Origin of the sequence: Citrobacter pasteurii (genome assembly GCF_019047765.1) — a bacterium.
Lineage (GTDB): Bacteria > Pseudomonadota > Gammaproteobacteria > Enterobacterales > Enterobacteriaceae > Citrobacter > Citrobacter pasteurii.
In genome coordinates this window covers 3,273,550-3,329,120 of sequence record NZ_CP077262.1, presented here as the reverse complement: position 1 = coordinate 3,329,120, position 55,571 = coordinate 3,273,550, and the positions used below count along the sequence as shown (strand labels likewise).

Genomic DNA, 55,571 nt, shown 5'->3' with positions numbered 1-55,571 from the left:
GCGCGATCGCCGATCACGTAGCTGTTCTCGGTATCCAGCGCCTGTTCAATCAGGTATTGCTCGACCAGCTTCACTTTGGGTTTACGACAGTCACACTCGTCTGCCGGCAGGTGCGGACAGATCAGTACTTCATCAAATATGACCCCCTGCGAGGTGAAAACTTGCATCATCAGGTTGTGTGGACCGTCAAAATCCGCCTGCGGGAAGCTCTGTGTTCCCAGTCCATCCTGGTTGGTGATCATCACCAGCTTAAAGCCTGCCTTTTGTAGTTTTAGCAAGACCGGGACAACCTCCGGCTCAAAGGCAAGCTTGTCGAAGCGATCAACCTGAAAGTCACTGGGCGGCTCGGAAATCAGGGTTCCGTCACGGTCAATAAAAAGATACTTCTGGCTCATACTTGCTCCGCACGTAAGGCGTCAATGACGCGCTGGCTCTCTTCGCGGGTTCCGACAGTAATACGCAGGCAGCCGCTCAATGAAGGTTGTTTGTTCTGGTCTCGTAAGATAATGCCCTGATCCCACAAAGATTTAAATACGCTGCTTGATGCTGTGAAGCGCGCCAGAACATAGTTGGTTTCAGAGTCGAAAACCTGTTCTACGCAGCGGATGGTTTTCAGGCTATCAACCAGGTACTGACGCTCTTGCAGAATCTGCGCCACGCGCTCGCGCATGGCGGAAATGCCTTGCGGCGTTAGTGCCTGAGCGGCGATATCTGCCACCGGTGTAGAGAGCGGGTAAGGAGCGATCACTTTCAACAACAGGTTGATGACGTCTTCATTAGCTAGCGTAAATCCGCAGCGCAAACCGGCAAGGGCAAACGCCTTAGACAGGGTGCGCAGTACCACCAGATTTGGGTATTCCGATAGCCAGCCCGCCAGTGTGGCCTGCGGGCAAAACTCGATATACGCTTCATCGGCAACCACGATGGCTTTACCCTGCGTCATGTCGAGCAGTGAACGCAGATCCTGCGGGTTAATTAACTGGCCCGTCGGGTTATTGGGGCTGCAAACGTAAACCACTTTCACGCCATCAAGCTTGTCAGCTATGCCCTGTAAATCCAGTTGCCAGTCGGCAAGTGTCGGTACTGTACGGCATTCAACGCCAATGGTTTCCGCACTGACGCTATACATGCCATAGGTCGGCGGGCAGTAGAGAATCGCATCTTTACCCGGCTCGCAAAAAGCACGTACCAGCAACTCGATACCTTCATCAGCACCGCGGCTGACCAGTACCTGCGCCGGCTTAACGCCTGCATACTGTGCGTAGTTCTCGATCACTGCCTTCGGCTGACACTCCGGATAACGGTTCAGTGTTTGCTGAGTTAGCTGGAATTCAACGGCGGTAGGGAACTCATTGGCATTGAGCCAGACGTCGCCATTTCCGCCCAGACGACGAGCAGACTGATACGGTGTTAGCTCACGGACATTTTTACGGGCTAAATCAGTAACGCTGAGAATGTTGTCAGTGCTCATGCTTGCTCCTTCAGGGCGTTAACGCGCAGGGTAACGGCATTTTTGTGGGCTGTCAGTCGTTCTGCTGCGGCCAGCGTTTCGATGGTTGCGGCCAGGGCAGAGAAACCTTGCGGCGATAATTCCTGTACGGTCATCCGCTTCTGGAAATCGGCCAGTCCAAGACTTGAGCAGGTTGCGGTATAGCCGTAGGTAGGCAGCACGTGGTTAGTCCCGGAGGCATAGTCACCGGCAGATTCCGGTGACCAGTCACCGAGAAAGATAGAGCCCGCACTGGTGATGTCATCGACAAGTTCGCGAGCATTGCGGGTCTGAATGATCAGGTGCTCCGGACCGTACGCATTAGAAATTGCTACGCATTGCGCAAGGGAGCGGGTGACAATCAGACGACTGGCGCTTAACGCCTGCCGCGCGGTTTCAGCGCGTGGCAGCGCTGCAAGCTGGCGTTCTACTGCTTCAGCAACCCGGCTGGCCATACCTGCATCCGGCGTCAGCAGGATCACTTGGGAATCGGGGCCGTGTTCGGCCTGCGAGAGTAAGTCAGAGGCAACGAAATCCGGCGTGGAGCCGCTGTCGGCAATCACCAGCACTTCAGACGGACCTGCTGGCATATCGATGGCGGCGCCGTCCAGACGCTGACTCACCTGACGTTTGGCTTCGGTCACAAAGGCATTACCGGGGCCAAAAATTTTGTCCACTTTCGGCACGGATTCACTGCCAAATGCCAGCGCGGCAATAGCTTGTGCGCCCCCAACGTTAAACACATCCTGTACGCCGCAGAGCTGCGCAGCATACAGAATTTCATCGGCGATAGGTGGGGGAGAGCACAACACCACTTTTTTACAGCCTGCAATGCGGGCCGGGGTGGCGAGCATTAACACTGTTGAGAAGAGCGGCGCGGAGCCCCCGGGAATGTACAGTCCAACAGAATTTACCGGGCGGGTAACTTGCTGGCAGCGTACACCGGGCTGCGTCTCAATATCGACTACCGGCAGTTGTTGCGCGTTATGAAACGTTTCGATGTTTTTCACGGCGACTGCCATGGCCTGTTTCAGGTCATTGCCAAGACGTGCGCCGGCGGCGGCAATCTCTTCAGCGCTGACTTTCAGCGCACTCACGTTAGTTTTATCAAACTTTGCGCTGTATTCACGTAGCGCTGCGTCACCGCGCGACTTTACGTTATACAGAATTTCGCTCACGGTACGGGTGATGCTATCTGACGCCGAGATTGCCGGGCGCATCAGTAATTCACTTTGCTGCTCTTCAGTACAGCTATTCCAGTCGATAATGGTATTAAAGCTCATAATCGTCTTCCTTTTTTTGCCGGATGGCTCGTTGTTTATCCGGCCTACGGGTCTTGTAGGCCCGGCTAGCGAAGCGCCACCGGGCAGCATAAGTGGAATTACTCCATCATCTTCTCAATGGGCAGCACCAGGATGGAGCTGGCGCCAAGCGCTTTCAGTTTTTCCATCGTTTCCCAGAACAGGGTTTCGCTGCTAACCATGTGCATTGCCACGCGCTGCTGATCGCCGGCCAGTGGCAAAATCGTTGGGCGTTCAGCGCCTGGCAGCAAGGCGATAACGTCGTCCAGACGTTCACTTGGCGCGTGCATCATGATGTATTTAGATTCGCGCGCCTGAATAACCCCCTGAATACGGGTCAGCAGCTTATCGATCAGTTGTTGCTTGGCATCGGCCATTTCTCCGTCACGCTGAATCAGGCAGGCTTTGGAGCGGTAAATGACTTCCACTTCACGCAGGCCGTTGGCTTCAAGCGTTGCACCGGTAGAGACCAGATCGCAGATTGCATCTGCAAGTCCCGCACGGGGAGCAACTTCGACAGACCCGTTTAACAAACAGGATTTGAACGAAACCCCTTTCTGGTCGAGATAGCGTTTGAGCAGATGCGGATAAGAGGTGGCGATACGTTTGCCGTTCAGTGCAGACGGACCGTCCCAGGCTTCGTCTACCGGGGTCGCCAGCGAAAGACGACAGCCGCCGAAGTCCAGACGACGTAACGTAAAGTAACGAGGATCTTCACCCTGTGCCCGGCGGTTGAGCAGTTCTTCTTCCAGCACGTTTTCACCGATGATGCCGAGATCAACGACGCCATCCATGACCAGCCCCGGGATATCGTCATCGCGTACGCGAAGAATATCGATAGGCATATTTTCTGCCATCGCAATCAGGCGCTGGGTGTGAAGATTAATTTTAATGCCACAGCGGGCCAGCAATTCGCGTGAGTCATCGCTTAAACGGCCTGATTTCTGCATAGCTATGCGTAAGCGGGTGTTGTCTAACATTCTTTATTCCTCGTTATCCTGTCTGAATCGGTTTGGGTCACGCACAAAAAAAAGCCCCCGGAAGAAATCTTCCGGGGGCTTTCTCATACGCTCATGCACCGCTGGAAGATTTAAATGTCTCCCAGCACACATCGCCTGAAAGACTAGTCAGGATGATGGTGATGATGGTGATTAAATTGAGCGCGTGTCATAAATTTTCTCGATGAATGCTTATTCATTTAATGTCTTTTAACCTAAACCACTTTAGCCACGGAAAGCAAGGGCTTTTTTTGATCATTAATTCATTTCATATTGATACTATGAATTGTCAGCCACCGTGGGCTGGCGTAGCCTTGGGTTATAGGCCAAAAGTCAGGAGAAAAGGCATGAAAAAGGTCGCAATTGTCGGATTAGGTTGGTTAGGCATGCCGTTAGCCATGTCTCTGGCGGCCAGGGGCTGGCAGGTTACCGGCAGTAAAACCACATTGGATGGGGTGGAAGCGGCCCGAATGAGCGGTATTGAAAGCTACTCGCTGCGCCTGGAGCCTGAACTGGTCTGTGAACCTGACGATCTCGATGCGCTAATGGATGCGGATGCGTTGGTCATCACCCTGCCTGCACGCCGGAGTGGCCCGGGCGAGACGTTTTATTTGCAGGCAATGCAGGAACTGGTCGACAGTGCGCTGGCGTATCGTATTCCACGGATTATTTTTACCAGTTCTACCTCGGTTTATGGTGATGTGCAGGGGACCGTGAAAGAGGGCACACCACGCAATCCGGTCACGGCAAGTGGTCGTGTCCTGAAAGAACTCGAAGATTGGCTGCACAATCTGCCGGGAACGTCGGTGGATATTCTGCGCCTGGCAGGCCTTGTGGGACCGGGCAGACATCCAGGTCGTTTTTTTGCGGGTAAAACAGCACCTGATGGACAGCATGGCGTCAATCTGGTGCATCTGGATGATGTGGTTTCTGCTATCACGTTGCTGCTACAAGCGCCTAAAGGGGGACACATCTATAATATATGTGCGCCTATGCATCCGGCGCGCAATGTGTTCTACCCTCAGATGGCTCGCCTGTTGGGGATGGAACCACCGGATTTCCGGGACGGAGTGGATAACGGTAAAGGTAAAGTCATTGATGGCAACCGAATTTGCAATGAGCTTGGGTTTGAGTACCAGTATCCCGATCCGCTGGTGATGCCGATGGAGTGACAGATCAGCAGAGTGTCGCTGTATACCGCCAGGGGGCGAGTATGAAACCACTGCTGGATGTTCTGATCATTCTTGATGCGTTAGAGAAAGAGGGGAGTTTCGCGGCGGCGTCCGCAAAATTGTTTAAGACGCCGTCAGCGCTGAGTTATACCGTTCACAAACTGGAAAGCGATCTCAATATTCAGTTGTTGGATCGCAGTGGACACCGGGCCAAATTTACCCGTACCGGACAGATGCTACTGGAAAAGGGACGCGAGGTATTACATACCGTGCGCGAACTCGAAAAGCAGGCCATCAAACTGCATGAAGGATGGGAGAATGAACTGGTTATCGGCGTAGACGATACCTTTCCCTTTTCTCTTCTTGCCCCGCTCATCGAATCTTTCTATCAACACCACAGCGTGACGCGTCTTAAATTTATCAACGGCGTGCTGGGCGGCTCATGGGATGCTCTGATTCAGGGCCGGGCCGATATCATTGTGGGTGCCATGCGTGACCCACCCACAGCGAGTGACTTTGGTTTTGCGCGTCTGGGTGTGCTTGAACAAGCTTTTGTTGTTGCCCCCCATCATCCATTGGCGCAGGAACCGGAACCGTTGAGTCGTAGAACGATCAAACGTTTTCGCGCCATTGTGGTCGGCGATAATGCGCATCCCGCGAACGTATCGGCTTCTCAACTACTTGACGATCAGGAAGCCATCACCGTTTTTGACTTCAAAACCAAACTGGAACTGCAGATAAGTGGTTTGGGGTGTGGTTATATTCCGCGCTATCTGGCACAACGATTTCTGGACAGCGGGGCCCTGATTGAGAAGAAAGTTGTCGCGCAGATTCTGTTTGAACCCGTGTGGATTGGCTGGAACGAGCAGACCGCGGGATTAGCCAGTGTATGGTGGCGGGATGAAATTTTAGCAAATAGTGCTATCGCGGGTGTCTATGTAAAAACGGTTGTCGATAATTCAATCGGTTAGGAAAAAATATTTTTTGACAAGGCTCTCATTCTCTTGTCATTTCGCCCTAATTTAGTGCAAAATACGCCGCTTGCAAAAAATGACATTAACCGACGTTTTAATACGCGTCGGTTATTTTTTTGCATCAAACCAATCATTCATAAAAGAGGCCGGGCTTCGTACCGGATAGATACTTACTTAAAAATCGACAGTTGTTGTCGCTGAGGATTAACAAAAAATGGGGCAATTTTTTGCTTACGCGACGGTTTCCGCCGTAATGGAGGATAACCATGTCGCATAACGCTACTCCAAACACCTCTCGCGTGGAATTACGTAAAACGCTTACGCTGGTTCCGGTTGTCATGATGGGCCTTGCCTATATGCAGCCGATGACGCTGTTCGATACATTCGGTATCGTATCAGGAATGACCGATGGTCACGTCCCGACAGCTTACGCCTTTGCACTGATCGCCATCCTTTTTACCGCACTGAGTTACGGTAAACTGGTGCGTCGCTATCCGTCTGCAGGCTCTGCCTACACTTACGCCCAGAAATCCATAAGCCCGACCGTTGGCTTTATGGTGGGTTGGTCATCACTGCTGGACTACCTGTTCGCACCGATGATCAACATTCTGTTGGCGAAAATCTATTTTGAAGCCCTGGTGCCGTCGATACCGTCATGGATTTTCGTGGTAGCACTGGTGGCCTTTATGACTGCTTTTAACCTGCGCAGCCTCAAATCTGTCGCGAACTTCAACACCGTGATCGTGCTGTTGCAGGTCGTGTTGATTGCGGTGATCCTCGGCATGGTCGTTTATGGCGTGTTCGAAGGGGAAGGTGCGGGTACGCTGGTGAGCAGCCGTCCGTTCTGGTCAGGTGACGCACACGTGATTCCAATGATCACGGGTGCCACTATCCTGTGCTTCTCGTTCACTGGTTTCGACGGTATCAGCAACCTCTCTGAAGAGACCAAGGATGCTGAGCGCGTGATCCCGCGTGCAATTTTCCTGACTGCGCTGATTGGTGGCCTGATCTTTATTGTCTCTACCTATCTGTTGCAGCTGTACTTCCCGGATATCTCTCGCTTCAAGGACCCGGATGCTTCACAGCCTGAAATCATGCTGTACGTAGCCGGTAAGTTCTTCCAGGTCGGCGCGCTGATTTTCTCCACCATTACCGTATTGGCATCCGGGATGGCGGCGCATGCAGGCGTAGCGCGTCTGATGTACGTGATGGGGCGTGACGGTGTATTCCCGAAAAGTTTCTTCGGTTATGTACACCCGAAATGGCGTACTCCGTCCATGAACATCATCCTGGTTGGCGCGATTGCCCTGCTGGCAATCAACTTCGACCTGGTGATGGCGACGGCGCTGATTAACTTTGGTGCGCTGGTGGCGTTTACCTTCGTTAACCTGTCGGTAATCTCCCAGTTCTGGATCCGTGAGAAGCGTAACAAGACGCTGAAAGACCACTTCCAGTATCTGTTCCTGCCGATGTGTGGTGCGCTGACCGTGGGTGCGTTATGGGTAAACCTGGAAGAGAGCTCTATGGTTCTGGGGCTGATCTGGGCTGGTATTGGTCTGATCTACCTGGCTTGTGTGACCAAGAGTTTCCGCAACCCGGTACCTCAGTACGATGAAGATATTGCGTAATAGCTTAATCTGACATCGAAAAACCGGAGACATGTTCTCCGGTTTTTTTATTCCGCTGCTTTATTTCCAGCCAATATTAATAACCGTTAGTTCTAAATTAGAGAATTTGGTTATTGGTTCTGAACCAGTTAGTCATGAATAATTTCCTGACTAATATACTTCTGGCTAATTAATTTATGTTTTCAATGATCTTAAGCGGGCTCATCTGTGGCGCGCTGCTTGGCTTTGTCATGCAACGTGGACGATTTTGTCTGACGGGCGGTTTTCGCGATATGTATATTGCGAAAAACAATCGTATGTTTTATGCGCTACTGATAGCCATCTCTGTGCAAAGCGTGGGTGTCTTTGCGCTGATCCAGGCGGGTTTACTCAGCTATGATGCCGGCACCTTCCCATGGCTGGGAACTGTTGTTGGTGGTTATGTCTTTGGCATCGGAATTGTTTATGCGGGCGGGTGTGCTACCGGAACCTGGTACCGTGCAGGAGAAGGGCTTATTGGTAGCTGGATTGCGTTGTTTACCTACATGGTGATGAGTGCGGTGATGCGCTCTACGCATGCGAGCGGGCTGAATCAGGCGCTGAAAAACTACAGTACTGAGCATAATTCCATTGCAGACACGTTGAACCTGTCCGTATGGCCACTGATCGCTATTCTGCTGGCGGTTACAGTATGGGTGGTGGCGAAAGAGCTGAGAAAACCAAAATTGAAAGTCGCTACGCTACCGCCTCGTCGTACCGGCCTTGCGCATATTCTGTTTGAGAAACGCTGGCATCCATTTGTTACTGCGGTTCTGATTGGGCTGATTGCGCTGTTAGCATGGCCGTTGAGTGAAGCAACCGGACGAATGTTTGGCCTGGGTATCACGTCACCAACCGCCAATATTTTGCAATTTCTTGTCGCAGGCGACAGTAAGTTTATTAACTGGGGAGTGTTCCTGGTGCTGGGCATTTTTCTCGGCTCATTTATTGCAGCGAAAGCCAGTCGCGAATTTCGCGTGCGCGCAGCCGACGCACCCACCACGCTGCGTAGCGCTTTTGGCGGTCTGTTAATGGGCTTTGGTGCCAGCATCGCGGGTGGTTGTTCGATTGGCAACGGTCTGGTTATGACGGCGATGATGACCTGGCAGGGATGGGTTGGCCTGGTCTTTATGATTTTCGGCGTCTGGACCGCGTCATGGATTGTGTATATCAGACCGCAGCGTAAGGCAAAACTAACCGCTGCTGCGGCAAATTAAGCGTAAGGATTGGATGATGGCAACTAAAAAACTGGATGTGGTCACGCAGGTTTGTCCGTTTCCACTGATTGAAGCAAAAGCGGCACTGGCAGAAATGGCAAGTGGTGATGAGCTGGTGATCGAGTTTGACTGTACCCAGGCCACTGAGGCAATCCCGCAATGGGCCGCCGAAGAGGGGCACGTGATTACTGATTATCAACAGGTGGGTGACGCCGCCTGGAGCATTACGGTGCAGAAGGCGTAAAGAGGAGCCCTCCGCCGTCTGGCGGAGGGCATTTCATCTTCAGACTATCTCTTGCGCATACTGCCAGAGTGATTTCAGTAGCATCAGCTTCTCTTTGTTGTCAGCGTATTGCTGACTCAATATCTGCAATTCATTCGCGTAATTTTGCAAAAACTCCGGTGTGAATACCTGACGACGATGATCCAGCCAGCGTTGCTGCTCTCCCTCATCCAGTGTCCCGGGGAAATTGCGCGCGCGATAATTAAACAACAGTTTTTCAATGCGCTTGTCGACAAAAGTGATGTCCAGTGCGGGTAAATTGCGAGGTTCGGTTTCCAGAACGATCTTCATTGCGGCGCGGTCGGCATCGCTGAAAAAACCGTTGTATAACTGCGCATCTACGTTATCCGATGGCGCAAAGGGTTCTGCTTCAGCAAAAATAGCTACCACTTTATCGCGCACCTGCGGGTTTTCACGCAGGACTTTAAGATTATCCAGGCAATGCTGGCGGTTAATTCCGAGACGATCGGCATCTTCCGGGCGTAGCGTATTAGCCTGTGCCAGAACCGGACATTTGTTGATATGCACCAGTTTAACCGGCACCGCGGCGTTATCTCCCAGATCGGCTTTGGCGGTGTAAAGACGTGCGCGCAGGGTATCGCTATCCAGTTCAAGCAAGGGAGAAATATCACCGGCTAAGTCGACCATAATAACCGCATTACGATTATCCGGATGCCAGGCGAGCGGGGCAACCCAACTGGTGTTACCTCGCCATGCACCGAACATCCCAGATACATGCACTAAGGGCTTCATTTGCGGGACATCAATCAACGCAGCCAGCTTGTGTTTATTGCGGTGACTGTAGAGATAGTCAAACAGACGCGGCTGACGTGACTTTACGAGTTGCGCCATGGCAATGGTGGCATACACGTCTGCCATCGCGTCGTGGGCATTAGCATGCTCAATGCCGTTGGCGCGGGTCAGATGCTCAAGGCGGAAGCTGGGTAGACCGTCATCGTTTTCTGGCCAGTTGATCCCTTCCGGTCGTAGCGCATAGCAGGCGCGCATCACATCCAGCAAATCCCAGCGAGAATTGTCGTTCTGCCAGCTCCAGGCGTAGGGATCATAAAAATTGCGATACAGGATATTACGTGTCACTTCATCATCGAAGCGCACATTGTTATAGCCGAGGATACACGTTTTCGGCACGGTAAACAGCGCATGGATGCGGGCAGCAAAAGCGGCTTCATTCTCACCCTTATCACGTGCTTCTTGCGGCGTAATACCGGTTATCAGTACCGCTTCTGGTTGTGGCAGATAGTCGTCGGCGGGCTTGCAGTAAAAGACTTCGGGATCGCCAATGATATTGAAATCGCTATCTGTGCGGATGGCCGCAAACTGTGCGGGTCTGTCCAGTGCCGGATGGGTACCAAAGGTCTCGTAATCGTGGAAGAGAAAACCAGGTTGCTGCTTGCCGTCATTCATTGTTCAGTTATGTCCGGGATCAATTTAGCGCTTATCTAAGAATACCAAAAAATAGCGCGGTAATCAGCAACGGGATTATCAATGCTCGGCGGTGGCCGCAATAAAATTGCGGTAAACATGATTAAAATAAAACGAATTAATAGGTTTGGGGTTTTAAAGATATTTCATGAAATAAGGTCATGTTGACGTGTAAGCTTATAAATAAGTTAATTGATAACTATTATTGTTATTTTTACGTTTGTCAGTGCGTTCTGGAAACTTTAAAACTCTTTTATAAACAATAAGTTTTATTCTTGCCGGTTAACGGAATTTCATTGTAATGAAATGTGAGTGAGGTTAAAAATTAATAATTTAAAGGCCATATAATCATTGGATATATCTAATAACAGGAGGTTATATGAGCATTAGTCGGCGTAATTTTTTGCGGGGTGTGGGTATTGGCTGCTCGGCCTGTGCGATAGGCAGTTTCCCACCTGGCGCACTGGCGCGAAATTCGCCAGAAAGTATTAAAGGGAAAACATCCCTGACGCCGAGTCTGTGTGAAATGTGTTCCTTTCGCTGTCCAATTCAGGCTCAGGTGATTAATAATAAAACAGTTTTTATCCAGGGAAACCCTAATGCCCCTCAGCAAGGCACGCGCGTTTGTGCTCGTGGGGGCAGCGGTGTTAGCCAGGTAAACGACCCGCACCGGATTGTTAAACCAATGAAACGCACCGGGCCGCGTGGCAGTGGCGAATGGCAGGTCATTAGCTGGCAACAGGCGTATAAAGAAATTGCCGAAAAGATGACGGCAATAAAAAATCAATATGGGCCGCAGGGCGTTGTCTTCTCCTCTAAATCCGGTTCGCTTTCCGGCCATTTATTTCATTTGGCGACGGCTTTTGGCTCACCAAATACCTTTACGCACGCTTCAACTTGTCCAGCAGGTAAAGCCATTGCCGCCAAAGTGATGATGGGTGGGGATTTAGCAATGGATATCGCCAATACCCGCTATATGGTCTCTTTTGGACATAACCTGTATGAAGGGATTGAGGTTGCCGATACGCATGAATTGATGACCGCACAAGAGAAGGGCGCGAAGATGGTCAGCTTCGACCCCCGGTTGTCGGTATTTTCCAGCAAGGCGGATGAATGGCATGCGATTAAACCGGGGGGAGACTTACCGGTGCTGATGGCGATGTGCCACGTCATGATTACTGAAAAATTGTATGACGCGGAGTTCGTTGAACGCTACACAACAGGTTTTGACCAACTGGCAGAGGCGGTACAAGAGGCCACGCCGGGATGGGCACAAAAGTTGGCCGACGTGCCTGCGGATGTCATTACCCGGGTAACTCGAGAAATGGCGGCCTGCGCCCCCCATGCGATTGTCAGCCCTGGTCACCGTGCGACTTTTTCGCAGGAAGAGATCGACATGCGGCGCATGATTTTCACCCTCAACGTGCTGCTGGGAAATATTGAGCGCGAAGGCGGCATGTACCAGAAAAAAGCCGCTGCAACCTACAATAAGCTGGCAGGAGAGAAGGTGGCTCCGGTGCTGGCGAAACCGGATGCCAAACTCCCTAAGCCAACGGCGCAGCGTATTGACCTGGTCGCGCCGCAATTCAAATACATCGCTGCGGGCGGTGGGGTGGTGCAGAGCATTATCGATGCTGTGTTAAACCAGACGCCTTATCCGGTGAAAGGATGGATTATGTCCCGGCATAACCCTTTTCAAACTGTGACCTGTCGGCCGGATCTGGTCAAAACCGTTGAGCAGTTGGATCTGGTGGTGAGCTGCGATGTCTATTTAAGCGAAAGCGCGGCCTATGCCGATTACCTGTTACCTGAATGCACCTACCTTGAACGCGATGAAGAAGTCTCTGATATGTCGGGGTTGAATCCGGCCTATGCGCTGCGCCAGCAGGTCGTTGAGCCTATTGGTGATGCGCGGCCAAGCTGGCAAATCTGGAAAGAGCTGGGCGAGCAACTGGGTCTTGGACAGTACTATCCGTGGCAAGATATGCAAGTACGCCAGCTATATCAGCTCAATGGTGACCATGCGTTATCTGCTGAACTGCGCCAGAAAGGGTATCGGGAGTGGGGCGTTCCACTGTTACTCCGTGAGCCTGAATCGGTACGCCAGTTTACTGCGCAGTATCCGGGAGCAGTGGCCGTTGACAATGATGGTACGTATGGCGAACAACTCCGCTTCAAATCCCCATCCGGAAAGATCGAACTTTATTCCGAAGAACTGGAAACTCTCCTGCCGGGCTATGGTATTCCGCGTGCACGCAATTTTGCGCTCAAGGCCGATAATGAACTCTATTTCATTCAAGGCAAAGTCGCGGTTCACACCAATGGCGCGACGCAATATGTTCCATTACTCAGCGAGCTGATGTGGGATAACGCGGTGTGGATCCACCCGAAAACGGCTGGAGAAAAAGGGATTAAAAGCGGTGATGACATCTGGCTTGAAAATGCGACGGGTAAGGAGAAAGGCAAAGCGCTGGTCACTGCCGGTATTCGACCCGATACGCTGTTTGTCTATATGGGATTCGGCGCCAAGGCTGGCGCGAAAACCGCGGCGACAACGCATGGGATCCACTGTGGCAACTTGCTTCCGCATGTGACCAGTCCGGTTTCCGGCACGGTGGTTCACACCGCTGGCGTTACGCTTCGTCGGGCATGAGAAAGGAGAACATCATGAATCAGTCAACAAATCCGTATGTCATGCTGCATGACGAGAAACGCTGTATTGGTTGTCAGGCGTGCACAGTTGCCTGCAAAGTTCTGAATGACGTGCCAGAAGGTTTTAGCCGGCTGCAGGTGCAGATCCGCTCACCGGAAAACGAACCTGAGGTGCTGTCTCACTTCCAGTTTGTCCGCGTCTCCTGCCAGCACTGCGAAGATGCGCCTTGTGTCAGCGTCTGTCCGACTGGCGCTTCGTTTCGGGACGAAAACGGCATTGTGCAGGTGGACAAGTCCCGCTGTATTGGCTGTGATTATTGCGTTGCCGCCTGTCCGTTCCATGTGCGCTACCTGAATCCACAAACAGGAATTGCAGATAAATGTAACTTTTGCGCAGACACCCGTCTGGACGCTGGACAATCGCCTGCCTGTGTTTCCGTATGCCCTACGGATGCGCTGAAGTTTGGTCGCCGTGATGACCCTGAAATTCAGCACTGGATTCTTCAAAAAGAGGTTTACCGTCAGCAGGATACGCGTAGCGGTGCGGTGAGTATTTTTCGGCGTAAAGAGATTCATCAGGAGGGAAAAGTATGAATTCTATCTGGGGAGCAGAGCTTAATTATGCGCCAGACTACTGGCCGCTGTGGCTCATTTATGCCGGCGTAGTCATTCTGTTGATGATTGCCGGTCTGGTGATGCATGCACTGCTGCGTCGAATGCTGGCACCCAAAACGGCAGCCGGAGAAGAGCACCGTGACTATCTCTACTCACTGGCTGTCCGCCGTTGGCACTGGGGAAATGCGCTGCTTTTTATCCTGCTTCTGCTCAGCGGTTTGTTCGGCCATTTTTCTATCGGACCGGTAGCGCTGATGGTGCAGGTGCACACCTGGTGTGGATTCGCATTACTGGCTTTCTGGATTGGCTTCGTCATGATCAATGCCACCAGCGGCAACGGTAGTCACTATCGTGTGCAATTCAGCGGGTTGATAACGCGTTGCCTGCTGCAAACGCGTTTTTATCTGTATGGGATAATGAAAGGTGAGGCACATCCGTTTGCGGCAACAGCGGAGAATAAATTTAACCCCCTGCAACAGTTAGCCTATCTGGCCATCATGTATGCGTTGGTTCCGTTGTTAATCATTACCGGGTTGCTCTGTCTTTACCCGCAGATTATAGGCGCCGGGCCGGTGGTGCTGGTGCTGCATATGGTGTTGGCGATTGTTGGCATTCTGTTCATTTGTGCACATATTTACCTGTGCACATTGGGTGACACACCGGGGCAAATCTTTCGCAGCATGATTGACGGCTATCACCGTCATCGCAGCCATCATGCAGAAACAGCATCACATAAAGGCTAATCCTGCGCGTTTTTTGCAGGAGAAGTCCGTCTGACTTTCTTCTTTAACAGCAAGAAAATGTGCCTTATGTCACATTTTCTTGCAATTTATCCCTGTTTGTTCGGCAGAACTTCCGTAAAAAGAACGGCTATTTCTCCTGGTTATGAGGACATGCTGTTGAAACGCCGTTTGTTTATTGCCGCTTCGCTATTCGCGATAAGTTTTTCGTCCGCTTATGCGACTGATGTCGCCAGTTTTGCACCTCGGCCTCCCGCCATCAATGCTGGCGCGTGGGTGCTTATGGATTACACCACTGGCCAAATCCTGACCGCCGGAAATGAACACCAGCAACGCAACCCCGCCAGCCTGACCAAGTTAATGACCGGCTATGTTGTCGATCGCGCGATTGATAGCCACCGCATTAGCCCAACGGATATCGTCACAGTCGGACGTGACGCATGGGCGAAAGATAATCCGGTGTTTGTAGGCTCATCATTAATGTTCCTGAAAGAAGGCGATCGCGTGTCAGTACGTGATTTAAGTCGCGGCTTAATTGTCGATTCCGGCAATGACGCATGCGTCGCGCTGGCTGATTACATCGCGGGTGGACAGCCACAGTTTGTCGCGATGATGAACAGTTACGTTGAGAAGCTGAAGCTTAAAGATACACATTTCGAAACGGTGCATGGGCTGGACGCACCGGGCCAGCATAGCTCGGCCTACGATCTGGCCGTCTTGTCCAGGGCGATTATTCACGGGGAACCTGAGTTCTACCACATGTACAGTGAGAAGAGTCTTACCTGGAACGGTATCACGCAGCAAAACCGTAACGGACTGCTGTGGGATAAAACGATGAACATTGATGGCCTGAAGACCGGGCACACATCCGGGGCAGGATTTAACCTGATCGCCTCCGCAGTTGACGGACAGCGTCGCTTGATTGCCGTGGTCATGGGAGCCGAGAGCGCGAAAGGGCGCGAGGATCAGGCACGCAAACTGCTGCAGTGGGGGCAACAAAATTTTGATACGGTGCAGGTTTTGCGTAGCGGTAAGCAAGTCGGCGTCGAACGAATCTGGTATGGCGATAAAGAAAAAATTAGCCTCGGTACCGAGCAGGATTTCTGGATGGCGCTACCTAAGGCTGAAGTCCAGAATATCAAAGCAAAATATGTTCTTGATAAGAAAGAATTGGTAGCGCCTATTGCCGCGCATCAACGCGTGGGGGAAATTGAACTCTATGACAGGGATAAGCTGGTGGCGCATTGGCCACTGGTCACCCTGGAATCAGTGAGTAAAGGCAGCGTATTTTCGCGTCTGAGCGATTACTTCCACCATAAGGTGTAATTTTTCACCCATGCTACTGACTGGCAAGAGTGCGAAACTGCTCACATAATAATCACTATTTCCTTGTGGCCGTAATACACAATAATTACACTGTATATAAATACAGTGTAATGACGGAGGTTATATGGAGTACGAGATAAAGCAAGTCGATAAACGCAGGATTGCCGGTTTTCATATGGTTGGACCGTGGGAGCAAACGGTAAAGCAGGGTTTTGAGCAGTTAGTCATGTGGGTGGATGACAAGCAGATAGTGCCGCTGGAATGGATCGCCGTTTATTACGACAACCCGGATGTTGTGCCTGCTGACAAACTGCGCTGCGATACTGTGGTTTCCGTCGCAGAGAATTTCGAGATCCCAGAGAACAGCGAAGGTGTGATACTGACTGAACTGGCCGGTGGTGAGTATGCTATTGCTGTTGCTCGTGTTGAAAATCATGACTTTGCGACGCCATGGTATCAGTTTTTTAATCTTCTGTTGCAGGACGCAACATACCAGATAGCCGCCAAACCCTGTTTTGAGATTTATATGAATAATGGCATGGAAGACGGTTACTGGGACATCGAAATGTATGTTCCAGTACAGCCGAAGTAGCTGTTTTTTGTGTAAATCAGGATGAAAGTCTTGGTGATAACGATGATGTTTTCACTAAAAAAGCAGGTACAATTCTGTTCTTTGCTATTCCCTGACGGAGTGGATGAGTGCGTGCCGATAAGTCGCTGAGTCCTTTTGAAATTCGTTTGTATCGTCATTATCGCGTAGTGCACGGTATTCGCATTGCGCTGGCGTTTCTTCTTACTTTTCTGTTGGTTCGCCTGCTGGATATTCCTGAAGGTACGTGGCCTCTGATCACGCTGGTGGTGATTATGGGGCCTATTTCATTCTGGGGTAATGTCGTCCCAAGAGCGCTTGAACGCATCGGCGGGACGATTCTGGGCTCAGTACTTGGGCTGGTTGCTCTGCGTCTCGAACTCCTGTCACTTCCGCTTATGCTGATATGGTGCGCAGTAGCGATGTTTCTCTGCGGCTGGCTGGCCTTAGGTAAAAAACCCTATCAGGCGTTGCTGATTGGTATAACGCTTGCCGTCGTCGTCGGGGCTCCCGCGGGTGACATGAATACAGCGTTGTGGCGCGGTGGCGACGTGATTCTGGGATCGTTACTGGCGATGCTGTTTACCGGCATCTGGCCGCAGCGGGCATTTATTCACTGGCGTATTCAACTGGCGCATTGTGTCACGGGTTATAACCGGGTGTATCAGGCTGCGTTGTCACCTAACTTGCTCGAACAGCCCCGACTGGAGAAGCATTTACAACAACTACTGAGTGACGTTGTCAAAATGCGTGGACTCATCGTTCCTGCCAGTAAAGAGACCCACATCCAAAAATCAATCTTTGAAGCTATTCAGACGGTTAACCGCAACCTGGTGTGCATGCTTGAGCTGCAAATCAACGCGCTGTGGGCGACGCGTACCAGTCACTTTGTGATGCTGAACGCGCATACCTTGCGTGAAACTCAGCTCAGAACGCAACAAGCGCTACTGACGATCACTCATGCGCTATACGAAGGTAATCCGCAGCCGGTGCTTGCCAATACCGAAAAACTTAATGATACCGTGGCAGAGTTGCGCCAACTCATCGCTGAGCATAAAGGCGATAATGTTGCTGAAACACCTATTCATGGCTATGTCTGGTTGAATATGGAGATGGCACGGCAACTGGAATTGCTCTCACATTTAATTTGTCGCGCGCTGCGCAAATAAAGAGCAGATGAGGGGATTGGTTTTACTGCTGCTTCGATTCAGCAAAGATTAAGGGTATGATACTGAAAAAGGCTAAAACCATTGGTAACTACAATGGCTTTACCCTCGATAATTCAGGTTTCAGCCATGCATTATCAATGCAGATGCAACTTGAAGTATGGCGGGCATGAAAGTAATGTTGACCCACTTTAGCCGTTGTTTTAACGAATCCGAATCTCACATTATCAGGGGTGTAAAAATGGAAACTACCAAGCCTTCTTTCCAGGACGTGCTGGAATTTGTTCGTCTGTTCCGTCGTAAAAACAAACTGCAACGTGAAATCCAGGACGTTGAGAAAAAGATCCGTGACAACCAGAAACGCGTCCTGCTGCTGGACAACCTGAGCGACTACATCAAGCCGGGGATGAGCGTTGATGCTATCCAGGGTATCATCGCCAGCATGAAAAGCGACTATGAAGATCGTGTAGATGATTACATCATCAAGAATGCAGAGATCTCTAAAGAGCGTCGTGATATCTCTAAAAAGCTGAAAGCCATGGGTGAAGTGAAAAACGGCGAAGCGAAAGCAGAGTAACGTTTTATGGCAGTAGGGGGCGCTGCTAAGCGGCGGCCCCTACTGTAGTTTTACCCCGCCTGTTACCATCCGCAGTAAATGCTGCTCAGGCCAGTGAGTTGTCAGTTTTTTCTGTGCCAGCATCCATTTGATGTAATCAACATCATGACGTTTTCTGTCCAGCATCAGACCCACCACGCTGCCGCTGTGCGCAACGTTCACCCCGTATAAATCACATTCTTCTACCAGCGCCAATAGCGAATCGAAATCTGGTTTTGGCAACAACATTTGGCTGGCGATTGCGCTAAGTGTGGCAGCCTCTCCCATCCGATAGGGATTTTGGCTAATACAGGCTTCCTGTACTTTTTCCCATGCACGTTTCAGCGCGGGAGCACCGGCCTGTAACCCGGGCTGGCGCGGAATGCGGTGATAATCTGCGGTACGTAATGTTTCCGGACTTTCCAGAACCAACAGGTCAAGCTGGGGCTGCGCTTCACAAGGAATTTGCGTAGAAGCGTCGTTATGATCGAAAAGGGTTAACTGACGGAAAAGGGTGCTGTCGGTAGGTTCAAGAGATACGCAAAGCTGCGCCAGTGTAGGTTCATCAAGCTGATGACCCAGAAAATGAGCGGTGGCAAGCGCGGTGGCGGCAATATCTGCGGTGCTGCTGGCCATTCCTTTCGCAATGGGAATCGTTGACTGGATATCTATTCGAATATCCTGACTGATATGCGCCGGGTAGTGCCAGTGCTGCAATAACCGGTCAACCATCGCTCGCGAGAGTGGGCGTTCATCCACTTGTGGTGATCCTGAACTGACCTCGACGGTGCTATACCATTCAACCGGGCAGGAGACCAGCTTCTCACTGCCCAGAATCCAGCCCTGGATAAGTTCCCCGCACGATGCAGGACATTGCGCAACAGCCACGTCTTCACCTTTGTGATCAGCAATCATCGGCGCATAGTGTCATGGCGATCGCGCTATTACCATGATTTGCCGCAATTTGCGGTGCAGCAGGATTAAGCAGGAATGTCCAATGTCACAGTTTCTGATATCGCTATACGCATAACATCCTGCGCGATCATCAACTCTTCATTGGTATTTATAACGGCCACTTTGACCAGCGCAGTTTCAGTTTGAATGAAGGTTGCGTTGCGCTGATTTTTTTCATCATCAACGGCCAGACCTAAGAAATTCAGATTGTGGCAAATCGCAGCGCGTGCTCGGGCTGAGTTTTCACCAATTCCACCCGTAAATACCAAAGCATCCAGACCGCCCATCTGCATAATATAACTGCCTATTGTGGCACGAATTCGCTCTGCAAACAGCGTAAGTGCGAGTGCAGCCTGTGAGTCGCCTTCGTCTGCGGCGCGTTCAACGTCACGATAGTCTGATGAGATACCGGAAACCCCAAGTAATCCCGATTCATTGTTGAGGAGTTGGTTAAGTTGCTGCGGTGTTTTGCCTTCGCGCAGGGCAATCCACGGCAAAATTGACGGGTCAATATCTCCGCTGCGCGTACCCATCATCACGCCAGACTGAGGTGTAAAGCCCATCGAGGTATTCACCGATTTTCCGCCCTTGATGGCACAGATGCTGCTGCCATTACCAAGATGACAACATACGACGCGCAGTGCGCTGAGCGGGACGCCCAGCTTTTCAGCCAAAGCGGTACTGATGTATTTATGGCTGGTACCATGAAAACCATAACGCCGAATTCCCAGCTCTGAGTAATAGCGCCAGGGCAGCGGATAAATAAAAGAAGGCTCAGCCAGCGTCTGATGAAAAGCAGTGTCAAAAACTGCGACGGCAGGAGCTTCGGGTAATAGCTGACGAAAAACAGCGATCCCCAGCGCATTAACCGGATTATGCAGTGGTGCCAGTTCTGCAAGGCGCTCTATTTCGGCCAGTGTTTCATCGTTGACGAGGGCTGAGTCTTTAAAGGACTCACCACCATGTGCGACGCGATGACCGACGCCATCGATCTCTTCCAGATTTTTGATGATGTTCAGGCTAAGCAGTTTTTCCAGTAACAGAGTTACTGCTTCACGGTGATCGGCAACGGGTAACGTCTCCTGCCATTTCTGCACGGGTGTTTTAAGCGTGACCTGCGCGTCAGACATCCCGATACGTTCAATCAGCCCCTGGCAGATCATTTCACCCTGCGGCATCGCCAGCAACTGAAACTTAAGAGAAGAGCTACCTGCGTTTATGGCCATTATTTTGTGAGACATGACGGTTCCTTTGCATTCAGAAAAATGAACATCTCATCGACCCCGGTATTCTCCAGCGCGCTGGTGATAAACACGTTCTGCGCTCCTGCCTGCACCAACCAGCTTTCTACGAGTGAAATTCTCTGAGGGTTAGCTAAATCGGCTTTGGTGACGAGGCCGATAACAGGTCTGTTCATTGGGCCAGTAAAACCGGGAGAAAAAGGTGACCATGGGGCGTCAGCATTCAGTACCAGAGCGATAATGTCGGCTTCACAGGCGCTGGCCAGCAACGCACTGTACAGGCAGCGGTTCTCAAGATATTCACCTGGCGTGTCTATTGTCGTTGGCGACCAGACAATCGCCTGAGTTTTCTGGTAATGAAGTGCTTCTCCACGCAAACATTGTGTGAGTGATGTTTTACCGCACTGGCTGGGGCCAATTAGCATGATGCGTTTCATGTGGTTACGTCCGGGTAATAGGGCACGCAGTAAAACGCATCATTTCGCCAAGCGTTCTGGTTACCTGTTTCAGCGCGTACTCAACGGCTGAAACATCGCCCGTCAGTACGACTGCACCAGTAAAACGATCGAGAAAACCAATCTCTACCGCCCCGGATTTCGTGGCGATATCACAGGCGATAATCGAGGCTTCACTGGGCGTAATGGTTAAAATACCAATGGCCGAGATTGAATCCTGCAACCCCAGCTTTTTGAATAAATCCTTACCTGGATTAGCAATAAGGTGCGCCAGCGTGACCTGCTTGCCGGGTACGTATTCCTGGATCATGCGATCTGTCGGCGGTTGTCTGTCCATTATCCCTCCACTATTTGCCGCCACATGCTTTCATGCGGGCGTGGTATGACGGAGCGATAAACCAGCAGACCTTTTTCCCCGGCGCTTTCGCTGGCGACGGTCACGGCGTTATTGACATCGGAAACATCTCCCGCGACAACCATGTAGCATTTACCACCAATACCGAATGCCATATGCACCCGTACCAGCGTGACATTGGACGCTTTGACTGCACGATCGGCGGCACAGATACAAGCCGCTACGCTCCAGGTTTCAACAATCCCGACGGCCTGATGCTTATCCACACTGTTAAGACCGCTAATTGCCGGGAGAACGCTGGCATGAATGTTTGGGAGCACCAGACTGTCGACGAGCATATCGCCTGCAAGAGACGTCCCTGTTGCAATGGCCTGCTGTACTGCTCCTACGTCACCCCCGAGCATCAATAAAAACTTTCCAGGGCAGATGGTTTTGCTGACCAGCAAATTCACATTCGCGCTTTTTAACATGGCATCACCAGCTTCCATTCCTTTGGCAATGCTGGTGAGTTCTAAAATCCCTATCGCCTGAGACATGATTAACCTCTTATTACCGTGATGGATTGTTCAGTAATTTCGCTGACAATACCGTCAATACTGGCGTGTACAGGTGCGCCTAATGCACCGGACGGCACATCGGCGACGCATTGACCGCGAACAACGCGTTCGCCTTGCTGTACACATGGAATGGCGCTGGCACCAATATGCTGGCGTAGCAACAGCGTCGTTTTATCTGTGGGATAATCAGTCTCAGCCAGTGGCGCGTCGTGGTACCAGTCGCTGAGGCCAAGTTTGGTGATGAGTCGTTTAACCGGAATCAAACGGTACCTGGCCATTTCATCCTCAGGATTTAGCGGCCCTTCATAACGATGGTTGAGCGCCCGTAGCTCGCGTTTAAGCATGCGGTTGATTCGCATCGGCGAAATGCCTACCGGACAAGCCACACTTTCACAGACATTGCATTCTGAACAGGTCAGGGCAGTGAGCAGCAGCTGCGGTGTGGCTGCCTGTTGGTAGTTCACTGCGCGAACCAGCAGATGTGGTGATAGTTCATGGCCGATTAAATGTCTTGGACATAAATCAGTGCACAGACGACATTGCTCGCAAACGGTTTTTGCAACCGAAAGCACGGTGCGTTCGTCCTGCATTCGTCGTTGAATCAGCGCATGGGATTTGGGCAATACCAGTAGCCCCCCGGTGGTCTTGCTCACAGGGGTATCCAGCGAAGTTATCAGGCCACCCATCATCGGACCGCCGTTGATAAAACCCGGATCGTCAACGGTGGCGCCACCCGCCAGTGCCAGGACTTCGCGTAAAGACATACCGATAGGAACACTCAGTGTTAACGGTCTGGCGACCGCACCGTTGACGGTCAGAGTGCGACGGGTAACGGAGTACTGCTGTTCAACCGCTCTGGCGATATTGAGCACGGTCTGGACGTTATTGACCACCACTCCTACGCTAACGGGCAGCGCGGCTGGAGGAACCCGCCGTCCCGTTGCCATCCAGATGGTCAGTACCTCGTCACCAGCCGGATACACATCGGGTAAAATATGTAACCTGATGTTGGCGGGTAAAAGCGGTGTTAACGCATTGATGGCCTTCTGATACTTTTCTTTGAGGGCAATAATGCCTGCATTGGCTCCTGTTGCTGTCATGGCATACTGAACGCCACGTACTAGCCTTGCCGCCTGCACCGCCATTAATTGTTGATCGACTTTCAGCATTGGCTCGCATTCTGCGGCGTTCACCAGAAACGTATCAACCTGCGCCTGGAGTTTAACGTGTGCAGGAAATCCCGCACCACCGGCCCCAACCACGCCTGCTGCACGCACGCGATCGCGTATCGTTTGTGCGTCATAAAGAACATGTTCTGCCGTCATGGCTGTATTCATAATAATTCCTCAAGCAGTTCCTGAATGGCACTGGCATCGGCTACGCGGGGATTGGTTTGCAACGTGACATCAGCCAGCGCGGCCTGAACCATCGACGGTATACGTTGCGACCAGGTATGCTTCTCGTCTTTCAGTGCATCAATGAATGTCGGTAATGCGCACTGTTTTTTGAGTTGTTCAATATGATGAATGAGCGCATTGAGTGCCGCCGTATCATTCGCGCTATCCGGGCATAAATGGCAGGCTTTCGCGAAACGGGCATAGCGCTTTGCTGCCCGCGGGTCGCGTGCATTAAACTGAATGACACGAGTGAGCAACAGTGCGTTAGCCAGTCCATGGGGTAAGTGAAACTGACCACCGAGCTGGTGGGCAATAGCGTGATTGATACCCAGCCCCGCCTGGCTAAATGCCATCCCTGCCAACGTGGAGGCATTGTGCATTTTCCCCCGAGTTGCCAGGCAATCGCCTTTGCTAACCGCAACAGGTAGGTACTGGAAGACAATTTGCGCGGCTTTTTCCGCCAGAGCATCCGTGAAGTCACTGGCTTTTGTCGATACATAGGCTTCCAGCGCATGCGTCAGGACATCCAGACCGGTATTTGCAGTAATGGCCGGAGGGACGCTGACAACCAGCATAGGATCAAGAATGGCCATGTCAGGGTAAAGGGCGTTATTAAATAGTGGATATTTAATACCTTTCTCCGGATCGCTGATCACGCAGGCGCTGGTCACCTCCGATCCCGTGCCGCTGGTGGTAGGGATTGCGACACAGGTTTCAATTTCAATACCAAACTGACGGCTGAACCAGACGATAGCTTTGGCGGCGTCAAGTGCGGAACCACCACCAAAGCCAATCACGACATCCGGTTGCAGGGACTGCATTTGTGCAATCCCCTGAACTACCGTACCAATGGTTGGGTCGGGTGTGATATCACTGAAAATGCTGATGCGATTATCCGCGGGCAGCGTATTTCGCAGCTTTTCAATCAACGGAGAACGTGCGAGAAAACCATCGCAAATAATCCAGATATGCTTATTGGAGAAACGCTTAAGCACATCCAGACTTCCCTGGCCGCTGAACAATCGTGTTTGCAGTGAAAAGCTATTCATAACGGCCTCATTAGCGAATAGAAAAACCGTTGGTGAGCACGCAACGACGAGAGCGTGCGAAAGTTCGCGCTGACGTTGTGCCTTCACCGGTTGGAGTAGCAATAGTAAAGGTGGTAAAGCCTTCACCGCCGACACCAATACCGGCGTAAGAGGGGCCATTTTTCACAAAGATAGAGGTCTGAAGGGTGCGGGCAGCAAGATTCAGACGTGACACGTTTTGTGAATGCATGATGGCAGTGTGATGCAGTCCCTCTTCAACTTTCAGTGCCAACGCCAGTGCACTGTCAAAATCCTTTACGCTCACGATGGGCAGCATTGGCATCAACTGTTCGCTGGTGACCCATGGATCGTCATCATTGACGATGCCAATCAACAGGCGAGGTGTTTTTGCCGGAACCGGTATGTCCGCAGCTTCAAGCAGGGCTGCTGGACTCTTTCCAACCAGTTTTTTATTGGCTATGCCTTCAGGCAGACAGGCGGCGCGCAGTTTGTTGATGTCTTCGTTGTGCAGAAGTAACGCGCCAAATGACTGCATTTGTTGAACCAGGCGTTCGGCAACGGCATCAACAACAATCAGGCTCTTCTCGGCAATGCAGGGGAGGTTGTAATCAAAGGATGCGCCGTTGATGATATCTTCCGCCGCTTTAACAAGGTCGGCTGTTTCATCAACAATGCAGGGCGGATTGCCTGCGCCTGCGCCAATGACTTTTTTCCCGCTTTTCATGCCCATAGCAACAATGCCTGGGCCACCGGTAATCGCCAGAACTGCGATTTTAGGGTGTGCCATCATCTGCTGGGTAGCCTCAAAAGTGGGTTCTGTGACCGTGACGACAAGATTGCGAATCCCACAGCAGCGAAAAGCAATATCTTCAATCATGGCAATTAGCTTCAGTGAGACCGCTTTAGCACCCGGATGAGGGCTAAAATAAACGCTGTTTCCCGCAGCAAGCATACTGATGCTGTTGTTAATAATGGTTTCCGTGGGGTTTGTACTTGGCGCAACGGAGCCAATCACCCCAAATGGAGAGTACTCAAACAACACCATGCCGCCGTCGCCGGTTAGTGCCGTGGTGGTGAGATCTTCGATTCCCGGGGTGTTGTCCAGCGCGGCTTTATTTTTGAGGAATTTATCCTCTTTGTTGCCCATTCCCGTTTCGGCAGCGCTCTCGGCGGCCAGTGAAGCGAGGTGAGGCGTCAGTTCTTCTCGCAGGGCATTGATGATGGCGCTGCGGGTTTTCAATGGACATTGCTGATAACGCAGAAAAGCCTGATGCGCGGCATCAATTGCTTCGTCAACGGAAGGAAAAATTCCATTACCCTTAACTTCTGCTTTTGCCGGGGCGAGTTGTTCACTCAAAATGTTACGAATAAGCGTTTCAAGTTCTGAAGTATTCATTGATGTGTTCTCACGTTAATCGCCGCAATGGCCGTTTCTGCAATATCCATATCCTGCTCAACGCTTCCCCCGCTGATGCCAAGACCCCCAAGGATTAAACCCTCTCGCCATAATGCGTACCCGCCACCGAAGGTGACGATTTTTCCCTGCATATGGCTTTCCAGACCGTAAAGCGCGGCCCCTGGTTGCACCGCTGATGTCAGCTCGTGCGTGGCGGTTTTCATCGCCACGGCGGTCCAGGCTTTTTTCGGTGCCAGTTCGCTACTGACCAGCAATGCATCAGGCATGCGCCAGGTCACCATTTGAGTTCCGTTCGCATCAACAATGCAAATGACGACCGGAACCTGAAGTTCTTCTGCTCTCGTCACTGCAGTGCGAGTCAGTTGGTGGAGCTCCTGAAAAGACAGTGACATAGTCGGCTCCTGGGGGGGGGATGTACGGATGGCTGCGAGATAGCGCTCCGTCACTTTCTGAATAATATCGCTTTGATGGGCGTCATGATCTTCTGCTCGAGCAAGCGCATATAAGCAGTCGGACAGGCGATTGATGTAACGCATCAATACATGTCTGACGGAGATCTCAGTGGAGAGTTCGACCAGTCGCCGCTCTGCGCGGCGAGCCAGTGTGCGGGCAAAGTGCAGACGGCTGGCGGCCTCACTGCGGCCAGGTAAAATAAAGCTGCGTAGGGGCGGTACTCTCCCCATCGCGGTATCGATGGCGGCTTCCAGCGCCGCAATTTCTTCTGAGCTGATATAGCGTTGTTCTGGCGTTGGCTGTTCGCTTTCGCTGGCCAGTTCGGCGCTGAACCAGAAAAGCTGCAGTTGAATATTTTCAAGCAACTGGCGGTGCTGCGGGTTTTTCGCTGCGCAAACGCACAGGCTGAGCGCGGCGTTAAGTTCGTCCAGCGTACCGTAAGCCTCGACGCGCGGATGCGTTTTGCTCACGCGTTGTCCGGTAAAGAGGGCCGTTGTACCGGCATCGCCAGTGCGGGTATAAATCGCCATAGTTCCTCCTAACGAGAAAGTGTGTCGACAATGCCGACGATAGCCAGGTCGATGGCCTCATTAGGGCCGGAAAAAACGTGTCTGGCGCTGGAGCCGCTGCTGAGTAACACCAGTTCCCCAGTTCCAGCGCCGACAGAATCAACGGCGACTTCATCTCCACTCACAGGGGACGCGGGAAGCTCTCCGTCAGCACTCACCCGACGTACCAGCAACAATTTTTTTCCCACCAGTGATGGGGATTTTTGCGTGGAAACCACAACGCCTGTAACTCGGGCCAAATGCATAGCTCACTCCTGCTTAATTAATTGGACATTTCGCGTAGCGACAGCTTCCTGAGCCAGAGCCGTCACGACACATCGACGGCGTAGCACCAGTACGCCACCCTTCAATTGGGCGACGTCGGCGTAGCTGAGAAGCGTTTCAGGATGCAGCACGATGATTCGCCCCAGTTCGTCACAGAACTCCAGCGGCAGACGTGCGAGTGTTTTCACGGGGATCGCGGGTAACAACCGGTGTTGCAACGAAATTTTCACGCGGACTCCGCATGCCAGCGCTTCGTGGATCGTTACCACCGACATGTTGGCTGGGCAGCCCTCGGCAATTTGCTCCAGGAAGGGCAGGTCGGCCAGCAGGAGATGGAGCGACGAGTATTGGCAGCATAATGTCCGTGGATCGATTTCCCGTAACTGCGCGACGCTAAGGGAGATCGTGCTTTCCGCGCGTTTTTTTAATCGGGAAACAACCTCCTCGATAATGCGTTGCAGCAGTTCGTTGTTCATCGTGAGGTCACCAGTGTGGCAAATGCCTGCGGATTATCAGCGCCTGCGGCATTGGCTTCGTCTGTATCGATATGCATCTCAAGGCGCATATCCGGCGAAACGCGTACGGCGACATTATCGAAAATCAGTCGGCGTTCATCGCCATTGATTGCCACGGAGACTTTATCTCCATGAGAGACACGCAGTATCAGCGCATCCAGCGGTGACATATGGATATGTCGTTGGGCAACAATAACCCCGGAGAGTAACTCCAGTTCAGCAAAGGGGCTGATAAGACGAATGCCAGGCGTTCCCTGAATATTGCCGGACATGCGCAGCGGCGCAGCGATGCCTAATGTGCGGGCGTCGGTACGAGAAATTTCGACCTGGCTTTTGCTGCGCAGCGGTCCGAGTATGCGCACATTATTTAACTGACCTTTTGGTCCGACTAACGTGACAGTCTGCTCTGCCGCATATTGGCCGGGCTGCAACAGGCTCTTTTTCTCGCTAATCGGCTGATTAGGGAACAGGCGAGTGTAGTCCTCGGCGCAAAGGTGGATGTGGCGATTCGAAATCCCGAGAGGAATAGGGCGTTCACGCATTTCATCAAGGACTTTAGTGACCGTTGTCTCCAGTTGCTGTTTATCCATTACGCTTCACCTCGTTTACCTGAATGCAGACAAAGAGTGCGCGGCTCGCCCTTTTGACGAGGGCAGGCAGGGTCAAGACATAGATTGCAGCTAATCAACTCTGTCTGTTGCGCGGCTTTAGGTAATGCAATTTCTGTAGCCATCTCTTCTTGCTCTTGCGATACATCAGGTATCGGTTCTGGCGCTGGCTCAGGCTGCACGGGCACACTGTGGGAAAGAATGCCTTCTCCGGGCCTGGAAATGACCCTGTGCGCAACCAGTCCATTTCGCAATTCTGCTAAATTAGCACCGGTGGATATAGCCGCCTGAACGGAGGCCACATCCCCGATGATTTTGATCACCGTCCAGCCTGAGCCGTTGGTTTTTTCGAGGCCCACCAGCGTGATGGAAGCGGCTTTCGCCATAACGTCCGCGCAACTGATGGCTAATGCCAGACCACTAACTTCAAGTAATCCCAGTGATTGCTTCACGCTGTGCTCCTTGTTTGCGGCGGTTTATGCGGATTTAGGTAAAATGGCTTCAACGTCGCTGTGTGGACGTGGAATAACGTGACAGGATTTCACCTCTCCAACAGCGCTCGCTGCTGCGCTTCCTGCATCTACTGCTGCTTTTACGGCGCCGACATCCCCGCGGACCATCACGGTGATCAGGCCTGAGCCAATTTTTTCGTACCCAACCAACTGCACGTTTGCGGATTTCACCATGGCGTCAGCGGCTTCAATAGCGCCGACAAGCCCTTTTGTTTCAACCAGTCCCAGTGCGTTATTCATACTGCTTTTCTCCTGTGGATTATGAGTGGCAGTCCCGGAAAGGGATGCCTTTAACCAGCCGCGCAGCGTTATTACCAATGCTGCGGCGATCGTGGCTATTTTGGTGATACGTCAGCGTAAAAAGTGGCGCTGATGTCGGTAAGTTTTTGTAGTGCACGACCAGTTTTTCGCGACTGCAGCCAATGCCAACCAGCAATGGCGATTGGCAGGCAGCCAGCCATGCGTTGTGGATAACGTCAGTTGAATGGCTCTCCTGAATCAAAAAGGGGATCCCTTCTTCCTCAATACCCAGCAGCACGTCATTCCAGACGCCTGCGCAGTCATTAGTGGTGAAGATAACAATGGCTGGCGTGGTGAGATTACTTTCCATGAGCGAATGCCTTGTACCAGGAGAGAATCAACCCTGTCGCAACCGCGTTGCGCGGGCCTTCCGTACCCCGAATATTGCCGCGGCCCGCAACCAGGCGATAATGAGCCAGTGCATCAGTAACCAGCTGCGGAACTTCGAAGTCCAGCGAGGAACCTCCAACCAGCACGACAAAAGGAATATCGCGAATATTCCCGGTCGGGCTAACCTGTCGCAACGCTCTCAGCGCGTTGGTAACAAAAACACGCTCTTTAGCGCTGCGACGAATAGCACGAACTTTTTCCAGCGCCAGATCGCCGGGCAGTGGCACCAGTTCATCAGGTTTTACCACGCATACGCGAGCGAAGACGGTCGGCGGGAGAGGCGTTGGGAAGAACTGGACGCTGCCATCTTCGTGGCGCAGGTGGAACAAACTCTCCACTTTCGCCAGCGGGTACTTCTTGATCTCTTCCGCCAGATAACGGTCATCCAGACCCAGTTCGCGGGCAATAATCATCGTGACCATATCGCCTGCGCCCGCCAGGTGTGTGGCAATAATGTCGCCCTTAGGATTAATGATAGAGGCGTCAGTCGATCCGGCCCCAAGATCCAGAATAGCCAGTGGACGTGTAGTACCCGGCGTGGTTAAGGCGCCCAGAATAGCGGCTTCGGCTTCAGCACCACCAACCTGCACATCAACGTTGAGCTTTTGCGTGATTTCCTGGGCAATCATCGCCATTTGCAGACGATCTGATTTCACCATAGAAGCAATACCAACGGCCTGTTCCAACGAAAACTCGCCGGCAAGTCCCCCGGTCACGCTGACTGGGACTGAAGTATCAACTGCCAACAGATCCTGAATAAAGATTTCATGACTGGGTTTGTTGGTTAATTCAGCCATTGTCTGGCGTACGTTCTCCAGCATGCCGCCAATATTGGTTCCCGCCTCTCCGGTGACGTTATCCAGTTTCGGGCATTCACCAACCGCTTTCATAATCGCGTCGGCACCTGCCGCGACGTCGACGCGCACGGTACGTCCCTGCGACTGCAGTTCCAGATTACCAGCGGGAATGGCGCGTGCTTTCACATCACCTGACGGCGTTTTTACGACCACGGCAGAACGGTTGCCGATCAGCGCCCGCGCCATCGGGACAATGTTTTTAGTCTCGTCGGCATTGAGGCCAAAGACGGTTGCAATCCCGTAGGGATTAGAAAGGGTTTCAATGACTTTTCCTGGAACCGCGACTTCAATGGCGGCCAGCATACCCAACGGGATGCGGTCGATGTGAAGCACTTCATCGACGATGGGCAGGGGAAGAGTCAGACGATTGCTGACCAACACGCCGTCGTCCTGCTGCAAAATAACGCCAGTTAACTGGTATCCGGCGCGGACGGAGGCATTTATCATCGTGGCGACATCGGCGAAATCAAATGCTGATGACACTACCAGAATATAGGGCGTATCCGCCGGACGACTGAGCAGATCTTCCGGCGTAATAGTGATGCCCACACCTAACCCGACGCCGCCCGGCGTTTTAGGGTTATGGCCGATCATGGTGGATTCAGTGATGATGGTTTCGGTGATCGTTTCCATCGCCACGTCGCCAATGACCGGGGTGGCTTCGTTAATGCGGATAAGCGAAATATCGCTGACATTGATTCCAGCGTTTTTAGCCGCCAGCGCAAGTGCCTCCTGAATGCCAAACACATTACGCAATGTGCCCTTAATCCCGGTGGTTTCCGCCAGCGCGCTGCCGGTGATGCTTAGCGCGCCAGTCTCATCCAGGGTTGCCAGTGCGACTTCCGTGGATGAGTTGCCTATGTCAATGCCAGCTATATATCGCATGATCCAGCCCCTGAGTTAGTCGTCGCCTTTAAGTTTTTTACGCTCAACGTACAGCGCTGCCGCTTCACGAACGAAAGCTGCGCAGATCTTTGCCTGATAACGATTGTCGAGATCGTCGGCGATGGTCATCAGCTCGTCTTTCGTTGAGCGGTACGGGCGCAGCGCGTTGTAGATCTCAAGAATGCGGTCGTCAGGTACGGCGGTTAGCTCAGCGGCGCGCTCGAAGTTCATCGCCAGCCTGTCACGTCCGGCGTCTTTGGCGATTTCCGCCTGGAGGCGCAGCGTTTCAGGGGTGATGCGCATGTCTTGCGCCGTCACTTTGTTGCTCAGAACGTTTTCGAGCGTGAAGTCATCCAGGGTTTTGTTGGTTGCGGTTTTTACCCACTCAGGATGTTTATTCGCGAGAGGGTAGTCCGTGACTTTCGCGGTATGTGCTGATGAACTCGCCGTGGTCGGAGTTGCGGACTCTCCCTGCAGGCTGTTCATCCGGCTCAACACATCCCGAACCATCGATTCAATTGCGTCGGTATTCATGGAGTTATCCTTTATCAAAGCGCCACGCGCAGTTCCTGCGGGTTTTTGCCCGTCACGACGTATTTGGTCTCTTTAATGTGCAGAATGGCTGATTTCGCCTGGTACTTAGGACGAGCCATCTGGTCATTCAGCGTCGGGACCGGTTGCGGAGATTCACGTTTGGCATAACGCGCGGCGTTCTTACCAATCTGACGGTAGGTTTCCAGCGTCAGCAGCGGTGCCTGAGGGAACAGCTCCAGGTTAGAAAGCGGCGGTAATCCCTGCTGGTGAATAACCGTGGTGCCTTTTGACTGGATGCCGATAGAGATCCCGGAACCACTCAGACGATTACCTTCCACGGCCACAAACGCCACATCAGAGGATTTAAAGCAGCGGATAACGCGCGCTTTAATGCCTTCTTCTTCAATACCGGCAATCACTTCGCGCAAAATATTCTTGTGCGGAATACCGACGATATTGACGGTTTGTGAGAGCCCAAACGCCGGACCTACGGCAATAATGACTTCGTCCTGCTGCTGACCTTGTTTGGCTTCGCCAATTTCGGTCAGAAAACTGTCGCCTTGTACCGCTGCAGCCTGTGGTGCGCTAGCCGCTGTCGTTGAGCGGAATGAGACAGGTTTGTCGCTGGTTTGCATTTCAGACAGTACGTCTTCAATTATCTGGCGCAGCAGCTTTTCATTGATTTCCATTTTTCACCCCTTAGCCAAGCTCGTTGGGATCAAGTGCGCCAGGGATGTTTTTAATTTCTTCCCAGCGTTCGCCTTGCAGGCGATAACCTGTTGCCGGACCGGCATAATCGTTGACGTCATTCACTGCGGACAGCACTTGTCCGTCGCCGACGATAATGGCGGAGGTATGCAGATAGTCTCCGGTTAACTTGGCTTTTTGGATGTTGAGCATGTCCTGAGCGACATCGGTAAACCCACCCTGAGCAAGGGCTTTCACCACTTCCAGGCCGTTACGGTTTTTATTGATGATCTCTTGCGCAAATTTGATGTCTTCAACGATGTTACGCTCTGGCATATCTTTTGAACCGTGGGCGTAGGTCGCGGCCTCGACTTCTTCGTCGGTGATTGGCGGTAATCCCATTCCGGCGAATACGGCCTGTAGCGCGCGAGCTGCTTTATTGCGAATGGCGATAACGTCTTCTTCACGCACCGGACGCAGACCACCATCGACTTTCAAATCGCGCTGGATGACGTTGTAATCGTCAAAATCTTCGGCATCCTCGTTGGAACCGGCGAACATGTTGTCGTAGTTCGGAACAGCAGAATAGCCAGATGAAATGAAATCTGTACCCGGCAAGAATTGCATCAGCAGACGCGCAGTACGACGCATATCGGAGTGGGTAAAGGTCTGGTCATTACTGGAGGCGCACTCCAGATCCAGAGAAGAACAGATCAGGTTTTCTGCCAGCACTGCACGAATGCCCGACGGTACAGCGGAAGGCACGCCGATGCAGCTTACGGAACCGTTTTGCAAACCCTGAACGCCAGCCGCCTTGGTGATGTAAATGCAGCGTGCTTCGAGATAAAGCATCGATTTGCCTTCGGCGTAGCCCATCTGAACTTCTGAACCGGAGCCAGAAGTGAAGCGCATTTTCAGGCCGCGTGAGGCATAAGAAGAGGCCAGAAAACCTTTTGACCATGGCGTGTCGTCACCGTCTGTAAAGACAGGTTCAGTACCGTAGACGGAGATGGTTTCTGCATAACAGGTGTGGCCCAGCATGCCGAGTTTCAGCTCGGTGGCCTCTTCCAGAGAACACTGAGTTAACACACCAGGGCGTCCAACCTGCGAACCTACCAGCAGAGCAATCGCGTTAAACGGCGCGTAACGCGCAACAGCAACGGTTGTTTCCTGCTCATCAAAGCCACGCCAGGCACCCTCTGCAGCATCGGCGGCAATCTGTACCGGGTTGTCTTTGACGTTAGTCACGTGCGCTTGTTGAGATGGGGTACGGCGGGCACGCATTTTCTGCATTGCCATCATCATCTCAACAACGTTCATGTGCGAAACCACTTCCACAATTTTCGCTGGCGTCATTGCCGTGGTCAGAGGAACAATGTCCATACGCTTGACGTTGGGGTCGCAAAGCATATTGGCGAGTTTAACCGAGTCCATCGCCATCACCTCTTCAGCGCGAGCCAGGTTAATGCCGTAGCGCGCAATGAAGTGGTCAATCAGATCAAATTCACTGGCGGATTTGCCGTCCAGTTCAGTGACCATTCCGTTGACGATTTTAATCGACGGCTTAGGGTCGTTCGGGCTTTCCATCGCAATGAAGCCTTCTTCGATCCACTCCTTAACGAAGCCGTCCTGATTCACAGGGCGTTTCGCCAGTGCTTCAAATCTTTTCGATCTCATGAATCAGCCTCACTGATATCAGATATAGGACGGACGGTCGTTTTTGGGTTCTGAGCCGAGGGTCGCCAGCACGGTTTTACCGATTTCACGGGCTGAGATGACGGCCTGACGCACAGCCCCAGAGTCACCGGAAATGACCAAAATGGCTTCGTTGCTGAAACTGGTGCCATGGGCAGGGGAGCTGTAGGCCACCACTTCAACATTGGCGGATTTCAGCGCCGTATCGGCCATCAGGACACCAACGGAGGCTGGGGCACCGACGATAACGCCACAGGCACGACCAATTGGCGCACCAAAGGCTTTTTCCAGCGCGTAGCTGGCGCGCGCCGTGTATTGCATTTCGATGTGTCCGGCTTCATTGGCGTATACATCGCCAAAGGTGCGATCCAGCTCTTTCAGCGCAACTTCAATCCCGCGCTTCACGTCAGAAACATCGTTACCGCCTAAGATAATCAGCGAGCCGTGACCTGCGCCGCCTTTGGTATCACGTGGCAACTCGATGCTGACGACTTCAGTATTTGTGGCTTTCACCGCTTCATCAGCGGCCATGATATGTGGACCCGCACCAGTACGTGCGCCAAGGATGCCAATGGAGCGATAACGCTTTTCAAGTTTCATCGCGTCCAGTAAGGCACTGTCTACGTTGGCGATTACCAGACCGACGGTGTCGCCAATCGCAGTACCGACAAACTCCGTTAAACTGCAGCTTTTCTCTGCCATAGCCGTTTCTCGTGTTGGGGGATTATTTTCAGGGATAGCTTGCTGTTCCGGCGTCGCCACGCGAGCAATCACCTGCGCCATGATCTGTTCAACCAGCTCATTGCTGCTCATTAGCTAATTCCCTTCGGTAAGATTTTTTCGACATCGGTGTGAGGGCGTGGGATCACATGTACGGCTTTCACTTCTCCCACGTTGCGTGCGGCGGCGGCACCAGCATCTGTTGCTGCTTTGACTGCGCCGACATCGCCGCGGACAATGACTGTTACCAGCCCCGAACCAATTTTTTCGTAGCCGACCAGCATTACATTGGCTGACTTCACCATTGCATCTGCGGCCTCTATGGCTGCAGTTAAGCCTTTGGTTTCTACCATTCCTAACGCTTCTTGTTGCATAAAGACCTCGCCTGGGTTGTCCCGATTTTCATGACTATAAAAAGAAGCGAGGAAAAAGAATGGCTGACTTGAAAGTATGAGTGAAAAAATAGTGAGGTTCTGGTGATATAAAATTGCTGTTGTTTATTTTATTGTATTGTTTTTATTGATTGTTTTTTGATTTGTTGATGTGATTATTTGGTTATGTTAATTCCAGATTTACACTTTTAGACGTGACAGGTGAAATATCATTTGCTATGCGGTGAAAATGAATTTGTGACGGTTATCTGAAAACATGATTATGCTATTGGCAATATTTTATTATTTCTAAAATCTACAAATAATAGAGGTATCCCCCGTCACCTGGCTTTGTTTAATAAAAGTGATGGCAAGAATTTGCTATCGCAACACGATTTTAAAAGTCATACCGCCCGCAGATTGCCAACAATTTGCCGACATGGCTTTTTATAGTAAGCCTCGAAGTATTCTACTTGCCAGCAAGGAGTCCGCTGGTAAAGACACGAACTCTGCTTAGAAGGTGTCACAATGAACGATTCACTAAAAGCGCAATGCATTGCTGAGTTTTTGGGTACCGGGCTGTTTTTGTTTTTTGGCATTGGATGCCTGAGCGCCCTGAAAGTAGCCGGTGCCAGTTTAGGGTTATGGGAGATCTGCATTATATGGGGACTGGGGATCTCTCTGGCAGTTTATCTGACAGCAGGGATCTCAGGTGCACATCTCAATCCCGCTATCACCATCGCACTGTGGCTGTTTGCCTGTTTTCCTGGCCGTAAAGTGTTGCCGTACTGCATTGCTCAGGTGGCTGGTGCCTTTGGTGGCGCTCTGCTCGCCTATTTGTTGTATGGCAGTTTGTTTATCGAGTACGAAACCGCCCACCAGATGGTACGCGGAAGTCTTGAAAGCCTGCAGCTTGCCAGCATATTTAGTACTTATCCTGCTGCCGCGCTCAGTGTCTGGCAGGCTGCGCTGGTTGAAGTGGTGATTACCTCGATTCTGATGGGGATGATCATGGCGCTGACTGACGACGGTAACGGTGTTCCTAAAGGTCCGTTGGCGCCATTGCTGATTGGTATTCTGGTTGCGGTTATCGGCGCATCCACCGGCCCGCTCACCGGATTTGCAATGAATCCGGCGCGTGATTTTGGTCCTAAATTGTTTGCATGGATGGCCGGATGGGGAGATGTCGCGATGACCGGGGGGCGTGATATCCCTTACTTCATTGTTCCGATTGTGGCTCCCATCATCGGCGCCTGCGCGGGCGCAGCAATTTATCGTTATTTTATTGGCAAAAATTTACCGTGTAATACGTGTAAGCTGGAGGAAAATGAGAGCTAGGTTCACGGAAGAAGTTTATTTTTGAAAGGCAAAAACTGTTTTCGTGATCCGGTTTCCTGAACCGCTGAAAAAGTCTCCCAAGAATGGGAGACTTTTGTTATGTTCGCTAATGACTTTCATCAATGCTCAGGATGGCAGGATGAAAATGAATGTAAATAATATGTTTTATTTATAACAATAAATTAACTGAGAGGTTTTATCATGATTTCTGCGAGTGCCCTGAACTCAGAACTCATTAATAAAATCGCACAGGATTTTGCGCAGGCCACCAGTCTGGCTGTTGTGGTTGTCAATATTCACGGTGATGAAATTTCTGAGCTTTTTAATTTCACCCCTTTTTGCCAGTTGATGCGCCAGCATCCTCAACACAGCACCCGTTGTCGTATGAGCGACCGCTGCGGAGGGCTGGAAGCGTCTAAATCCGATCAACCCTGCATCTATCGTTGTCATGCCGGACTTACCGATTTTTCCATTCCGCTGGTCATTGCGGGACATCTGGTTGGGTTTGTCTTATGTGGTCAGGTGCGCCTAAGCAATGACGTGGGGCTGGTGGATATTCTGAACGTGGACGATCGTTGGCAAGCCGATCCCGAACTGGTGAGTGAATTTCGTAATGTACCGGAAATGGACTATTCGCGGGTTATTGCTTCCGCGGATTTGCTAAAGCTCATTGTAGAAAATTGTCTTAAAAAACAACTGAATTTCGTCGTGATCAAAGACAATCCGCAACAGTCAGAGCCGGTGCGGGCTAATCGTAGTCCGAACCCTCATGACAGTAAAATGAAGAAAGCCTTACGTTATATTGATGCGCATTTATCAGACGAACTGCGTCTGGAAGATGTTGCCTCTCACGTTTATCTCAGTCCTTACTATTTCAGCAAATTGTTCAAAAAATATCAGGGGATAGGATTTAACGCATGGGTAAATCAACAGCGAATGGCGAGTGCCAAAGAGTTGCTTTGTCATAGCGACTGGAGCATTGCCAGTATTGCGCGAAATTTAGGCTTCTCACAAACCAGTTATTTTTGCAAAGTTTTCCGTCAAACGTACCAGGTTACGCCGCAGGCTTTCCGTCAGCAAATAAATGTCATCTCATCTGAAGAGACAGCTTAAATAGCAATAATTTGCTATTGCCGATTTTTGATATCGTACGCTATGTCAGTCATTATAAAATGAAAAATAACTACAGCAGTCAATAAATTGTCGTAGCGCAACAAAATAATAGTATTTGAGGGATAAACTGCACCAGTTTTTATTTTTGTGATGAGATACAGTGTCTGTATGAAAGACTTTCTTTATTCTTTAATGACGCTTTCATTCAAAAAATGAACATATGAATAAACGGGTTGAGGCCATAACATTGGTTGAATGTACCCGGCAAGATATTAAATTGAATTATTGTCATGAGGTCGTGAATTTGCCTCAAGACACAGAGCCAAATTAAATCGGCTCCTGAACTGACAGGTTTGCCACATTTGTGGTAGGGAAGGGGGTGAGAATCCCCCGCAGCCCCCGCTGCTGTGATGCTGACGACCCCGTATAGACCACTGATCGCAAGATTGGGAAGGACGGGCGAGGACGACGCTAAGCCAGAAGACCTGCCTGTCGGTGACTACCAACAACTTCGGTGGGAAGTGGGTTGCGCAGATGCATACAGTCGAGAGACTGGGTATCTATACACCCCTACCACCCTGAACAGGATCAGGGTATGGCGGCCAGTTTTCACGCATTTGTTCTTGCAGGTACCGGTAGCGGCTGTGGCAAAACCACGGTGACGCTGGGCTTGTTGAGCCTGATGAAAAAGCGCGGTTTACGCGTCCAGCCATGCAAAGTCGGTCCTGATTATCTTGATACTGGCTGGCATACCGCGGTGTGCGGCACGGCTTCCCGTAATCTTGATAGCTTCATGCTACCCACCTCTACACTTAATGCTTTATTTTGCGAGCAGATGCAGCACGCGGATATTGCCGTTATCGAAGGTGTTATGGGGTTGTATGACGGCTATGGTACCGACCCAAACTACTGCAGCACCGCCGCGATGGCGAAACAGTTGGGTTGCCCGGTCATCTTGCTGGTTGATGGTAAGGCGGTTTCCACTTCGATAGCTGCCACGGTGATGGGGTTTCAGCATTTTGATCCCACCCTGAACATCGCCGGCGTTATTGTTAATCGGGTTAACAGCGAAACGCATTACCAGCTACTCAAAGTTGCGATTGAGCGTTATTGCTCCGTGCCTGTGTTGGGCTATGTTCCCCGCATGGAGGGCGTCGCGCTCCCTGAGCGTCATCTGGGTTTAGTTACCGCTCGTGAGTCAGTTATCAACCAGCAGCCATGGCAGGATTTTGCCGCGATGCTGGAACAGACGCTGGATATCGATGCGCTGCTGGCCTTAAGCACGTTAGACAACCTTCCTGTCGGTGAATGGCCCGCACTGCCTGCTGCAGATGCTGGTGCAGGGTTAACGCTGGCCATTGCTGATGACGAGGCGTTCAACTTTTACTATCCGGACAATATTACGCTGCTGGAGCGCACGGGGCTCAATATTGTCCGTTTTAGCCCATTGCACGACACCTGCTTACCCGACTGTCAGATGATTTGGTTAGGAGGCGGATATCCTGAGTTACATGCAGCAGCGCTGGCCGGAAATATCCCGATGCTTGAACAGTTGCGGACGGCGCATCAGCGTGGCGTCGCTATTTATGCAGAGTGCGGCGGGTTGATGTATCTCGGTAGCTCGCTGGAGGACAGCAACGGCGATTGCTGGCTAATGGCGGATATCATTCCTGGGCACAGCAAGATGGGCAAACGGCTGACCCGGTTTGGCTACTGCGAGGCACAAGCCACACAGCAAACATTGCTGGCAATGACTGGTGAAGTCCTGCGCGGGCATGAATTCCACTATTCCGATTTTACCCCAGACATCCCGGCTGTGATGAGTTGCCGCAAGGTGCGTGATGGCAGAACGCTGCAGGTCTGGTCTGGCGGCTGGCAGGCAGGAAATACCTTCGCCAGTTATCTGCACGTTCATTTTGCCCAGCGCCCCGAAATGCTCAATCACTGGCTGGCCGCTGCGAGGAACGCGCTATGACGATACTCGCATGGTGCATTGCCTGGCTGCTGGATTTTATCATCGGCGATCCGCAGAACTGGCCGCATCCGGTGCGCTGGATCGGCAACCTTATCTCCGTAGTCCAGCGAGTCATTCGGCGTTATTGCCATAGCGACCGCGCGCTTCGCATCGGTGGCGCGGTGATGTGGATTGTAGTGGTTGGACTGACCTGGGCTGTGTCCTGGGGGGTACTGGCGCTGGCGCAATCAATTCATCCCTGGTTTGGTTGGGTTGTTGAGGTCTGGATGATTTTCACCGTGCTGGCCGGGCGCTGCCTGGCAAACGCCGCGCAGGATGTAGAACGTCCGCTACGTGCCGGTAACCTGGCCGCCAGTAGGGAAAAGCTGTCATGGATTGTGGGACGTGATACCTCGCAACTACAGCCACAGCAGATCAATCGCGGCGTAGTGGAAACCGTAGCAGAGAACACCGTTGACGGCATTATTGCGCCGCTGTTCTTCCTCTTACTGGGCGGTGCGCCGCTGGCGATGGCCTACAAAGCGGTGAATACCCTTGATTCAATGGTGGGGTACAAACATGAAAAGTACCGTGCTATCGGCATGGTCAGCGCCCGTCTGGACGATGTCGCTAACTTTATTCCGGCAAGACTGAGCTGGTTGTTGCTGAGTGTTGCGGCGTTTTTATGCCGCCAGGACGGCGCACGCGCTTTGCAGATTGGCTGGCGTGATCGCTACAACCATAGCAGTCCAAACTGCGCATGGTCGGAAGCTGCTGTGGCCGGCGCATTAGGTATTCGCCTGGGGGGGCCCAATGACTACTTCGGCGAGCGTGTTGAGAAACCGTGGATTGGCGATCAACAACGAGACATTTCTGTAGACGACATTTCCCAAACGATTCGATTGATGTGGGTAGCATCGACCCTGGCACTGGCGATTTTTATTGCGCTGCGCTGGCTGTGGCTCGGTGTCGCCTGAGGACAACAAAATGCACTATATCCAGCAACCTCAAGCAATTGAGGCCAAAAGTTTCGACATCATTGGCGAGATTATCAGTGAAACCCGCCCGGATTATCAGTTTGCCAGTCCGTTGCATGAAGCCATCATCAAGCGGGTGATCCACACCACCGCGGATTTCGACTGGCTGGACATTCTGTGGTTTTCCAGTGATGTGCTGGAACAGTTTTGCGCTGCATTGAGTCGCCCGAGCGTGATTTATACCGATACCACGATGGCGCTTTCCGGGATCAACAAAACCCTGTTGGCAAAATTCGGTGGCGAATGCCGCTGTTACATCAGCGACCCACGTGTGGTGCGGGCAGCAAAAGAACAGGGGATCACTCGTTCAATGGCTGCAGTCGACATTGCCGTGAAGGAAGAGGGCGAAAAACTGTTTGTCTTTGGCAACGCGCCAACCGCGTTGTTCCGACTGCTGGAACATGATGCACCTGTCAGCGGTGTGGTTGGCGTACCGGTAGGATTTGTTGGCGCGGCGGAGTCGAAGGACGCCCTGACACAAAGTCATCTACCCGCCATTGCCGCATTAGGTCGCAAAGGTGGCAGTAACGTCGCTGCCGCTATCGTCAACGCCATGCTTTATCACATGCAGGGGGCGCGATGAGCGACCAGTCCTTCGATACGCCAGTGTGGCACAACGGTAAAGCGCTGCGTAAAGGGTACACCACGGGATCGTGTGCGACGGCGGCAGCAAAAGTTGCTGCGTTGATGGTGCTGCGTCAGCATCTGATCCATCAGGTTTCCATTGTGACGCCTTCCGGGGTGACGTTATGCCTGAACGTGGAGTCACCGCATATCGAAGGGCAGCAGGCGATTGCCGCCATCCGTAAGGATGGTGGTGATGATGTGGACGCCACGCATGGGATGCTGATCTTTGCCCGCGTGACGTTAGACAATAGCAAAGAGATCGTCTTACAGGGCGGTGAAGGTGTCGGTACGGTGACCCGTAAAGGGATTGGTTTGCCGGTGGGCAGTTCAGCGATTAACCGGACACCTCGTCAGACCATTGAGTCCGCAGTACGTGAAGCGATTGGACCAAATCGCGGGGCAAAAATTGAGATTTTTGCGCCTGAAGGTGAAGAACGGGCGCAAAAAACCTACAACTCGCGCCTGGGGATTCTGGGCGGTATTTCGATCATTGGTACCACGGGTATTGTTACGCCGATGTCGGAAGAGAGCTGGAAACGTTCGCTATCGCTGGAGCTGGAGATCAAACGCGCGGCAGGGCTGGATCGCGTAGTACTGGTACCGGGTAATCACGGCGAACGTTTTGTGCGTGAACAGATGGGGATCGACACCCAGGTTGTGGTCACTATGAGCAACTTTGTCGGTTACATGATTGAAGAAGCGGTGCGCCTGGGATTTCGCCAGATCGTGCTGGTCGGCCACCCCGGCAAACTTATCAAAATCGCGGCAGGGATCTTCCATACCCACAGTCATATCGCCGATGCCCGCATGGAAACGCTGGTGGCTCACCTCGCATTACTTGGCGCGCCGTTGGAATTGCTGACGTTGGTCAGCGACTGCGACACGACCGAAGCGGCGATGGAACATATCGAAGCATACGGTTTTCAGCACATTTACAACCATTTGGCGAAGCGTATTTGCATGCGCGTCCTGCAAACCCTGCGTTTTACGAAAAACCCCCCGACCTGCGATGCCATCATGTTCTCTTTTGATAATCAGGTCCTCGGCAGCAATCGTCCGGTCGCAGAGATCGCAGAGGAGATGGAATGTTAACCGTTGTAGGGATGGGACCCGCTGGGTTGCATTTGATGACGCCGGTGGCGCGCGACGCGGTTGCAATGGCCGATGTGTTGGTCGGTGGCAAGCGACATCTGCAACAGTTCCCGGATTTTACCGGAGAACGGTTTGCTCTTGGCGCCAATATTCCGGAGCTATTGAGCTGGATAGGCGAACATCAGGCGCGAAATGTGGTGGTACTGGCATCCGGCGACCCGCTGTTCTACGGCATTGGCACGCGGATGGTGGCGCATTTTGGTATTGAAAATGTGCGTATTATTCCTGGTATTAGCGCCGTTCAGTATCTGTGTGCGCAAGCTGGCATTGATATGAATGACATGTGGCTGACCAGTAGCCATGGTCGCAGTGTCTGTTTTGATGAACTGGCGCGACATAACAAGGTTGCGATGGTGACCGATGCGCTGTGTGGCCCACGTGAAATTGCACAGCAGTTGGTTGCCAGAGGCAAAGGACATCGCTGGATGGTGATTGGCGAAAACCTGGCGATGGACAATGAGCGTATCCACTGCCTGCCTGTGAGCAAAATTACAGCCGACTATGACATGAATGCAGTGGTGATCCTCGATGAAAGATGAGCTTTTTCTACGCGGAGAGAAAGTGCCGATGACCAAAGAAGCGGTACGTGCACTCGCCCTCTCAAAACTTGAATTACACCGTGCCAGCCATCTGATTGATATCGGCGCGGGAACCGGCAGCGTGTCGATTGAGGCGGCGTTGCAATATCCAGGGCTGCGTATCACGGCGATCGAGCGTAATCCAGATGCGCTCAGGCTGCTGGACGAAAATCGTCAGCATTTTGCCTGTGCAAACATCGATATTTTTCCAGGGATCGCGCCGATGACGATTGCGGAAAAAGCCGATGCCATTTTCATGGGCGGTAGCGGCGGCCATCTGACCGATCTGATCGACTGGTCAATGCGTCAGTTACATCCCACAGGGCGACTGGTGATGACATTTATCCTTCAGGAAAACCTCAACACCGCGCTGGCACATCTGGACCATCTTGGCGTACAGGGTGTGGATTGCCTGCAACTGCAGGTTTCCTCACTTGCCACGCTGGGTAGTGGTCACTATTTCAAACCGAATAACCCCGTATTTGTTATCGCCTGTCAGAAGGAAGGAACCCATGTCTGAGATTTTTGATCCCCGTAGTGTGTGGTTTGTTGGCGCAGGTCCTGGCGATCGCGAGCTGATTACCCTCAAAGGTTACCGGTTGCTCCAGCAGGCACAGGTGGTTATCTATGCCGGATCGCTGATTAACACTGAATTACTGGAATATTGCCCGGCCGGAGCGGAATGTCATGACAGCGCCGAACTGCATCTGGAGCAGATCCTTGATCTGATGGAAGCGGGTGTGAAAGCTGGTAAAACCGTCGTGCGTCTGCAAACCGGTGATGTTTCCTTATACGGCTCTGTGCGTGAGCAAGGCGAAGAGCTGACCAAACGCGGGATCGACTGGCAGGTGGTGCCTGGCGTTAGCGCATTCCTGGGCGCGGCTGCGGAGTTGGGCGTCGAGTATACCGTACCGGAAGTGTCGCAGAGTTTGATCATTACCCGCCTGGAAGGTCGCACGCCGGTACCGGAACGTGAACAGCTGGAGTCGTTTGCCAGTCACCAGACATCGATGGCGATTTATCTTTCCGTCCAACGCATCCACCGGGTTGCTGAGCGTCTGATTGAAGGCGGTTACCCGGCGGCCACGCCAGTGGCGGTGATCTACAAGGCAACCTGGCCGGAAAGTCAGACCGTGCGCGGTACCCTGGCAGATATTGGCGACAAAGTTCGCGACGCCGGGATCCGTAAAACGGCGCTCATTCTGGTCGGTAACTTCCTGGGCTCGGAGTATCACTACTCCAAACTCTATGCGGCGGATTTTAGCCATGAATACCGTAAAGCCTGAATCACTTGCGCTATTTTGCCTGACCCCCGGCGGTGTTGTGCTTGCTAAACGTCTGGCGGCAATGCTGCCAGTAACCTGTTTCACCAGTGAAAAGCTGCTGGAGGAGGGGTTTATTCCCTTCGAAAACGGCTTTGCGAATACCGCGCGCGAGGCGTTTGCGAATTACTCAGCGCTGATTTTTATCGGTGCAACCGGCATTGCCGTGCGTGTGCTGGCTCCGCTGGTCAACGACAAATTTTGCGATCCGGCAGTGGTGGTCATTGATGAACGTGCCCAGCATGTTATCAGCCTGCTCTCCGGTCACGCTGGGGGCGCGAATGCACTGGCGCGTTATCTGGCGGGTATGTTGGGCGCTGACCCGGTTATCACCACGGCAACGGATGTCAATGATATGGCGGCGCTGGACACGCTGGCGTTTCAGTTAAATGCCCGTATGAATGATTTCCGCTCGGTGGTGAAGATCGTCAATCAGATGCTGGTCAGCAACAAACGGGTTGGTCTGTGGTGGGACGATGAACTGGCGCAGGACGTCAGCCATTGCGACCGCCGTGGATTTATCACGGTGACCGATCTCAATCAGCTTCCTGAACTGGATGCGCTGATTTGTATTACCTTGCGCAACAACCTGCCTGAGCTGCCTGTTGTGCACTGGAAGCTGGTACCGCAGCGAGTGGTTGCCGGAATTGGCTGTCGTCGGGATACGCCGTTCCCACTGTTAGCAGCACTACTGGCACGCCAACTCGAAGCCCAGCGCTTCGACCCGCTGGCGTTAAAAGCAATTGGCAGCATCACGCTGAAAAAAGACGAACAAGGGCTTATCCAGCTGGCCTCCTGTTGCCGCGTGCCTTTCGAAACCTTTACCGCTGACGCGCTGCGTGAGCATGAACACCGTTTTCCAGCCTCATCGTTTGTTCGCAAAACGGTGGGTACAGGAAGCGTTTCCGGTCCTGCAGCCTGGCTGCTGAGCCACGGACAACTGTTAGGCGATACCCTGCGCGAACAGGGTGTCACGATCACTTTGGGAGTTTCACACTGATGTTAAGCGTAATTGGAATTGGCCCTGGCTCGCAGGCAATGATGACCATGGAAGCCGTTGAAGCTCTCCAGGCGGCGGAAATCATTGTTGGTTATAAAACCTACACCCATCTGGTAAAAGCGTTCACCGGCGATAAGCAGGTGATCAAAACCGGGATGTGCAAAGAGATTGAACGCTGTCAGGCGGCGATCGAACTGGCGCAGGCGGGTCACAACGTGGCGCTGATTAGCAGCGGCGACGCCGGGATTTACGGTATGGCCGGGCTGGTACTTGAGCTGGTGAGCAAGCAAAAGCTGGACGTTGAGGTCAGGTTGATACCAGGCATGACCGCCAGTATTGCCGCCGCCTCATTGCTTGGCGCGCCGTTAATGCACGACTTCTGCCACATCAGCTTAAGCGATCTGTTAACGCCGTGGCCGGTTATCGAAAAACGCATCGTTGCCGCTGGTGAAGCCGATTTTGTTATCTGTTTCTACAACCCACGCAGTCGGGGTCGCGAAGGACATCTGGCGCGCGCATTTGAGCTGTTATCTGCCAGCAAGAGCGCACAAACGCCGGTCGGTATTGTAAAGTCAGCCGGACGTAAAAAGCAGGAAAAATGGCTGACCACGCTGGGTGAAATGGACTTTGAGCCGGTTGATATGACCAGCCTTGTGATCGTGGGCAATAAAACAACCTATGTTCAGGACGGCCTGATGATCACGCCACGAGGTTATGTGCTGTGAATTATGGTGATGTGCTGGTCATGGGCGGCACCAGCGATGCGCGCATGCTGTGCCAGCAACTGGATGCGGCAAATGTCGCTTACACCCTGTCGGTGGCGACGCCGACAGGTAAGCAACTGGCAGGTGACATCAAAGGTCAGGTTCGTTGCGGGCGTCTGGAGCGCGAACAAATGATTGCCTGGCTGCAGGAAAACCGGACGCGCTGGGTGATTGATGCCTCGCATCCCTACGCCGAGGTGGTGAGTCGCAACATCATGAACGCCTGTGAAGCGGCCGGCGTGCTGTTGAGCCGCTATCAGCGACCTGAACAGTTGAGTGATTTAACTCACCCGCATCTGCACACCGTACAGAGCATCCAGCAAGCCAGCGGGGTTGCGCGGCGCTTCGGTGACCGCGTACTGCTGACGACCGGCAGTAAAGATCTGGCTACCTGGCGCGAAGAGTTACCTGAAAAAACACTGCTGGCGCGCGTCCTGCCTGTACCAGAAGTAATTCAGCAATGCGCGGATCTGGGGTTTGGCGTGGGTGAAATCTTTGCACTGTGCGGACCGTTTAGCGCCGAGTTCAACGCCGCGTTTTATCGCCAGTGTCAGGCTGATGTGGTGATCACTAAGGCATCAGGCGCGGAAGGGGGGTATCAGGAAAAAGTGCAACCCTGTCTGGATGCCGGTATCCCCTGCATCGTGATTACACGTCCGGCACCGTTGGTGACGGGAGAAGAGTTACTGGAAAGTCAGGCTGCCTTTGCGGCGCGTTTAACGCGCTGGCTGGCTGCTGCTTAAGGAGTTAGAGATGAAAAAGGCGCTTCTGGTGGTCAGCTTTGGCACCAGCTATCACGACACCTGTGAGAAGAATATTGTGGCCTGCGAGCGCGATCTTGCAGCCAGTTGCCCTGACCGCGACCTGTTCCGGGCGTTTACCTCAGGGATGATTATCCGCAAGCTCAAGCAGCGTGACGGCATTGAAATCGACACGCCGCTGCAGGCGCTGCAAAAGCTGGCGGAGCAGGGGTATCAGGATGTCGCGATTCAGTCGCTGCATATCATCAACGGCGACGAATACGAAAAAATTGTCCGCGAAGTACAAAGTATGCGCCCGCTGTTTTCTCGCCTGACGCTGGGTGTACCGCTGCTGAGCAGCGTTGAAGATTACGCCCAACTGATGCTGGCGCTGCAACAGCAGATGCCGGCGCTTGGCGAAAATGAAAAAGTGGTCTTTATGGGGCACGGCGCCAGCCACCACGCCTTTGCCGCCTATGCCTGTCTTGACCACATGATGACGGCGCAGCGTTACCCGGCGCGGGTTGGCGCGGTGGAAAGCTATCCGGAAGTCGATGTGCTGATTGAAAGTTTGTCCCAGGAAGGAGTGACGGCGGTACATCTGATGCCGCTGATGTTAGTTGCTGGCGATCATGCCATCAATGATATGGCCTCCGACGAAGATGATTCGTGGAAAACGTTGTTTAACGCAGCAGGCATTCCGGCTACGCCATGGCTCAGCGGTCTGGGTGAGAATCCGGCGGTTCGTGCCATGTTCGTCGCCCATTTACAGCAAGCGCTGAACGTAGCACTGGAGGAAGCAGCATGAGTGGCAAATTGTATGCACTGAGCACCGGGCCTGGTGCTGCCGATCTGATAACGGTGCGCGCAGCACGCACGCTTGGGGCGCTGGATATTCTTTATGCGCCAGCCGGGCGTAAAGGCGGCGATAGTCTGGCGTTGTCGATTGTGCGGGAGTATATCGGCGAGCAGACCGAGGTTCGCTGCTGCCATTTCCCGATGAGTGCCGATAGTGCTGAAAAAGAGGCTGTCTGGGATGAGGTCGCTGCTGCGTTGGTACAGGAAGTGGAAGCGGGTAAACAGGTAGGTTTTATTACCCTCGGCGATGCCATGCTGTTCAGCACCTGGGTCTTTTTACTGCAGCGCATTGGTTCGCCTGACTGGTTGGAAATCGTCCCGGGCGTGACCTCTTTCGCTGCGATTGCCGCGCGTTCGAAAACCCCGCTCGCCATGGAGCAACAGTCGCTGGCAGTGGTCTCCTGTACCGCGCCGGAAGCTGAAATTCAACAGGCGTTAAAGCAGCATGACAGCCTGGTGCTGATGAAAGTGTACGGTCGCTTTGCGCGCATCAAAGCGTTGCTGCAGCAAGAGGGGTTGTTGGACTGCGCGCTGATGATGTCTGAAGCCACGCTGCCGGGTGAGCAGTGCTGGCGCCATCTCGACGAGGTGAGCGACGATCAGCCGCTGCCTTATTTCTCGACCATACTGGTCAACAAACAGTGGGAGTATGCACAATGAAGCTTGAACAACAGCTAAAACAGCTGTCTTTCAGCGGGTTGGCAGCGGCGCTATTACTGATGATTGTTCCTGAGCAAGCGTTCGCGATGCACATTATGGAAGGTTTTCTGCCGCCAATGTGGGCGCTGGCATGGTGGCTGCTGTTTTTACCCTGCCTGTGGTACGGGCTGGTGCGCCTGCGCCAAATCGTGCAGGAAGATAACCACCAGAAAGTTTTACTGGCACTGTGCGGCGCCTTTATTTTTGTGCTGTCGGCGCTGAAAATCCCCTCCGTTACCGGAAGTTGTTCACACCCTACCGGCGTAGGCCTGGCGGTTATCCTGTTCGGACCAGGCGTAGTGGCCATCCTCGGGGCGATCGTTCTGCTGTTCCAGGCACTGCTGCTGGCGCACGGTGGTTTGACGACGCTCGGCGCTAACGGCATGTCGATGGCGGTGATTGGCCCGGTAGTGGGTTACATGGTGTGGAAAATGGCCTGCCGTGCGGGGCTGCGTCGTGATGTCTGCGTTTTCCTGTGCGCGATGCTGGCGGATCTTGTCACCTATTTCGTCACCTCAGTGCAACTGGGCGTGGCGTTCCCGGATCCGTCTGCTGGCGCTACCGGTTCAATCATTAAATTTATGGGGATTTTCTGTCTGACGCAGATCCCCATCGCGATTGCGGAAGGGTTACTCACCGTGCTGATTTACGATCAGCTAACCAAACGCCAGTTAATAACCGCACAAGGACATTAACGATGAAAAAGACGCTGATTATATTGGGCATGGTCGTTGCGCTGGTGATCCTGCCGTTCTTTATCAACCACGGTGGAGAATACGGCGGTTCGGACGGTGAGGCGGAGAGTCAGATTCAGGCTATTGCCCCGCATTATGAGCCATGGTTCCAGCCGTTGTATGAGCCGGCAAGCGGCGAAATTGAAAGTCTGCTGTTTACGCTCCAGGGATCGCTTGGTGCTGCCGTGATTTTCTATATCCTGGGTTATACCAAGGGCAGGCAACGCCGTGATGACCGGGCTTGACAGACTGAGCTACCAGAGCCGCTGGTTTCATGTCTCACCGCAGCGAAAATTCTTACTCTGGCTGGTGATGATGATTCTGGCCTTTACTCTGCCCCCGCTGGGGCAGAGTATCGAGATGTTGCTGATAGCGGCGCTCAGTTGCTGGCTGCTACGGGTTTCTTTCTGGCGCTGGTGTCGTTGGATGGCGCTACCATTTGGCTTTCTGCTGGTGGGCGTCGTGACGATTTTGTTTAGCGTCAGTCGCGACCCCCATACCTTACTGGCCAGCGTACCCGTGGGCAGTTTCTGGCTGGGGATCACCGCATCGGGCATACACACGGCCAATGAGACGTTCTGGCGAAGCCTGGCTGCGCTGGCTGCAACGTTCTGGCTGGTGCTGAATTTACCGTTTCCGCAGTTAATTATCCTGCTCAAACGTGCACATGTCCCACGACTGATGACCGAGCTGATTCTGCTGACCTGGCGATTTATTTTTATCCTGTTGGACGAGGCACTCGCCATTCATCGCGCACAAACGCTGCGTTTTGGTTATCGTAGCTTGCCGTTAGGTTATCGCTCGCTGGCGATGCTGGTGGGATTATTGTTTACCCGCGTGTTGATCCGTTATCAGCAAATGACCACCACACTGGATATCAAACTGTATCAGGGTGATTTTCACCTGTAAGGAAAAGTATGCTTGCCACCTCAGCGCTTTGGTTTCGCTACCAGGATGACCCGATTCTCAAAGGGCTAACGCTGGACTTTTCTCAACATGCCGTCACCGGACTGGTGGGGGCCAATGGCTGCGGGAAATCCACGCTGTTTATGAACCTGAGCGGTTTACTGCGCCCACAACAGGGGGCGGTGATGTGGCAAGGAAAACCGCTGGATTACAGCAAGCGCGGCCTGCTGGCGCTGCGCCAGCAGGTGGCAACCGTATTTCAGGACCCCGATCAGCAAATCTTTTATACCGACATCGACAGTGACATCGCGTTTAGCCTGCGTAATCTGGGCGTGGACGAGGCTGAAATTGCCCGTCGGGTGGACGATGCCTTGACGCTGGTCGATGCTCAACATTTTCGCCATCAGCCCATTCAGTGTCTCAGCCACGGACAAAAAAAACGCGTGGCGATTGCGGGGGCGCTGGTGCTGCAAGCGCAGTATCTGTTACTGGATGAACCCACCGCCGGTCTCGACCCATCAGGGCGTACGCAGATGATCGAGATTATCAAACGCATTGTGGCGCAAGGAAATCATGTGGTTATTTCCAGCCATGATATTGATCTCATCTATGAAGTCAGCGATGCGGTGTACGTTTTACGTCGCGGAGAAGTGCTGACGCACGGTACGCCGGGTGACGTGTTCGCCCGTACTGATCTTATTGAACAAGCCGGGTTAACTCAGCCATGGCTGGTGAAATTGCACACCGAGCTGGGTTTCCCGCTGTGTAAAACAGAGGCTGAATTTTTTAGCTGTATGCGAAAGAACGCACTGAAGGAGGCGTCATGACGCAGGCAATAATGTTGCAGGGAACGGCATCTGATGTTGGCAAAAGCGTACTCGTCGCCGGGCTGTGTCGTATTTTTTATCAGGATGGGCTGCGTACCGCGCCGTTCAAATCGCAGAACATGGCGCTGAACTCTGGTATTACGCCAGAGGGCAAAGAGATGGGCCGCGCACAAATTTTTCAGGCCGAAGCAGCAGGGATTACGCCAGATGTGCGTATGAATCCGGTGCTGCTTAAACCTACCAGCGACCGTAAAGCGCAGGTTGTGCTGATGGGCAAAGTCGCGACCGACATGGATGCGGTGAGCTACCACGAGTACAAACCGCGTCTGCGGGATCAAATCCTGTCAGTTTATAACAGTCTGGCGCAAGAGTTCGATGTGCTGGTGCTGGAGGGGGCGGGAAGCCCGGCAGAGATTAACCTGCGCGATCGCGATATTGTCAATATGGGCATGGCGGAAATGGCGTGCTGCCCGGTTGTTCTGGTGGCGGATATCGACCGTGGCGGGGTGTTTGCCTCCATTTACGGCACCCTGGCGCTGCTGCACGACCATGAACGCGCCAGAGTCAAAGGGGTCATCATCAATAAGTTTCGCGGCGATGTGGCGCTGCTGTATTCCGGTATTGAGCAAATTGAAGCGCTGACCGGGGTGCCGGTACTGGGCGTCATGCCATGGCTGGATGTGGATCTGGAAGATGAAGATGGCGTTGCGCTGCAAAAGGGCAAATATTTGCGTACTGATAAACGCGACATCGACATCGCCGTTGTGCAAATCCCGCACATTTCTAATTTTACTGATTTCAATGCGCTTGCCGCACAGCCGGATGTGCGCGTGCGCTATGTGCGCCAGCCTGAAGAACTGGCGGGGGCCGATCTGGTGATTCTGCCCGGCAGCAAAAATACGCTGGGCGATCTGGTGTGGCTGCGTGAGAGCGGGATGGCGCATGGCGTCGTGCAATTGCATCGTAATAACGTGCCGGTGGTGGGGATTTGCGGCGGCTATCAAATGCTCGGCGATACGATCATCGATGAAGTGGAGTCAGGGCTTGGCACGCAGCCGGGTCTGGGCTTGCTCAATACCGTCACCCATTTTGCCCAGCACAAAACCACCACTCTGGTTGAGGGGGAAATGTCCTCCTCGCTGCCTGACTGGCTGGCGGGCGCGGCGGGGTTATCCGTTCGTGGTTACGAAATCCATATGGGCGAAACGACGTTAACCGAAGAATGCCGGCCGGTGATGACGCTGCGCAAAGACGGCGGCAACGTAGCTGACGGCGCGGTTACGCCGGATGGACTGGCGTTTGGTACTTATCTTCACGGTCTGTTCGACAGCGATGAATTTACCCGGGCGCTGGTCAACGGCCTGCGCGTACGTAAAGGGTTAGCACCGCTGGATTCCACCTTCCATTACGCGCAATATAAATCGCAGCAGTTTGATCTGCTGGCGGATGCGATGCGGCAACACATCGATATTGAGAAAATTTATACCATCATGCAGCAACACCGGGAGCCCGTATGATGATTCTGGTTACCGGCGGTGCGCGAAGCGGCAAGAGTCGACATGCGGAAGCGCTGATCGCTAATTCTCCAAACGTTTTGTATATCGCGACTTCGCAGATCTTTGATGAGGAGATGGCGGCGCGAATTCAGCATCACCGCGATGGACGCCCTGCGCACTGGCGTACTGCTGAGCGTTGGCAACATCTTGATGAGCTGATCACGGCAGCGAACGATCCGCAGGAAGCCATTCTGCTGGAGTGCATTACCACGATGGTGACCAACCTGCTGTTTGCACTGGGCGGTGACAGTGACCCGGATAGCTGGGATTACGCGGCGATGGAGCAGTCGATCGAGGATGAGATCCGTTCGCTGATTGCTGCCTGTCAGAGCTGCCCGGCAAAGGTGGTGCTGGTCACTAACGAAGTGGGAATGGGGATCGTTCCGGAGAACCGTCTGGCGCGGCATTTTCGCGATATTGCCGGCCGTGTTAACCAACGCCTGGCGGCGGCAGCTGACGAGGTCTGGCTGGTGGTATCAGGAATTGGAGTCAAAATTAAATGAGTAAGTTGTTCTGGGCAATGCTCTCTTTTATCAGTCGCTTGCCCGTTCCTGCTCGCTGGTCGCAAGGACTGGATTTCGAGCACTATTCACGTGGCATTGTGATGTTCCCGCTGATTGGCGTGGTGCTGGGCGGGCTTACGGGGCTGGTCTTTATGGCGCTGCAGGCCTGGTGTGGTGTTCCCCTGGCCGCCCTGTTTGCCGTGCTGGCGCTGGCACTGCTGACCGGCGGTTTTCACCTTGATGGACTAGCTGATACCTGTGACGGCATTTTTTCTGCCCGTCGACGCGAACGGATGCTGGAAATCATGCGCGACAGTCGACTCGGGACTCATGGCGGACTGGCGCTGATCTTCGTGCTGCTGGCCAAAGTGCTGGTGGTGAGCGAACTGGCTTTGCGCGGAACGCCGATGCTGGCAGCACTGGCTGCAGCCTGTGTCGCCGGGCGGGGCTGTGCTGTTTTGCTGATGTATCGACATCGTTACGCGCGCGAAGAAGGGCTGGGCAATGTCTTTATTGGCAAAGTTAGTGGACGACAAACCTGTGTCACGTTGGGGGGCTCGGCGATCCTTGCGGCCGTCCTGCTTCCGGGCATGCGCGGTGTGGCAGCGCTGGTCGTTACGTTGGTGGCGATCTTCATTCTTGGGCAGTTATTAAAACGCACGTTAGGTGGGCAAACCGGCGATACGCTGGGGGCGGCCATTGAACTTGGCGAGTTGGTTTTCCTGCTGGCTCTGCTTTGAGTCAGTCAACATACTGGAACCCTTATGCAGACTTTATCCTCTTTACTTCACGCGATCCCTTCACCCGATAGCGCTGCAATGTTGCGCGCGCAGCAACATATTGATGGCCTGCTTAAGCCGCCGGGAAGTCTTGGGCGACTCGAATCTCTCGCTGTGCAACTGGCCGGTATGCCAGGCCTGAAGGGTGTGCCGCATGTCGGGGGAAAAGCGATGCTGGTGATGTGCGCCGACCACGGCGTGTGGGATGAAGGTGTTGCTGTTTCGCCTAAGATTGTTACGGCGATTCAGGCTGCCAATATGACGCGCGGAACGACCGGCGTCTGCGTGCTGGCCGCTCAGGCCGGCGCAAAAGTGCATGTGATTGATGTGGGAATTGACGCCGAACTCATTCCTGGCGTAGTGAACATGCGCGTAGCGCGCGGTTGCGGCAATATTGCACAAGGGCCGGCAATGCGTCGGTCACAGGCAGAAGAGCTGCTGCTGGAAGTGATCCGGTATACCCGAGAACTGGCAGATGACGGTGTAACGTTGTTTGGCGTCGGTGAGCTTGGCATGGCAAACACCACGCCTGCGGCTGCGATTGTCAGTGTGTTAACCGGTAGCGATGCAGAGGATGTGGTGGGTATTGGGGCTAACCTTCCGCTCTCAAGGGTAGGAAATAAGGTCGATGTTGTTCGCCGGGCCATTGCTGTCAATCAGCCGGACAGTCGTGATGGTATTGATGTGCTGGCAAAAGTGGGTGGTTTTGATCTTGTCGGTATGGCGGGGGTGATGTTAGGTGCGGCGTCTTGCGGTCTGCCGGTCATCCTGGATGGTTTCCTGTCTTATTCGGCGGCACTGGCTGCCTGTCAGATAGCGCCGGAGATTAAACCTTATCTGATCCCGTCACATTTCTCAGCCGAGAAGGGCGCTCGTACTGCACTGGCGCACCTGGAACTGGAGCCGTATCTCAACATGGGAATGCGTTTAGGTGAAGGCAGTGGTGCCGCGCTGGCGATGCCCATTGTTGAAGCAGCCTGCGCGATGTATAGCAATATGGGGCAGTTAGCTGCCAGTAATATTGTATTACCGGATGGCAAAGAAGCGTAGCCGCCCGTGACCCCGCTTTATGGTGGGGTTTTTTATGTGCATTCTCGTCGTAACCCCCTAAAACAGATAAAAAAGCTATACTTAACGGATATCTGCTGCGACGAAGGAAAGGAAAAAGATGCGTCGTGTAAAACTGCTGTGTGCTGTTGTTATGCTGCTCGCGAGTCAGGGATCGCAGGCGGTGAGCTACCCATTGCCTCCTGAGGGCAGCCGCCTGGTGGGAAGCCCTTTGACGATAACGATTCCCGCTGGTAACACGCAGCCTCTGGAGGCTTTTGCCGCACAGTATGGACAGGGATTGAGCAATATGCTCGAAGCCAATCCTGGTGTGGATGTGTTTCTGCCAAAGTCGGGTTCCACACTGGTGGTGCCACAACAATTGATATTGCCTGATACCGTACGCGAAGGCATCGTCATCAATGTCGCAGAAATGCGGCTGTACTATTACCCTGAGGGTGCCAATACGGTAGAGGTGTTACCTATTGGTATTGGGCAGGCCGGGAGGGAAACTCCGCGCAACTGGGTCACGGCGGTCGAACGTAAACAGGAAGCACCAGGCTGGACGCCCACGGCAAATACCCGGCGGGAGTATGCTGCTCGTGGGGAAAGCTTACCGGCGTTTGTGCCTGCCGGGCCAGATAACCCGATGGGGTTGTATGCGATTTATATCGGCAGGCTTTATGCCATTCATGGCACAAATGCGAATTTCGGTATTGGTCTGCGGGTAAGCCAGGGTTGCATCCGTTTGCGTAACGACGACATTAAATATCTGTTTGATACCGTACCGGTAGGGACGCGAGTGCAACTGATAGACCGACCGGTGAAATACAGCATAGAGCCGGACGGAAGTCGCTGGGTGGAAGTGCACGAACCCTTGTCACGAAACCGTTCGGAATACGAGTCTGACAGAAAGGTTCCCTTGCCGGTCACTCCCGCGCTGCGCATGTTCATCAGCGGGAATGACGTGGATGTGAGTCGCGGAAATCAGGCACTGGAGAGACGCTCCGGCATGCCGGTGAACATCAGTCTGGTTCAAATGCACG

62 protein-coding genes, 1 pseudogene, 1 riboswitch and 1 other annotated feature (2 of these 65 only partly in view) are annotated in these 55,571 nt (G+C 52.8%); of the genes and pseudogenes, 36 read left to right on the top strand and 27 right to left on the bottom strand.

Annotation, left to right across the window (positions count from 1 at the left end; genetic code table 11):
- The 5 genes from hisB to hisL form a co-directional block, all read right to left on the bottom strand.
- Positions 1–395 carry the start of a bifunctional histidinol-phosphatase/imidazoleglycerol-phosphate dehydratase HisB gene (hisB, locus tag I6L54_RS16390; protein WP_040231910.1) on the bottom strand. It extends 673 nt beyond the left edge of the window, so only the first 395 of its 1,068 coding nucleotides appear in the window; it begins with the start codon at positions 393–395; the stop codon falls past the left edge of the window.
- Entirely contained in the window at positions 392–1,471 is a 1,080-nt protein-coding gene (gene hisC / locus I6L54_RS16385) for a histidinol-phosphate transaminase (RefSeq protein ID WP_005128081.1), read from the bottom strand. The genes hisB and hisC overlap by 4 nt, the downstream gene beginning before the upstream one ends.
- A complete protein-coding gene (gene hisD / locus I6L54_RS16380) occupies positions 1,468–2,772 on the bottom strand; it encodes a histidinol dehydrogenase (protein ID WP_040231911.1) in 1,305 nt (434 codons plus the stop codon). Before hisD ends, hisC begins: the two co-directional genes overlap by 4 nt.
- A gap of 98 nt (positions 2,773–2,870) precedes the next feature.
- The gene (hisG, locus tag I6L54_RS16375; RefSeq protein WP_005128078.1) at positions 2,871–3,770 is read right to left on the bottom strand and encodes an ATP phosphoribosyltransferase; all 900 of its coding nucleotides are present in this window, start codon (positions 3,768–3,770) and stop codon (positions 2,871–2,873) included.
- A 45-nt stretch (positions 3,771–3,815) separates the two neighbouring features.
- Positions 3,816–3,938: a sequence feature (His leader region), on the bottom strand.
- A complete protein-coding gene (gene hisL / locus I6L54_RS16370; protein WP_101741515.1) occupies positions 3,914–3,961 on the bottom strand; it encodes a his operon leader peptide in 48 nt (15 codons plus the stop codon). It overlaps the preceding feature by 25 nt.
- Positions 3,962–4,135: 174 nt before the next feature.
- Here hisL and I6L54_RS16365 point away from each other — a divergent pair, with 174 nt between their 5' ends.
- The 6 genes and pseudogenes from I6L54_RS16365 (at position 4,136) to tsuB (ending at position 9,041) form a co-directional block, all read left to right on the top strand.
- Positions 4,136–4,960 (top strand): SDR family oxidoreductase, encoded by an 825-nt coding sequence (locus I6L54_RS16365; protein WP_040231914.1) that lies wholly within the window; start codon positions 4,136–4,138, stop codon positions 4,958–4,960.
- 41 nt (positions 4,961–5,001) lie between these two features.
- A pseudogene (locus I6L54_RS16360) lies at positions 5,002–5,986 on the top strand (LysR substrate-binding domain-containing protein).
- 162 nt (positions 5,987–6,148) lie between these two features.
- Positions 6,149–6,211: a membrane protein YoeI gene (gene yoeI, locus I6L54_RS24635; protein ID WP_101741514.1), complete on the top strand. Its 63-nt coding sequence runs from the start codon at positions 6,149–6,151 to the stop codon at positions 6,209–6,211.
- On the top strand, positions 6,201–7,562 hold the full coding sequence (gene plaP / locus I6L54_RS16350; RefSeq protein ID WP_040231916.1) for a putrescine/proton symporter PlaP: 1,362 nt from the start codon (positions 6,201–6,203) through the stop codon (positions 7,560–7,562). The genes yoeI and plaP overlap by 11 nt, the downstream gene beginning before the upstream one ends.
- 176 nt (positions 7,563–7,738) lie before the next feature.
- Positions 7,739–8,797 carry a thiosulfate utilization transporter TsuA/YeeE gene (tsuA, locus tag I6L54_RS16345; RefSeq protein ID WP_040231918.1) on the top strand — a complete coding sequence of 353 codons (1,059 nt, stop codon included), beginning with the start codon at positions 7,739–7,741 and terminating at the stop codon, positions 8,795–8,797.
- Positions 8,798–8,813: 16 nt separating this feature from the next.
- Positions 8,814–9,041, top strand: coding sequence for a thiosulfate utilization sulfurtransferase TsuB/YeeD (gene tsuB / locus I6L54_RS16340; protein WP_005128065.1), 228 nt, complete (start codon positions 8,814–8,816; stop codon positions 9,039–9,041).
- Between the two features lie 39 nt (positions 9,042–9,080).
- On the opposite strand, the gene sbcB is transcribed toward tsuB, so the two are convergent.
- Positions 9,081–10,505, bottom strand: coding sequence for an exodeoxyribonuclease I (gene sbcB, locus I6L54_RS16335; protein ID WP_005128063.1), 1,425 nt, complete (start codon positions 10,503–10,505; stop codon positions 9,081–9,083).
- Between the two features lie 397 nt (positions 10,506–10,902).
- Between sbcB and phsA the strand changes: the two genes are divergently transcribed.
- From phsA to I6L54_RS16300, 7 genes are all read left to right on the top strand, one after another.
- Positions 10,903–13,176, top strand: a complete 2,274-nt coding sequence (phsA, locus tag I6L54_RS16330) for a thiosulfate reductase PhsA (RefSeq protein WP_040231919.1) — start codon at positions 10,903–10,905, stop codon at positions 13,174–13,176.
- A gap of 14 nt (positions 13,177–13,190) precedes the next feature.
- Positions 13,191–13,769 (top strand): thiosulfate reductase electron transport protein PhsB, encoded by a 579-nt coding sequence (phsB, locus tag I6L54_RS16325; RefSeq protein WP_005128061.1) that lies wholly within the window; start codon positions 13,191–13,193, stop codon positions 13,767–13,769.
- Positions 13,766–14,533 carry a thiosulfate reductase cytochrome B subunit gene (gene phsC / locus I6L54_RS16320; protein WP_005128058.1) on the top strand — a complete coding sequence of 256 codons (768 nt, stop codon included), beginning with the start codon at positions 13,766–13,768 and terminating at the stop codon, positions 14,531–14,533. Before phsB ends, phsC begins: the two co-directional genes overlap by 4 nt.
- 150 nt (positions 14,534–14,683) lie before the next feature.
- On the top strand, positions 14,684–15,856 hold the full coding sequence (gene dacD, locus I6L54_RS16315; RefSeq protein ID WP_137378377.1) for a serine-type D-Ala-D-Ala carboxypeptidase DacD: 1,173 nt from the start codon (positions 14,684–14,686) through the stop codon (positions 15,854–15,856).
- Between the two features lie 124 nt (positions 15,857–15,980).
- The gene (sbmC, locus tag I6L54_RS16310) at positions 15,981–16,448 is read left to right on the top strand and encodes a DNA gyrase inhibitor SbmC (protein WP_005128054.1); all 468 of its coding nucleotides are present in this window, start codon (positions 15,981–15,983) and stop codon (positions 16,446–16,448) included.
- A 107-nt stretch (positions 16,449–16,555) separates the two neighbouring features.
- Complete coding sequence (locus I6L54_RS16305; RefSeq protein ID WP_040231920.1) at positions 16,556–17,614, top strand: FUSC family protein; 1,059 nt, start codon at positions 16,556–16,558, stop codon at positions 17,612–17,614.
- 238 nt (positions 17,615–17,852) lie between these two features.
- A complete protein-coding gene (locus tag I6L54_RS16300) occupies positions 17,853–18,188 on the top strand; it encodes a DUF496 family protein (RefSeq protein ID WP_005128046.1) in 336 nt (111 codons plus the stop codon).
- Between the two features lie 39 nt (positions 18,189–18,227).
- Here the strand turns inward: I6L54_RS16300 and I6L54_RS16295 are convergent, their stop codons facing one another.
- The 21 genes from I6L54_RS16295 to pduA all read right to left on the bottom strand — a co-directional run bounded on the left by I6L54_RS16295 (position 18,228) and on the right by pduA (position 34,994).
- On the bottom strand, positions 18,228–19,094 hold the full coding sequence (locus I6L54_RS16295) for a GHMP family kinase ATP-binding protein (protein WP_005128044.1): 867 nt from the start codon (positions 19,092–19,094) through the stop codon (positions 18,228–18,230).
- A 92-nt stretch (positions 19,095–19,186) separates the two neighbouring features.
- The gene (locus tag I6L54_RS16290; protein WP_040231921.1) at positions 19,187–20,401 is read right to left on the bottom strand and encodes an acetate/propionate family kinase; all 1,215 of its coding nucleotides are present in this window, start codon (positions 20,399–20,401) and stop codon (positions 19,187–19,189) included.
- Positions 20,386–20,838, bottom strand: coding sequence for a propanediol utilization protein PduV (gene pduV, locus I6L54_RS16285; RefSeq protein ID WP_005128040.1), 453 nt, complete (start codon positions 20,836–20,838; stop codon positions 20,386–20,388). The genes I6L54_RS16290 and pduV overlap by 16 nt, the downstream gene beginning before the upstream one ends.
- A 4-nt stretch (positions 20,839–20,842) precedes the next feature.
- Positions 20,843–21,193, bottom strand: coding sequence for a propanediol utilization microcompartment protein PduU (gene pduU, locus I6L54_RS16280; RefSeq protein ID WP_005128038.1), 351 nt, complete (start codon positions 21,191–21,193; stop codon positions 20,843–20,845).
- Positions 21,193–21,747: a propanediol utilization microcompartment protein PduT gene (gene pduT / locus I6L54_RS16275; protein WP_040231922.1), complete on the bottom strand. Its 555-nt coding sequence runs from the start codon at positions 21,745–21,747 to the stop codon at positions 21,193–21,195. The genes pduU and pduT overlap by 1 nt, the downstream gene beginning before the upstream one ends.
- A 2-nt stretch (positions 21,748–21,749) precedes the next feature.
- Entirely contained in the window at positions 21,750–23,105 is a 1,356-nt protein-coding gene (pduS, locus tag I6L54_RS16270; protein WP_005128035.1) for a cobalamin reductase PduS, read from the bottom strand.
- On the bottom strand, positions 23,102–24,214 hold the full coding sequence (locus tag I6L54_RS16265) for a 1-propanol dehydrogenase PduQ (protein ID WP_040231923.1): 1,113 nt from the start codon (positions 24,212–24,214) through the stop codon (positions 23,102–23,104). Before I6L54_RS16265 ends, pduS begins: the two co-directional genes overlap by 4 nt.
- Positions 24,215–24,224: 10 nt before the next feature.
- Positions 24,225–25,610 (bottom strand): CoA-acylating propionaldehyde dehydrogenase PduP, encoded by a 1,386-nt coding sequence (gene pduP, locus I6L54_RS16260; RefSeq protein ID WP_005128033.1) that lies wholly within the window; start codon positions 25,608–25,610, stop codon positions 24,225–24,227.
- Positions 25,607–26,614 (bottom strand): two-domain cob(I)yrinic acid a,c-diamide adenosyltransferase PduO, encoded by a 1,008-nt coding sequence (gene pduO / locus I6L54_RS16255; protein WP_005128032.1) that lies wholly within the window; start codon positions 26,612–26,614, stop codon positions 25,607–25,609. The genes pduP and pduO overlap by 4 nt, the downstream gene beginning before the upstream one ends.
- Positions 26,615–26,622: 8 nt before the next feature.
- Positions 26,623–26,898 (bottom strand): EutN/CcmL family microcompartment protein, encoded by a 276-nt coding sequence (locus I6L54_RS16250; protein WP_003030211.1) that lies wholly within the window; start codon positions 26,896–26,898, stop codon positions 26,623–26,625.
- A gap of 3 nt (positions 26,899–26,901) precedes the next feature.
- Positions 26,902–27,393 carry a microcompartment protein PduM gene (pduM, locus tag I6L54_RS16245; RefSeq protein ID WP_005128030.1) on the bottom strand — a complete coding sequence of 164 codons (492 nt, stop codon included), beginning with the start codon at positions 27,391–27,393 and terminating at the stop codon, positions 26,902–26,904.
- On the bottom strand, positions 27,390–28,022 hold the full coding sequence (locus I6L54_RS16240) for a phosphate propanoyltransferase (protein ID WP_005128028.1): 633 nt from the start codon (positions 28,020–28,022) through the stop codon (positions 27,390–27,392). Before I6L54_RS16240 ends, pduM begins: the two co-directional genes overlap by 4 nt.
- Entirely contained in the window at positions 28,022–28,492 is a 471-nt protein-coding gene (locus tag I6L54_RS16235; protein ID WP_040231925.1) for a BMC domain-containing protein, read from the bottom strand. Before I6L54_RS16235 ends, I6L54_RS16240 begins: the two co-directional genes overlap by 1 nt.
- A gap of 24 nt (positions 28,493–28,516) precedes the next feature.
- On the bottom strand, positions 28,517–28,792 hold the full coding sequence (pduJ, locus tag I6L54_RS16230; protein ID WP_001057752.1) for a propanediol utilization microcompartment protein PduJ: 276 nt from the start codon (positions 28,790–28,792) through the stop codon (positions 28,517–28,519).
- Between the two features lie 19 nt (positions 28,793–28,811).
- On the bottom strand, positions 28,812–29,162 hold the full coding sequence (locus I6L54_RS16225) for a glycerol dehydratase reactivase beta/small subunit family protein (protein WP_005128024.1): 351 nt from the start codon (positions 29,160–29,162) through the stop codon (positions 28,812–28,814).
- Positions 29,152–30,984, bottom strand: a complete 1,833-nt coding sequence (locus I6L54_RS16220; RefSeq protein WP_040231926.1) for a diol dehydratase reactivase subunit alpha — start codon at positions 30,982–30,984, stop codon at positions 29,152–29,154. The genes I6L54_RS16225 and I6L54_RS16220 overlap by 11 nt, the downstream gene beginning before the upstream one ends.
- A gap of 15 nt (positions 30,985–30,999) precedes the next feature.
- The gene (gene pduE / locus I6L54_RS16215; protein ID WP_040231927.1) at positions 31,000–31,518 is read right to left on the bottom strand and encodes a propanediol dehydratase small subunit PduE; all 519 of its coding nucleotides are present in this window, start codon (positions 31,516–31,518) and stop codon (positions 31,000–31,002) included.
- Positions 31,519–31,532: 14 nt separating this feature from the next.
- Complete coding sequence (gene pduD / locus I6L54_RS16210; RefSeq protein WP_005128021.1) at positions 31,533–32,207, bottom strand: propanediol dehydratase medium subunit PduD; 675 nt, start codon at positions 32,205–32,207, stop codon at positions 31,533–31,535.
- Positions 32,208–32,217: 10 nt separating this feature from the next.
- A complete protein-coding gene (gene pduC / locus I6L54_RS16205; RefSeq protein WP_005128020.1) occupies positions 32,218–33,882 on the bottom strand; it encodes a propanediol dehydratase large subunit PduC in 1,665 nt (554 codons plus the stop codon).
- Positions 33,883–33,900: 18 nt separating this feature from the next.
- Complete coding sequence (gene pduB / locus I6L54_RS16200) at positions 33,901–34,713, bottom strand: propanediol utilization microcompartment protein PduB (RefSeq protein ID WP_005128019.1); 813 nt, start codon at positions 34,711–34,713, stop codon at positions 33,901–33,903.
- Positions 34,713–34,994 (bottom strand): propanediol utilization microcompartment protein PduA, encoded by a 282-nt coding sequence (pduA, locus tag I6L54_RS16195; RefSeq protein WP_003030255.1) that lies wholly within the window; start codon positions 34,992–34,994, stop codon positions 34,713–34,715. The genes pduB and pduA overlap by 1 nt, the downstream gene beginning before the upstream one ends.
- A gap of 525 nt (positions 34,995–35,519) precedes the next feature.
- On the opposite strand from pduA, the gene pduF reads away from it, so the two are divergent.
- From pduF to ldtA, 23 genes are all read left to right on the top strand, one after another.
- On the top strand, positions 35,520–36,329 hold the full coding sequence (gene pduF / locus I6L54_RS16190; protein ID WP_040231929.1) for a propanediol diffusion facilitator PduF: 810 nt from the start codon (positions 35,520–35,522) through the stop codon (positions 36,327–36,329).
- A 201-nt stretch (positions 36,330–36,530) separates the two neighbouring features.
- Positions 36,531–37,442 (top strand): transcriptional regulator PocR, encoded by a 912-nt coding sequence (gene pocR, locus I6L54_RS16185; RefSeq protein WP_005123057.1) that lies wholly within the window; start codon positions 36,531–36,533, stop codon positions 37,440–37,442.
- A gap of 332 nt (positions 37,443–37,774) precedes the next feature.
- Positions 37,775–37,949: riboswitch (cobalamin riboswitch) on the top strand.
- Positions 37,950–38,037: 88 nt separating this feature from the next.
- Entirely contained in the window at positions 38,038–39,417 is a 1,380-nt protein-coding gene (locus I6L54_RS16180; protein ID WP_040231931.1) for a cobyrinic acid a,c-diamide synthase CobB, read from the top strand.
- A complete protein-coding gene (gene cbiB / locus I6L54_RS16175; RefSeq protein WP_040231933.1) occupies positions 39,414–40,373 on the top strand; it encodes an adenosylcobinamide-phosphate synthase CbiB in 960 nt (319 codons plus the stop codon). The genes I6L54_RS16180 and cbiB overlap by 4 nt, the downstream gene beginning before the upstream one ends.
- A 10-nt stretch (positions 40,374–40,383) precedes the next feature.
- Complete coding sequence (locus I6L54_RS16170) at positions 40,384–41,016, top strand: cobalt-precorrin-8 methylmutase (protein ID WP_040231934.1); 633 nt, start codon at positions 40,384–40,386, stop codon at positions 41,014–41,016.
- Positions 41,013–42,152 carry a cobalt-precorrin-5B (C(1))-methyltransferase CbiD gene (cbiD, locus tag I6L54_RS16165; RefSeq protein WP_040231935.1) on the top strand — a complete coding sequence of 380 codons (1,140 nt, stop codon included), beginning with the start codon at positions 41,013–41,015 and terminating at the stop codon, positions 42,150–42,152. The genes I6L54_RS16170 and cbiD overlap by 4 nt, the downstream gene beginning before the upstream one ends.
- Entirely contained in the window at positions 42,146–42,751 is a 606-nt protein-coding gene (locus I6L54_RS16160) for a cobalt-precorrin-7 (C(5))-methyltransferase (RefSeq protein ID WP_040231938.1), read from the top strand. The genes cbiD and I6L54_RS16160 overlap by 7 nt, the downstream gene beginning before the upstream one ends.
- Positions 42,741–43,310 carry a decarboxylating cobalt-precorrin-6B (C(15))-methyltransferase gene (locus I6L54_RS16155; protein WP_005123047.1) on the top strand — a complete coding sequence of 190 codons (570 nt, stop codon included), beginning with the start codon at positions 42,741–42,743 and terminating at the stop codon, positions 43,308–43,310. The genes I6L54_RS16160 and I6L54_RS16155 overlap by 11 nt, the downstream gene beginning before the upstream one ends.
- A complete protein-coding gene (locus I6L54_RS16150; protein WP_005123046.1) occupies positions 43,303–44,076 on the top strand; it encodes a cobalt-precorrin-4 methyltransferase in 774 nt (257 codons plus the stop codon). The genes I6L54_RS16155 and I6L54_RS16150 overlap by 8 nt, the downstream gene beginning before the upstream one ends.
- On the top strand, positions 44,057–45,112 hold the full coding sequence (gene cbiG / locus I6L54_RS16145) for a cobalt-precorrin 5A hydrolase (RefSeq protein WP_005123044.1): 1,056 nt from the start codon (positions 44,057–44,059) through the stop codon (positions 45,110–45,112). Before I6L54_RS16150 ends, cbiG begins: the two co-directional genes overlap by 20 nt.
- The gene (locus I6L54_RS16140) at positions 45,112–45,837 is read left to right on the top strand and encodes a precorrin-3B C(17)-methyltransferase (RefSeq protein ID WP_003030278.1); all 726 of its coding nucleotides are present in this window, start codon (positions 45,112–45,114) and stop codon (positions 45,835–45,837) included. Before cbiG ends, I6L54_RS16140 begins: the two co-directional genes overlap by 1 nt.
- Entirely contained in the window at positions 45,834–46,619 is a 786-nt protein-coding gene (locus I6L54_RS16135; RefSeq protein WP_040231939.1) for a cobalt-precorrin-6A reductase, read from the top strand. Before I6L54_RS16140 ends, I6L54_RS16135 begins: the two co-directional genes overlap by 4 nt.
- 10 nt (positions 46,620–46,629) lie before the next feature.
- Entirely contained in the window at positions 46,630–47,424 is a 795-nt protein-coding gene (cbiK, locus tag I6L54_RS16130; protein WP_005123036.1) for a sirohydrochlorin cobaltochelatase, read from the top strand.
- The gene (locus tag I6L54_RS16125) at positions 47,421–48,134 is read left to right on the top strand and encodes a cobalt-factor II C(20)-methyltransferase (protein WP_005123035.1); all 714 of its coding nucleotides are present in this window, start codon (positions 47,421–47,423) and stop codon (positions 48,132–48,134) included. Before cbiK ends, I6L54_RS16125 begins: the two co-directional genes overlap by 4 nt.
- Positions 48,131–48,868, top strand: a complete 738-nt coding sequence (gene cbiM, locus I6L54_RS16120) for a cobalt ECF transporter S component CbiM (RefSeq protein WP_003834098.1) — start codon at positions 48,131–48,133, stop codon at positions 48,866–48,868. Before I6L54_RS16125 ends, cbiM begins: the two co-directional genes overlap by 4 nt.
- 2 nt (positions 48,869–48,870) lie before the next feature.
- Positions 48,871–49,152 carry an energy-coupling factor ABC transporter substrate-binding protein gene (locus I6L54_RS16115; protein ID WP_003030289.1) on the top strand — a complete coding sequence of 94 codons (282 nt, stop codon included), beginning with the start codon at positions 48,871–48,873 and terminating at the stop codon, positions 49,150–49,152.
- On the top strand, positions 49,139–49,816 hold the full coding sequence (locus I6L54_RS16110; RefSeq protein ID WP_005123033.1) for an energy-coupling factor ABC transporter transmembrane protein: 678 nt from the start codon (positions 49,139–49,141) through the stop codon (positions 49,814–49,816). Before I6L54_RS16115 ends, I6L54_RS16110 begins: the two co-directional genes overlap by 14 nt.
- A gap of 8 nt (positions 49,817–49,824) precedes the next feature.
- On the top strand, positions 49,825–50,640 hold the full coding sequence (locus tag I6L54_RS16105; protein WP_005123032.1) for an energy-coupling factor ABC transporter ATP-binding protein: 816 nt from the start codon (positions 49,825–49,827) through the stop codon (positions 50,638–50,640).
- The gene (locus I6L54_RS16100) at positions 50,637–52,157 is read left to right on the top strand and encodes a cobyric acid synthase (RefSeq protein WP_040231943.1); all 1,521 of its coding nucleotides are present in this window, start codon (positions 50,637–50,639) and stop codon (positions 52,155–52,157) included. Before I6L54_RS16105 ends, I6L54_RS16100 begins: the two co-directional genes overlap by 4 nt.
- Positions 52,154–52,699, top strand: coding sequence for a bifunctional adenosylcobinamide kinase/adenosylcobinamide-phosphate guanylyltransferase (cobU, locus tag I6L54_RS16095; protein WP_005123030.1), 546 nt, complete (start codon positions 52,154–52,156; stop codon positions 52,697–52,699). Before I6L54_RS16100 ends, cobU begins: the two co-directional genes overlap by 4 nt.
- Positions 52,696–53,439 carry an adenosylcobinamide-GDP ribazoletransferase gene (gene cobS / locus I6L54_RS16090; RefSeq protein WP_040231944.1) on the top strand — a complete coding sequence of 248 codons (744 nt, stop codon included), beginning with the start codon at positions 52,696–52,698 and terminating at the stop codon, positions 53,437–53,439. The genes cobU and cobS overlap by 4 nt, the downstream gene beginning before the upstream one ends.
- A 24-nt stretch (positions 53,440–53,463) precedes the next feature.
- Entirely contained in the window at positions 53,464–54,528 is a 1,065-nt protein-coding gene (gene cobT / locus I6L54_RS16085) for a nicotinate-nucleotide--dimethylbenzimidazole phosphoribosyltransferase (RefSeq protein WP_040231946.1), read from the top strand.
- A gap of 118 nt (positions 54,529–54,646) precedes the next feature.
- Positions 54,647–55,571, top strand: partial view of a L,D-transpeptidase gene (gene ldtA, locus I6L54_RS16080; RefSeq protein ID WP_005123027.1) — the 5' portion only. Its footprint extends 5 nt past the window's final position; 925 of the gene's 930 nt are visible here — the first part of the coding sequence; the start codon lies at positions 54,647–54,649; its stop codon lies beyond the right edge, outside the window.

Bases quoted from the DNA above. Each gene is read 5' to 3' on its own strand.
- hisC (WP_005128081.1), bottom strand. From the start codon at position 1,471: ATGAGCACTGACAACATTCTCAGCGTTACTGATTTAGCCCGTAAAAAT.
- hisD (WP_040231911.1), bottom strand. From the start codon at position 2,772: ATGAGCTTTAATACCATTATCGACTGGAATAGCTGTACTGAAGAGCAG.
- hisG (WP_005128078.1), bottom strand. From the start codon at position 3,770: ATGTTAGACAACACCCGCTTACGCATAGCTATGCAGAAATCAGGCCGT.
- I6L54_RS16365 (WP_040231914.1), top strand. From the start codon at position 4,136: ATGAAAAAGGTCGCAATTGTCGGATTAGGTTGGTTAGGCATGCCGTTA.
- plaP (WP_040231916.1), top strand. From the start codon at position 6,201: ATGTCGCATAACGCTACTCCAAACACCTCTCGCGTGGAATTACGTAAA.
- tsuA (WP_040231918.1), top strand. From the start codon at position 7,739: ATGTTTTCAATGATCTTAAGCGGGCTCATCTGTGGCGCGCTGCTTGGC.
- tsuB (WP_005128065.1), top strand. From the start codon at position 8,814: ATGGCAACTAAAAAACTGGATGTGGTCACGCAGGTTTGTCCGTTTCCA.
- sbcB (WP_005128063.1), bottom strand. From the start codon at position 10,505: ATGAATGACGGCAAGCAGCAACCTGGTTTTCTCTTCCACGATTACGAG.
- phsA (WP_040231919.1), top strand. From the start codon at position 10,903: ATGAGCATTAGTCGGCGTAATTTTTTGCGGGGTGTGGGTATTGGCTGC.
- phsB (WP_005128061.1), top strand. From the start codon at position 13,191: ATGAATCAGTCAACAAATCCGTATGTCATGCTGCATGACGAGAAACGC.
- phsC (WP_005128058.1), top strand. From the start codon at position 13,766: ATGAATTCTATCTGGGGAGCAGAGCTTAATTATGCGCCAGACTACTGG.
- dacD (WP_137378377.1), top strand. From the start codon at position 14,684: ATGCTGTTGAAACGCCGTTTGTTTATTGCCGCTTCGCTATTCGCGATA.
- sbmC (WP_005128054.1), top strand. From the start codon at position 15,981: ATGGAGTACGAGATAAAGCAAGTCGATAAACGCAGGATTGCCGGTTTT.
- I6L54_RS16300 (WP_005128046.1), top strand. From the start codon at position 17,853: ATGGAAACTACCAAGCCTTCTTTCCAGGACGTGCTGGAATTTGTTCGT.
- I6L54_RS16290 (WP_040231921.1), bottom strand. From the start codon at position 20,401: ATGTCTCACAAAATAATGGCCATAAACGCAGGTAGCTCTTCTCTTAAG.
- pduV (WP_005128040.1), bottom strand. From the start codon at position 20,838: ATGAAACGCATCATGCTAATTGGCCCCAGCCAGTGCGGTAAAACATCA.
- pduU (WP_005128038.1), bottom strand. From the start codon at position 21,193: ATGGACAGACAACCGCCGACAGATCGCATGATCCAGGAATACGTACCC.
- pduT (WP_040231922.1), bottom strand. From the start codon at position 21,747: ATGTCTCAGGCGATAGGGATTTTAGAACTCACCAGCATTGCCAAAGGA.
- pduS (WP_005128035.1), bottom strand. From the start codon at position 23,105: ATGAATACAGCCATGACGGCAGAACATGTTCTTTATGACGCACAAACG.
- I6L54_RS16265 (WP_040231923.1), bottom strand. From the start codon at position 24,214: ATGAATAGCTTTTCACTGCAAACACGATTGTTCAGCGGCCAGGGAAGT.
- pduP (WP_005128033.1), bottom strand. From the start codon at position 25,610: ATGAATACTTCAGAACTTGAAACGCTTATTCGTAACATTTTGAGTGAA.
- pduO (WP_005128032.1), bottom strand. From the start codon at position 26,614: ATGGCGATTTATACCCGCACTGGCGATGCCGGTACAACGGCCCTCTTT.
- I6L54_RS16250 (WP_003030211.1), bottom strand. From the start codon at position 26,898: ATGCATTTGGCCCGAGTTACAGGCGTTGTGGTTTCCACGCAAAAATCC.
- pduM (WP_005128030.1), bottom strand. From the start codon at position 27,393: ATGAACAACGAACTGCTGCAACGCATTATCGAGGAGGTTGTTTCCCGA.
- I6L54_RS16240 (WP_005128028.1), bottom strand. From the start codon at position 28,022: ATGGATAAACAGCAACTGGAGACAACGGTCACTAAAGTCCTTGATGAA.
- pduJ (WP_001057752.1), bottom strand. From the start codon at position 28,792: ATGAATAACGCACTGGGACTGGTTGAAACAAAAGGGCTTGTCGGCGCT.
- I6L54_RS16225 (WP_005128024.1), bottom strand. From the start codon at position 29,162: ATGGAAAGTAATCTCACCACGCCAGCCATTGTTATCTTCACCACTAAT.
- I6L54_RS16220 (WP_040231926.1), bottom strand. From the start codon at position 30,984: ATGCGATATATAGCTGGCATTGACATAGGCAACTCATCCACGGAAGTC.
- pduE (WP_040231927.1), bottom strand. From the start codon at position 31,518: ATGAATACCGACGCAATTGAATCGATGGTTCGGGATGTGTTGAGCCGG.
- pduD (WP_005128021.1), bottom strand. From the start codon at position 32,207: ATGGAAATCAATGAAAAGCTGCTGCGCCAGATAATTGAAGACGTACTG.
- pduC (WP_005128020.1), bottom strand. From the start codon at position 33,882: ATGAGATCGAAAAGATTTGAAGCACTGGCGAAACGCCCTGTGAATCAG.
- pduB (WP_005128019.1), bottom strand. From the start codon at position 34,713: ATGAGCAGCAATGAGCTGGTTGAACAGATCATGGCGCAGGTGATTGCT.
- pduA (WP_003030255.1), bottom strand. From the start codon at position 34,994: ATGCAACAAGAAGCGTTAGGAATGGTAGAAACCAAAGGCTTAACTGCA.
- pduF (WP_040231929.1), top strand. From the start codon at position 35,520: ATGAACGATTCACTAAAAGCGCAATGCATTGCTGAGTTTTTGGGTACC.
- pocR (WP_005123057.1), top strand. From the start codon at position 36,531: ATGATTTCTGCGAGTGCCCTGAACTCAGAACTCATTAATAAAATCGCA.
- I6L54_RS16180 (WP_040231931.1), top strand. From the start codon at position 38,038: ATGGCGGCCAGTTTTCACGCATTTGTTCTTGCAGGTACCGGTAGCGGC.
- cbiB (WP_040231933.1), top strand. From the start codon at position 39,414: ATGACGATACTCGCATGGTGCATTGCCTGGCTGCTGGATTTTATCATC.
- I6L54_RS16170 (WP_040231934.1), top strand. From the start codon at position 40,384: ATGCACTATATCCAGCAACCTCAAGCAATTGAGGCCAAAAGTTTCGAC.
- cbiD (WP_040231935.1), top strand. From the start codon at position 41,013: ATGAGCGACCAGTCCTTCGATACGCCAGTGTGGCACAACGGTAAAGCG.
- I6L54_RS16160 (WP_040231938.1), top strand. From the start codon at position 42,146: ATGTTAACCGTTGTAGGGATGGGACCCGCTGGGTTGCATTTGATGACG.
- I6L54_RS16155 (WP_005123047.1), top strand. From the start codon at position 42,741: ATGAAAGATGAGCTTTTTCTACGCGGAGAGAAAGTGCCGATGACCAAA.
- I6L54_RS16150 (WP_005123046.1), top strand. From the start codon at position 43,303: ATGTCTGAGATTTTTGATCCCCGTAGTGTGTGGTTTGTTGGCGCAGGT.
- cbiG (WP_005123044.1), top strand. From the start codon at position 44,057: ATGAATACCGTAAAGCCTGAATCACTTGCGCTATTTTGCCTGACCCCC.
- I6L54_RS16140 (WP_003030278.1), top strand. From the start codon at position 45,112: ATGTTAAGCGTAATTGGAATTGGCCCTGGCTCGCAGGCAATGATGACC.
- cbiK (WP_005123036.1), top strand. From the start codon at position 46,630: ATGAAAAAGGCGCTTCTGGTGGTCAGCTTTGGCACCAGCTATCACGAC.
- I6L54_RS16125 (WP_005123035.1), top strand. From the start codon at position 47,421: ATGAGTGGCAAATTGTATGCACTGAGCACCGGGCCTGGTGCTGCCGAT.
- cbiM (WP_003834098.1), top strand. From the start codon at position 48,131: ATGAAGCTTGAACAACAGCTAAAACAGCTGTCTTTCAGCGGGTTGGCA.
- I6L54_RS16115 (WP_003030289.1), top strand. From the start codon at position 48,871: ATGAAAAAGACGCTGATTATATTGGGCATGGTCGTTGCGCTGGTGATC.
- I6L54_RS16110 (WP_005123033.1), top strand. From the start codon at position 49,139: ATGACCGGGCTTGACAGACTGAGCTACCAGAGCCGCTGGTTTCATGTC.
- I6L54_RS16105 (WP_005123032.1), top strand. From the start codon at position 49,825: ATGCTTGCCACCTCAGCGCTTTGGTTTCGCTACCAGGATGACCCGATT.
- I6L54_RS16100 (WP_040231943.1), top strand. From the start codon at position 50,637: ATGACGCAGGCAATAATGTTGCAGGGAACGGCATCTGATGTTGGCAAA.
- cobU (WP_005123030.1), top strand. From the start codon at position 52,154: ATGATGATTCTGGTTACCGGCGGTGCGCGAAGCGGCAAGAGTCGACAT.
- cobS (WP_040231944.1), top strand. From the start codon at position 52,696: ATGAGTAAGTTGTTCTGGGCAATGCTCTCTTTTATCAGTCGCTTGCCC.
- cobT (WP_040231946.1), top strand. From the start codon at position 53,464: ATGCAGACTTTATCCTCTTTACTTCACGCGATCCCTTCACCCGATAGC.